Below are 57,671 nucleotides of genomic sequence, written 5' to 3' on the forward strand. Positions count from 1 at the left end.
GAATATCCGCGGCGCGGTGCAGAGCGACCGGGTCGTTGCGCAGGACGCCCTCGGCGTGCTCGGCGCCCCCCGCCAGCGACTGCACCACCGGGTTGCGCTGGGCGATCCGCCGGGCGAACTCGGCCGCCCGTTCGGCCTCCGAGCCGAGGCCCGCCCGCTTGGCCTGGAGGATGAGCGTCGCCGCAGCCGTCGGAGCTTCGATGAAGAGCAGGGGGTCGGGTCCGACGTGCCCCTCGCTGTTGACCAGGGTCTGGACTGTCATCGCTGGACGCCCACTCACCGCGTGGAACTGCGCGAGCGCCCAGTTCAGTCGAGCCTTGTCGGCTGTCGCGTCACCGGTCATCAACCTTTCGGTCATGCGCAGCTGGGTACTGGCGGTGGCGAGATCACCCTGATGCATGCTGATGTGGGCCAGCACGAGGCGCGCGGGTACGGAGTCTGCCGACGCCGACCGCTCGGCCGGACGAAGCGCGGCCTCGGCCTCGAGCCGGGCTTCCTCGAGTCGACCTGCCGCAACCAGGAGTTCGGCGCGGTGGCCGTGCCACAGGGACTCCGACCAGGCCGCTCCGAGATTGTCCGCGTCCTGCTCGACGGTGGCGAGGACGGATGTCGCCTCTTCGAAGTGATCGGCCGCGAGGAGGGCCCGGACCAGCCACGTCCAGAGCGGGCGCTCACTGGTGTCGCGGGAGTACGGGGCCGGGGGCTGCGTGCGCCACGGTGCCAAGACGCCGCCGGGCACGTCGCTCATGCGGTTCGTGGTGTCCTCGAGCGCCCGATTCAATTTGGCCCGATCCAGCTCACAGACGTCCTGTCGGGCCAGGGTTCGCTGAAGAAGCTCGACCGTCATACCGTGGCTGGCGGCGTCCCGCAGTCCCTGTCCCAGCTCGAGTACGAGGTGCGCCTCGGTCGCCGCCTCGATACCAGGGCGAAGGGCCACGTCCGCGAGACGGCAGGCTTCGGCGCACTTACCCGCCGTGGCAAGCAGGCGCAGGGCACGTGCCAGCGTTCGTGGCGCCTCGTCGAACGTTCGCTCCAGCTGGGCGATGGCCCGAGCCGCCACGTCGTCGCCACGTCCTCGCTCCCGTGGCAGCGGCGGAGCGGAGGGCGTCACGACCGGGGGGAGTGGCACCAGCCACACGGAACGGGCTTTCGCGACGTTGGGTGGGGAAGGGGTGGCCGCGGGAGTGGACACGGCGCCGGGCGCCCCTTCCTGGAACGGGTCGTACTGCAGCGACTCTCCGACCACCTGCTGCGCGAACGTCAGCTTTGTGCCATCGCGTCGCATCAGGCCGACCTGCACGGCCTCGTCGGCGCCGCAGGACAGCTCGTGAGCCGGCTCGCCGAGCAAGGTCGCCACCTCCTCGACCGTAAACGTCTGGCCGATCCTCCGGCCGTTGACCAGCAGTCGCCGAACCTCGGGCGACATCTCGTCCAGCAGGCTGGCGACAGCGGTGAGAACGCCTTTGGGCAGACGGTCGGACACCACCGAAGCCGCGCCGTCCGCGATGATTATCTGTCCTGCTCTGGTGAGCGCGCTGAAGACGTTCTCCATCAGCCACGGATTGCCTCCGCAGCGGGCCGCCCAGCTGAGCATGGATGCGTCCGGTTTGGCGCCGAGGATGCCGGTGCAGAACTCGGTTACCGCCGCGCCTTCCAGCGGCCCCAGGTGAAGCCGCACCGCGACGTGCTCGACCAGCCAGTCGACGGCATGCTGGGCGAGGGACCGGATGGGAACCGGTCGGCGTGCGAGCAGCCACAGCACCGGTGACGAGGCCAGCGACTGCACGAGCCCCCGCAGGGCCAGGGCGCTGACGTCGTCGAGCCGCTGGGCATCGTCCAGGACGATTGCCACGGGATGTCTGCGCGCGGCGCTCCTGACCAGCTCGCCGACACGATCCATCAACCAGAAGGGGTTCCTGTCCGGGCGGGCCAGCTCATCGAAGTCGACTTCACCCGGTATCACGTGACGCAGGAAATTGATGAGCAGGTGTACGGGGATCGGCTGATCGGTGACGCTCACTCGGCCGGCGACCACGGTCAGGCCGCGCTCGGCCGCCTCCAGGGCCGTGGCCTTCAGCAGGTGCGTCTTGCCGACACCGAAGGGTCCGTCGACGATGACGCAACTGCTCGACCCCCGCAGGGTGGCGTCCAGACGGCTACCCAACGAGGACAGTGCGTGCTCACGCCCTACCAGTGAACTCATGCATACCGCTCCGTGTCTCTCTGGAGGATCGTCCGACGCGTGTCCGGGGCATGGCCGTCATCGCGGTGCCTCGACTGTCCGACCGGACAGTCGAGGCACCTGATGTCGGATGAGCTGACTCAGTTATACGGGATCTGGGGTGGGACGGCGTAAATACGTGTATCAGCGTGCACTACTCGCGTGAGTAGTGTGCAGGACGACGCGGCGAGATTACTGTCAGGCTATGCCGACTCGGCGTTGAGCCGTGCAGACCGCGGATGCGCTGGTGCCGAAATCGCAATGCCTTCGGATCGGTGCGCGCGTCCGGAATGGAACAGGTCAGAGTTTCCGCGCTTGAACCGGCGTGTTCTCAAGGAATTAGTCAGACATGGGGAGGTAGGGGGTGATCGCATCACATCACTCGGGATAGCTCTCGACTGCCGAGTCGGGTCCATTCCGGATGTCCGAGATCCCGCTGCCGCGCATTGTCCAATGGCCTCATCCGAGCATGGACCATCCCATCGTGACTCTGCTCTCGAATGTCCCTGAACGCCGTTTCGTGGAAGGCCACGGCATCGACGCCGGAGTCGTCCGCGGCGTCCAGCCCCGGCCGTTCGTCAAAGGGCTGTCAAAGGAGTGAACCGATACAGAGAAGTGCCTCCTGAGGAAAGAAAACAGGGCCTGTCGAGAGTCCTGCGCCATCTGATCCCGCTCTTCGTGGTGGACCCGCGAAGCCACCACAGCGGGATGAGCGGGGCGCCCGCGGCGGCCCCGAGGACCATGGACCGCGAGGAACCGGGGTCATCGCCCGTGCCGGCCCGGACGGAGGCGCCACCTGACCAGGGGATCGATACCCCGTAGGGCGGCGTGACCCGTGAGGCTGGTCGTCACGCGGCGGCTGACCGTCGTACGGACCACGACCACACGCGACGGTCGGCGGCGGCGACGGGCCTGCATGTGTCCATGGTGGACAGCTCATGCACCACACGGCGACAGCGGCGCGGTTTGCGGCGACGCGAAGCTGGTGTGCTCGGCTACAGTGCGCTCATGAGGACTGGACTCTCCGATGTCTGGAACCGTATCAAGAGTTGGATCATCGCGGTTGGCGTGGCGGCAGCGCTGCTGGTCACCGCGTTGGCGGGGGAACACTCCACCACGGGCCTCAAACTGCTCGGCTACGCGCTCGTGGTGACGAGCGGCCTTGCGCTGGCGGCCATCAACCGGGCTCCGATTCCCGTCCTGATCTTCACGGGGCTGTGCGTGGTCAGCTACAACGCGATCGGTTTCGCGGTGCCCGCCGTCGCGTACCTGATCGCGGTGTACGCCGCCGTACGGTCTGGGCACCGGATCGGCACGCTGGTGGTGAGCGTGATTGTGATGACCGTTCTTCCGCTCGCGATCATGGCCTCCCCCGAGGGTGCTGCGAAGGAACCGATCGCACAGGCGCGCGGTGTCCTCGAATTGGCCTGGCTGATCGCTGCGGCTGCCGCGGGTGAGGCGCTGCGGCAGGCCGAGCGGCGGGCGGACGAGGCCGAGCACACCCGCGAGGAAACCGCGCGGCTGCGCGCGACCCAGGAACGACTGCACATCGCACGGGAGCTGCACGATTCGCTCACCCACCAGATCTCGATCATCAAGGTGCAGGCCGAAGTCGCGGTCCACCTGGCCCGCAAGCGTGGCGAACAGGTATCGGAGTCCCTGCTGGCCATCCAGGAGGCTGGCCGTGAGGCTACCCGGGAGCTGCGGGCGACCCTGGAGACGCTGCGCGACGCCAGCAACTCGCCGTCCCATGGGCTCGATCACCTTCCGGAACTGCTGGCGGGGGCCCATGGGATCGGCCTGAGCACGACGCTGACGATCGAAGGAGAACGGCAGGACGTGCCGGACGCGGTGGACCGGACCGTCTACCGGATCGTCCAGGAGTCGCTCACCAACACCGCCCGCCACGCCGCCGCTGCAAGCGCGTCGATCCGGATCGACTACCTTCCAGACGCCATCGCCATCCGGATCGATGACGACGGAACTGCCAAGCCCAGCTCTGCGCCGGTGCACGGAGTCGGGCTGCTGGGGATGCGCGAACGCGTCACTGCCCTGGGTGGCAGCCTGCGCGCGGAACCGCGTACCGAGGGCGGATTCACCGTCCAGGCCGAACTCCCGGTGGCGCGAATTTCATGATCCGTGTCCTGTTGGTCGACGACCAGCCGCTCCTTCGCAGCGGCTTCCGCGCGCTTCTCGACGCCGAAGACGACATCAAGGTGGTGGCCGAGGGCGCCAACGGCAGGGAGGGGCTGGCCCTCGCCAGGGAGTACCTGCCCGACCTCGCCCTGATCGACATCCAGATGCCGGTCATGGACGGCATCGAGGCGACCAAGCAGATCGTCGCCGACCCGGACCTGGCCGGGGTGCGAGTGGTCATTCTGACCAACTACGGCTCGGATGAATACGTCTTCAAAGCGCTGCGCAGCGGTGCCGCCGGGTTCCTGGTCAAGGACATCGTGCCGGACGACCTCCTGCACGCCGTTCGCGTCGCCGCGCGGGGTGACGCCCTGCTCGCACCGTCGATCACCAGAATGCTGATCGGCCGGTACGTCGCGCAGCCGCCCGGCGCGGAGGTCAGCCCGGGGATGGAGGAGCTGACCAACCGCGAACGCGAGGCCGTCGTCCTGGCGGCGCGGGGCCTGTCCAACGATGAGATCGCCGACCATATGGTGATCAGCCCACTGACCGCGAAGACCCATGTCAATCGGGCTATGACGAAGCTCCGGGCTCGCGACCGCGCCCAGCTCGTGGTCTTCGCCTACGAATCCGGCCTGGTGAGTCCCCTGCACCGCTGACCGGTCGGGAGGCCGAATGCAAGTCGGGTCGCGATGCTGCGGCGGTGGTATGTGGCTGCTGCGGATGCAGCAGTGCCCCGGGTGCGTACCGCCCCGGCAGTAGATCAATTGGCTCCTTCCGCATGACGACCAGTGACCCCTTCGGTGCCTACGCTGACGCAGGTACCTCTGTTCGGCAGCCGAAGGGATCCTCGATGGGGCTGGCCGGTTTGGTCGTCGGCGTGCCGGCTGTCGCCCGCTCCCGCCGCACCGCCTGACCGGCAGGACAGACCCGAACACCCCTGCGGCTCAACCCACCTGAAGGGACTCCCATGCGTAAAGCGTTCGTCGGGCTGGCGGCGTTGTTGATGCTCGCGATTTTCGTGCTGTTCTTCCTGGCCGGCAACGGTGCGTTCAACAGCGCGCCCAATGACGAGGCATTCCGGCCCCACCGCTTGCTGGGCATGGGCACGGTTTTCCTCGCCGTGGTGTTGGCGGTGGTCGCCGCGGTGGGACGGATGCCCGGCCAGATCATCGGCCTCACCGCCCTGGTCGCCGGCCTCGGCATCCTGCAGCCCGTGATCGTGGTCATCGCGAAGGCGTTCGGGGACTCGGGCAGCACTACGACCGCCGGGCAGCTCGTGTTCGGCCTGCACGCGGTCAACGGGCTGATCATGATGGCCGTGCTCCACACGATCATGCAGAAGGTGGGAGGCCGCAAAGCGACGACGCCCGCCACCACGACTGCTGGCTCGGCGCGATCGGTATCATGAGTACGCTCCACTGGATCCTTTTCGACTACACCGTAGCGCTGCTGGGTGTCGCCTCCTGGCTCGCGGCCGGTGTCACGGCGGCCCTCCGGCGCTATCGGCTCGCGTTCGGCCTGCTCGTCGGAGCGGTCCTGGTAACGCTCGCCCGGGTGGCCACCGTGGCGGCGCTGTCCGGCCGGGGCTGGTGGTTCGTGCAGGAGAAGGTGCTGCTGGGCCTGCCCATGCTGGGCGCCGCGGGGCTGGCCGCCGTGCTGCTCGCCGGGCCCTGGTTGCGTACGGCGCACCGGACCCCCGGCGAGAGTCTGCCCGCCGGCGGCCTCGTCGCGCTGCTCACGGCGGGATACGCCGCGCTGGCCGGCCTGATGGTGACGTTCTTCGCGGGCTTTCCCCTCACCTGGAGCACCGCGCTGATCGCCGTCTCGTTGGTCTGCGCGAGCGCACTCCTGACCATGCGGGTGATCACGACACCGACCGGAGAGCAGACCGACGCCAGTTCCCCGGACAGCAGCCGAGTGCCGGGATCGCGACGTCCCACGGAGCTCTCCCGCCGCAGGTTCCTCGGCGTGGCCGGCGGGGCGGTCGCGGTCGGATCAGGCGCCACCGGTGTCGGTCTGCTGTTCCGGGATCCCGAGGGCGTGGTCACCGGGGGAGGCCCAGCACCTGCCTCCGGGTCCACCGCGACGGTCTCGGTGGCCGATCTGCGAGGCCCCAGCGTCCCGGTGCCGGGCGGCACCACCCGGCGGCACACACTCACCGCCAGGACCGCCAACGTGAGCCTCGCGTCGGGAGGCGAGGTCCACGCGTGGACCTACGATGGCCGGCTGCCCGGCACGGCGATCACCGCGACCGAAGGTGATCTCATCGAGGTGACGCTTCGCAACACCGACATCGACGACGGGGTCACCGTGCATTGGCACGGGTACGACGTGCCGTGCGGCGAGGACGGTGCGCCGGGCGCCACACAGCACGCGGTGAAGCCGGGCGGTGAGTTCGTCTACCGGTTCCAGGCCGATCAGGTGGGAACGTACTGGTATCACACGCACCAGGTATCGCACCCCGGAGTGCGCAAGGGGCTGTACGGGACCCTCGTTGTGAGTCCGCGAGAGAGACAGCCGGCGGAAGAGCTGGACCTGACGCTGCCCGTGCACACCTTCGACGACGTCGCGGTTATCGGGGACCAGGCCGATCGCACCGTCCATGCCGCCCGTCCGGGCGCGCTGGTGCGACTGCGGATGATCAACACCGACTCGGATCCGCACTGGTTCGCGCTGACCGACACGCCGTTCCGGGTGGTGGCAGTTGACGGCCGCGATCTCCACCGGCCGGGCGAGCTGCGTGAGGTCGGGCTCCGCATACCCGCCGGCGGTCGGTACGACGCGGTCCTGACCATGCCGGAGACGCCGGTGGCACTCGTGGTCGACAACGGCCACGCCAAGGGCTTGCTGCTGCGCCCGACCGGCTACGCCGGGAACGATCCGGCCCGCCCGGAGACCTCCGACTGGCCCGAGCTCGACCTGCTGCACTACGGCGAGCCCGCGGTCGTACCGTTCGACACCGACAACGCCGATCGGCATTTCACGATCGTTCTGGACCGCTCCCTGGCCATGGTCGACGGCCGCCCGGCCTTCGCCCAGACCGTCGACGGTCGCGGGCATCCTTCGGTCCCCGACCAGCTCGTCGCCGAGGGGGACGTCGTCCGCTTCACGGTGGTCAACCGGAGCCTTGAGACTCACCCTTGGCACCTGCACGGCCATTCCGTGCTGGTTCTCTCCAGGGACGGAGAGCGGTCCTCCGGAAGCCCGCTGTGGGTGGACACCTTCGATGTGCGGCCGGGAGAGGTCTGGGAGGTGGCGTTCCGCGCCAACAACCCGGGTGTCTGGATGAACCACTGCCACAACCTGCCGCATCAGGAGCAGGGCATGATGCTGCGGCTCGTCTACGACGGTGTGAGTACTCCCTTCGCAGGCGGCAGCCACGCTCACTGACGTGCCGGCCCGAGGGTCGGTGGGCTGTCCTCGCATGATCGACACCCGAGGGCAGCCTGACACCCTGGGTGACGAGGGCGAGCTGCCCCCGGTGCGGTGGCTGGGGTGATGTGCCCTGGTGGAGCAGGTGAAGCACTGGCAGACGGTTGATCGTGGATAGCCCGACTGTTGCTGGACGCACCGCCCGGCGTTGCCGGACCGGCCGGGCATCGCACGACCGCCTAGTGGTGACGCGCGCCGACGCGTGTATCAGCGGCGGCGGCGCTCTGCGCTTCCTTGAGTAGCGAGACGAGTAGGTCGCTGAGGATCTGCGGGCCGTGCTGGGTGAGGATGGATTCGAGATGGAACTGCACGGACCGGAATCCCGCGCCGCGCAGGGCGTGTACCTCGCCCGTCTCCGGGGTTCGGCTCACCTGCACGGGCTTGCCCTGCCCTCGTGAGATGACGCCGTGTGCGCAACGGGCGGTGTAGGTGTTGTAGAAGCCCACGAGTTCGGACCGGCCAAACAGGTCGACGCGCATCTGGACGCCCTGATTGGGCACCGTGCGCCGGACGAGGTCGAAGCCCAACTCGGCGGCGAGGACCTGGTGGCCCAGGCAGATGGACAGGAACGGGACCGCGCCGGCGAGCAGGTCACGGGTGAGCGCGCGGAGCGTGTTCATGCGCGGGTCTGTCATGTCGCTGGGGTCGCCGGGGCCGGGACCGACGATGACGAGGTCGTAGCCCTCCAGTTGCAGCGGGCTGTCGTATCGGGTGATCGTGGTCCGGAGGCCGAGGGATCGCAGCTGATGGCCGAGCATTCCCATGAAGGTGTCCTCGTTGTCGACGACCAGGACGCGCCGACCGTCCAACTCCGGTTCCGGGCTCGTCCGGTGTGCCCCGTCGAGCCAGAATCGCGACAGCGTGGAGTTGCGGCTCTGCAACGCCAGCCGTACCCGGGGATGGGTGGACGGCGACGGGTGCGCCCTCGTGACAGCGGGCTCGCCCGCGGCGCCGTCGCCGTCGAGCGTGAGGCCGAGCGCTGCGAGCATGCCCGCGGCCTTGGCCTGCGTCTCGGCGATCTCGGACTCGGGCTTGGAGTCACGGACCAGGGTGGCGCCGACGCCCAGGCGCAGCTTGCCGTTGTTGCCGACCTCGGCGGTGCGGATCATGATCGCTGAGTCGAGCGTGCGGCTGCCCATCGCGTCACGGCCAATCAGTGCGAGAACGCCGCCGTAGTATCCGCGCCCGGTCGTCTCATGTCGGGTGATGACCCGGAAGGCGTTCTCGAGCGGACTGCCGGTGACGGTCGGCGCGAGCAGGGTCTCCCGCAGCACGTCGCGTACGTCGAGGTCGCTCTGACCGGTCAAGGTATACTCAGAGTGAGTGAGGCGTGCCATCTCCTTGAGAAACGGGCCGTGCACCCGACCGCCGGAGGTGCACAAACGCGCCATCATTTTCAGTTCTTCGTCGACGACCATATATAGTTCGTTGGCCTCTTTCGGGTCATTCAGAAACTGAAGTAAACCGGAAATGTCCGGCCCGGTCGAGGGGTGCCGGTAGGTCCCGCTGATGGGGTTCATCGAGATGGTGCCGCCTGCCATGCTGACGTGCCGCTCCGGCGATGCGCCGATGAATGTCCCCGCGCCGGTGTGGAACAGGAACGTCCAGTACGAACCCAGCTCCCCGGTCAGCAGCCGCCGAAAGATCGCCAGCTCCGTGCGGGCCGAACAGTCGTCCAGCCGCGCGGCGAAGGATCGCCTGATGACGAAGTTGGATCCGGCGCCCTGTCCGATCTCATCACCCACCACGCGCTTGACGATCGCCGCGTAGTCCTCGTCGCTGGCGTCGAATCCGGCGTCGGACACGCGCACCTTCTGCTCGGGCAGGCCAGCCAGGGCCTGCTCGAGGCTGAGATCGGCTTGCTCGTGGATCCGCATGGCAAGCAGGGGCGCATGGTCGTCGTGGCAGTCGAACCCGCGTTCGGTGACCTGCCGGTACGGGACCGCCACAAGCAGGTCGTGCCGGGCGCCACTCGCCGGGTCGCCGGGTAGGGGCAGCTCGGCGAGGCTGCCCACGTCGTGGACATCGCCGGTCAGGACCTCCACGCGCGCGTCCCTGGCCGGGTCGGGCCGATACAGCAGGGCGAAGGCGCGCCCGTCCTCGCCGAGGCCGGCCAGAACATCCGGGGGCCCGGCCATGCTCGAATGCGTCCCGTCCATATTGCTCCCCTTCGCACGAGATCAGATCACCCCTCTCGATACTGCGGCGGCGAAAGGCGTAGCACATGACGTGACGCCACGATCCCGTATTCCCGGTAACGTGCGGCCGGTATGGCGTGAACAGATGAATGCCGCACCACTACTCGAGCGGGTAGTGGTCGGGCAAATGCATCCCCATTACTGTCGACGACATTGCCGGCTCAACGAGGGCGGTGAACATGGCTGTGAATGTGCTGGTCCAGAAAAGCCGCGGTGCTTCTGCGCGGACTCTCGAGCGCGCTCGTCAGGCCGCCCTGCGTATCGCCGCGGCGCCCCGGCGCGGGTCGTCCGCGATCGTCTGTGCGGGCGGCCGTAGGGCCGGTGACCTGCTGGGGCTGGCGGCCGACGTCGGTACTGCGGGTCCGTCCCGGGAGCTGGATCAGTAGCGGTGAACGACCCACGACGCCAGGGACCCTGATCCCACGTGAGGCGCTGACGAGCATGCCTGAGGTAATCAAGCCGTGCAGCCTGTTCAGGCACGACGAGGACTGGGACAAGCGCTCCTCTACTACGGACGGGAACGACATGTCTCAGCTACGGGTGGCTGTGGCCGGGGCCGGAATCGCCGGCCTTGCCCTGGCCGCCGCCCTTCGCCGGGCCGGCATCGACTGCCACGTCTACGAGCAGGCGGAGCACCTGACCGAGGTGGGTGCGGGAGTGCAGGTGGCGCCCAATGCCACCCGGCTGCTGCATCAGCTCGGTCTGCGCGATCGCCTGCGCGGCGTTGCGGTCGTGCCGCAGGCGATCGAGATGCGCCGCTGGGACGACGGCAGGCGGCTGCAACGCACCCCGCTGGGTAGTCTGTGCCGCAGCCGCTTCGGCGCGCCCTACTACACCATGCGCCGCGCGGACCTGCTCACCAGCCTGCTCTCCGTCGTGCCGCCTGACCGGGTGCACCTCGGCGCCCGCCTTGCCGCCGTGACGCAGAGCGCCGACGAGGCGCGGCTGCACCTGTCCGACGGTCCGACGGTCGCAGCGGACCTGGTCGTGGGGGCCGACGGCATTCATTCGATCGCACGTGAGCAGATCGTGGCCGATCGGCCGTGCCACTCCGGGCAGACGGTCTACCGGGGACTGGTGCCGGTCGAGCGGGTGCGCTTTCTGCTCACCGAGATCCGGGTGCAGTCGTGGCTCGGACCGGACCAACACCTCGTGTGCTACCCGGTGTCGTCGGGTCGGCAGGTGAGCTTTGAGGCGACCATCTCCGCCTCGGACGGGCGAGCGGAGTCGTGGTCGGCGCGGGGCGACGTCGCCCCGCTCGCCGCGGCGTACGCGGGCTGGCATCCGGACGTGACACGGGTGATCGACGCGGCGGAGACAATCAGCAGGTCGGCGCTGCACGATCGGGAGAGCATCGAGCGGCTCAGTTCGGGGCGGGTGGCCGTCATCGGCGACGCCGCGCATCCGATGGCGCCGATCCAGGCGCAGGGCGCGAACCAGGCGATCGAGGATGCCGTGGTGCTCGCGGCGTGTCTGGCCGACGCGCGCCCGGGCGACCTGAGCGCGGCCTTGCGCCGCTACGAAGGTATCCGCCTTCCCCGGACGACGCGGATCCAGCAACAGTCCCGTGCCAACGCGGAGACATTCCACCTCGTCAACGGGCAAGCGCGGCATCGCCGCGACACCTCCGCCCAGACCGCATCCGGTCTGGACCGGCATGAATGGCTCTTCGGGTACGACGCCGAGCAGGCAACTACGACCAGCGGGAGCGCATGATGGAACTGACCGGAATCGAGTCGACGGTCGCACTGGTCAGCGGGGCGGCGCAGGGCATCGGTGCCGCCGTGGCGGGCCTCCTGGCGGGCGCGGGGGCGCACGTCGCGGCCGTCGACCGCAACGCCGAGGCGCTCGACACCGTTCTGACCAAGATCGAGGCGGAGGGTGATTCGGTCCGCGGCTACCTCGTCGACGTGCGCGACAGCGAGGCCGTGGACGCGCTCGTGGGGCGCGTCGAGGACGAGCTCGGGTCCATCGGCGTCCTGGTCAACGCAGCCGGTGTCCTGCACACCGGCAGGGTGGTCGAGCTGTCGGACCAGCAGTGGAGCGAGACCTTCTCGATCAACGCGGGCGGGGTGTTCCACCTGTCCCGGGCGGTGGCCCGCCGAATGATCGGCCGCCGACGGGGTGCGATCGTGACGATCGCATCCAACGCCGCCGGCGTGCCGCGCACGGAGATGGCCGCGTACGCCGCCTCGAAGGCCGCGTCGGCCCAGTTCACCCGATGCCTGGGGCTGGAGCTCTCCGACTACGGCATCCGGTGCAACGTCGTCTCGCCGGGCTCGACCGACACACCCATGCTGCGCGCGATGCTCGGCGAGGCCGGTGATCCGCGGCAGGTGGTCGAGGGCTCGCCGGCCGCGTACCGCGTCGGTATTCCGCTTCGAAAGCTGGCCCAGCCGCGGGACGTGGCCGAAGCGGTCGCGTACCTCGTCTCGGACCAGGCCGGTCACGTCACGATGCACGACCTGTACGTGGACGGCGGCGCGGCCCTGCACGTATGACGTCGTCGGATGCCGAACAGGAGACGAACCATGGTCATGACCCCGATCGCGGCGTACCCCATGCCCGGCGACAGCGATCTGCCGAGTACGGCGATGCCCTGGCGCCCGGATCCGGCCCGGGCAGCCGTGCTGGTGCACGACATGCAGCGCTACTTCCTACGCCCGTTCCCAGCCGGGCAGTCGCCGCTCACCGACCTGCTCGCCAATGTCATGAAGCTGCTCGCGGCGGCCCGCGCGGCCCGGGTGCCGGTGCTGTACACGGCACAGCCGGGTGGGATGAGCCGGCGCGACCGTGGGCTGCTGCACGACCTCTGGGGTCCCGGCATGAGCAGCGCGGAGGCCGATCGCGGCATCGCCGACGACGTCGCCCCGGAGCCGGGCGACACGGTGCTGACCAAGTGGCGCTACAGCGCGTTCTTCCGCAGTGACCTGGAGGAACGACTGCGGGGGTCGGGCCGGGATCAGATCATCGTCTGCGGCGTCTACGCGCACATGGGGTGCCTCATTACCGCCAGCGACGCGTTCAGCCGCGACATCCAGCCGTTCCTCGTGTCGGATGCGTTGGCCGACCTGTCGCTCGACGACCATCTCATGGCGCTTCGGTACGCGGCGGATCGTTGCGCGGTACCGCTGACCACGGCGCACGTGCTGGCCGCGCTGGAGAGCTAAAGCCCCGCTTCACCAACGTTCGGGGGGTTGTCGATGGTGTTGTGGATCCTCGCCGTGGGTGTGGTCACCGGGCGGCTCAATGACGCGAACGCGCCATACCCGCTCTCCCGGACGCGGATTCCCAGCCCATTCGATGGCGCTCTCGACAACGCAAAGACATGATGCGCACACACCGGCGGGTGGGCAACGCTATCCGCGCACACCCATCGACCGGGAGGTTGGCGCCGGCGCGACCGGGCCGTCGCCGGGCTCGTCTGGCGATCGGCTCGCGGCCTGCCGCGGCTCCCGCAGGCCCGTCTCGCTGATCTCTTGTGTGGAGGACAGATGCAGCAACCCAGCTCCACGGCGGACTTCGCCCCACTCGGTCCGTGGCAGGGCATGCCGGCGGCTCAACAACCGGACTGGCAGGACCACCCCGCGTACCACGAGGTCTGTCATTCGCTTTCCTCAGCGCCACCCCTGGTGACGACCGAGGAGATTTGGCAGCTGCGGGAGTCGCTGTCGATACTGGCCCCCACCCGCACTCTCTTGCTACAGGTCGGCGACTGCGCCGAGAGCTTCTATGAGTGCACGCCCCGGCACACCTCAGACAAACTCGAAATCATCGAGCGGCTGGGGGACAGGCTCGGTGAGCGCACCGGTCAGCGTGTCATCCGTGTCGGCCGGATGGCCGGACAGTTCGCCAAGCCCCGATCGCAGGCCATGGAGTGGCACGACGCGCTCCGCATCCCCTCCTTTCGAGGGCACATGATCAATTCGGACATCGCCGGGCCGAGGACCCGCAGAGCCGACCCGCGGCGCATGGTCTGGGCCTACGAGGCCAGCGACGCGGTACAGCGGGTGATGCGGAACCACCGTCAGGGAAACGGACGTACGGCGACGGCGGAGGGCCCATGGTCGAGCCACGAGGCGCTGGTGGTCGACTACGAGTCCCGGCTGATCCGCAGCGACCCGGACTCCGACGACCTGTACCTGGGCTCGACCCACCTGCCCTGGGTGGGTGAGCGGACCCGCGAGCCGGCCGCGGCCCATGTCGCCATGCTCTCCTCCGTCGTCAATCCGGTGGGATGCAAGATCGGACCGGACGCCGACCCCGATGACGTCCTGCAGGTGTGCGAGGCGCTCGACCCGCGGCGCGAGCCGGGCCGCCTCGTCCTGATACCCCGGATGGGTCGGGACCGGATCCAGGAGGCCCTGCCATCCATAGTCCGCCGTGTGGTGAACGCGGGACACCCGGTGGTCTGGTTGAGCGACCCCATGCACGGCAACACCGTGAAAGCCTCGAACGGCCTGAAGACACGCCACCTCACCGACGTGATCACCGAGGCGCTGCGCTTTCGTGACATCATCGGGCAGAACGGGCAGCACGCCGCCGGGCTCCACATCGAGGTCGCGGCGGACGATGTGACGGAATGCATCGGTGGATCCGTGGAGAACGAGGACCAACTGCAGCGTCACTACACCTCACTGTGCGATCCGCGGCTCAACCCCGGCCAGGCCACCGAACTCATCGAGGCATGGGCCAAGGGAACGGCGACGGGTCGTTGCTGACCGGGCCGGTACCCGCATCCCTGGAAAGAACCCTACGCACCGGTCCTGCGCCGCGAGCGGAACGCCGCGACCGTAGCCGGTGGCGTGACACCGCAACGGGTTGATCGCGAACACCTGCCGGTCGGCGGACCGCAGCCCCGCGACCAGCAGCCCAGTCGACCCCACACGCCACCACTGTCAGCGCGACTCCTCTCCGTCTGCATCCGCAGCGAGGCGCGACGCCCTAATGGACAGTGCCCGCCGCACGGCACCTCACGAGTCGTCGCCTCACCACCGGCGGCGCCCGCACTCGCGCAAGGCTCTCGACCTGCGACCAATCAAGGCTCAGCCCGCCGGCGATCCACGAGCCGACAATTGTCGTCGACGCCCGCGGCTGCGCCCCTTGCCGAAACTCAGGGTCCAGCCCCCAACGTTGATACAGAGGTCAACAGCGGCCGCGACCATCAACGTGGCGCCGATCTCGAGTCCCAGGCTCGACGGCCGACGGCTGGTATGGGCGTCCTCTGTTGCCATTACGGCTGGTACAGCACCCGCCGCATCCAGAAAGAACTGGGCGACCTCAGCCCCGACGAATACGAGACCGCCTGGCACCACCAACAGACCAGCCTGACCGAGCAACCGACCACCACCCCTGCACCACTCGGCAGCAGGTAACCACCGCTCCATCAAAGCGGGGGATGCTCAGAATGGCTTTGACCGCCGAAGAGACACGGCCCTGGGTGTCCGGTCCGAAAGGGAACCTCATCCTTTATCATGATCAGACCCGACGGGTCTGCGCCGATGACACAATCGGCTTACGCTCTGCGACATGAAAAAGCTCCTCGCGGGCCTGATGTCGCTGCTGCTACTCGCCGAGGTCGCGGTGTTCTACCTAGCCGCCAGCGGCGCGTTCATGCACGTGTCCGACGAGGAGGCCTTCATGCCCCACCGCGTGCTCGGGATCGCGATCTTCGTGTTCGCCGTCGTGTGCGTGGTCGTCGCCGCGCTCGCCCGGATGCCCGGACGGCTCATCGGCATGGTGGCCCTGATCGCCGGGTTGACGCTCGTCCAGGGGATGATCCGGGCGCTCGCCAAGTCCTTTGGGGAGGCCGAGGCGGGGCACATCGTCTTCGGCCTGCACGGGATGAACGCGCTGGCGATCTTCGGCGTGACCGTGTGGGTCGCGCAGCAGTCAATCCAGATCGCGCGGCGGCGCGGCGAGCTCAGCCGAACGGCGTCATAACCACAGCCACGTTGTTTGTCCTGGACCACGCCTGCACGTCGCTGGGCGCCGTCGCGTGGATGGCCGCGGCGCTGCGGCGCGCCAGGGGCTCGCACTCGTGCTGCTCGCCGCAGCGAAGGTGCTGACGGCGGCGAGGGCGGTGCCGATGGCAGGGCTGGCCGGGCGGGGCTGGCCGGGCGGCCCGTGCGGTCTCGGGTGACGTGCGGCCGTAGGTGGACAGATCGACGCTGATCAGGGCTGGGTGGATGGGACCTCGCTGCCGGCGGGCTGGCCGTGCGGGCCACCGTGGGCATGGGGTATCGCTCGGCGGCCACGTCCCGGCATCGGCCGAGGCGGTGGTGGTGCCGTCGAGGCGCGGACGACCAGCTCGACCGGTTGGTCGGCTGCCGGCGGAAGCTCGACGTCCGGCTTCTCGATGACCTGCACCAGCAGCGCGAGGCCCTGCCGCGTGACCTCGTCGAACGGCTGCCGCACAGTGGTGAGCGGGGGAGTGACGTAGGCGGAGACCGGGATGTCGTCGAACCCGACGACGCTGATGTCCTCGGGCACCCGGCGCCCAGCCTCGAGCTGCGCGCGGATGAGCCCGATCGCCATGTCGTCGTTCGCGGCGAACACCGCGGTCACGGTGCCGTCGCCGGCCAGTTCCCGGCCCGCCGCGTAGCCGGACGCTGCCGACCAGTCGCCCTCGACGACCGGCGGCTCGTCCGCGCCGTGGGCTCGCAGCGCCTCGCGCCAGCCGGCGAGACGATCCCGTGCCGAATACCACCGCTGCGGGCCGGCCAGGTGATGGACGGTCGCGTGCCCCAGCTCCAGCAGGTGCTCGGTCGCGGCCCGCGCGAGCCGGCCCGCGCCGACCCTGGCGGTCACCACCTGCGGCGCGGTGAAGGTGGGCGGCGCGCCGAGGACCAGGACCGGCACGTCGACGCTGATGAGGCCGACACCCTCGTCGATCGGCTCGGAGATGATGACGCCGTCCACGCCCTGGTCCAGCAGCGACGCCAGGGCGCTCGCGATGCCGCCCGGGTCGCCCTCGATCGTGGTGACCACCCGCAGCGTGTAGCCAACGTTCCGAACCGCCCGCTCGATGCCCATGAGCCACGACGCCGGCCCGTACAAGGCGCTGCCGAGCGTCACCACGCCGATCGACCGGGTCCGCCCGGAGGCCAACGCCCGGGCCGCCTGGTTGCGCCGGTAGCCGAGTTCCTCGGCGGCGTCCAGGACCCGCCGGCGCACGTCGGCCGAGACATACGGCTCGTCGTTGAGGACCCTGGACACCGTCTTCTGGGAGACGCCGGCCAGCCGCGCGACGTCCACGCTGCGCGGCGTCGGAGGGCTTCCACCCGGCCTCGCCAGTCGCGTCACGGCACCTCCCATCGCCGGCCATAGTCCTGTATGATTGCGCAGTCATGTCTACGCAGTCAGACACTCGCCGTCACGAGTTCGCAACCCGCTCGCATCCCGCTCGTGGGGCTGGCGAAGCGCGTTCCTTACCAGCACCCTAACTCCATTTTCGAACCGAACAAGTCAGGCCGGGCCGCCCGCCGACTTCACCGGGGACCACGGCGCTGTCCACGCCTTCAGCGTGTCACGCGGCCGGGCACCGCAGAGGCGAATCGGTTCGCTATTCGATCGGCGCCGCGTCCGTGGGCCGGCGACACGAAGTGCCTGAGCGCGATGCCCCAGCACTCCGAAAGGGTCGTATCCGTCGGCGGCCACTCGAAGCTTGTAAGGCGTCAGGAGCAGGAAGTAACCGCCTCGAAACCTTGACTTCACGTCCGATGCGCCCACTAATACATACCTATGTATCTGGGCCGCAACCACCCTTCCCGGGTGGTCGGCGACGCCGGCAGATTTGTCGAATCGATTCGAGTGTCAGCCTCGAGGCTGTGCCCTGAACCGGTGTTGCGTAGCTGGCGGATGAGTCACAGGAGGTAACCGTGCATCGTACGAACGTCCACTGGGGTGGCCGATTGTCGGCGTTGGCCAGAGGGCTTGCCGCGACCGTGGCGCTCGCCCTGCCTCTGACGCTCGGTGGTCTGACCCTGGCGACCCCCGGGTCGACCCTGGCCGCGCCGGTCGCGACGCAGAGTGTCGCGGCCGCCGGACTTGACGGTGTGGCGGCCGGCAACGCCGCGATCACCTCGGTCGACCTGGCCGGGACGTGGAACTTCACGCCCGCAGGTCGGGGGGCGACCACGATCGCGGTACCCGGTGGCGGCTGGTACAAGCAGGGCTTCACCACCGTGAACGAGGCGGTGTACTCGCGCAGCATCACCGTGCCGGACTCGGGGCAGCCGCAGTCGACCTGGATCGAGTTCGGTGCCGTGAACCACCAGGCGACACTGTCGGTCGACGGCCGCGTGGTCGCCACCCAGACGACGGCGTTCACCCCGTCGAACTTCGACATCAGCGCATACGCGGCGCCGGGCACCACCCACACGATAACGGTGAACGTGAAGGGCCGCGGCGCGTTGAAGGCATCCAACGGCCGCTACCTGGTGCCCGACGCCGCCACGTGGTCCGAGGCTGTCCCGCAGGGGATCTTCGGGTCCGCGTTCCTGCGGGTGTACCCGGCGGTGTACGTCAGCGACACATTCGTGCGTACGTCGGTGGCGAACAGGACGCTGACCTACGACGTGACGGTGCGGAACACGTCGGGGACCTCCCGGTCGGTGACGTTGACCGGGTCGCTGTCGTCCAGCAACGGAACGGCCTTCAGCTACCCGGCACTGCCCAGCCGTACGGTCGCCGTGGCGGCCCGCTCGACCGTGACCGTGACCGTCGGGCCGGTCGCGTGGAACCTCGACAGCACCTCGTACTGGTGGCCCAACGTGCCGTACCGGTCGGGGTACCGGGCGCAGCTGCACGGGCTGACGGTGCATGCCGTCACCGACGACGGCCGGACGAGCGACGCCGAGTACCGGTTCGGGTTCCGGGAGGCCACCCAGAACGGTGACTACTACTACCTCAACGGCGTGCGCGTGAACTTCCGCGGCGACAACCTCCAGGGCGCCGACTATGACCGGATCAACAACGGCGGCAAGGGCGACGCCTACCACACCCTGCCCGGCTTCCTGCCCCCGTCGTCCGGCAACGGCGGCTGGCCGCAGGCGGTGGACAACTACCAGCGGCTGAACTACAACGTGGTGCGCATCCACCAGGAGCCCGGAAGTCCGTACATGTTGGACGTCGCCGACGAGATGGGCCTGATGATCATCGACGAGGTCGCGATTCGCGGCTCCCAGTCCTCGCAGGAGTGGCAGAACTCCGTCGGGCGCGACAACATGATCAACCACGCCCGTGCGCTGGTCCTGCGCGACCGCAACCACCCCGCGATCATCCGCTGGAGCCAGAACAACGAGCCGAACCAGAGCGGCCAGGATTCCGAACAGTTCGAGAAGGACCTGTACGCGGCGATGAACGGCGCCGACGGCACCCGGCCGATCATTGTCGAGGTGGGCGTCGGCAACAATGTCAGCCTGTATCCGGGGATGACGTACGCCAACTTCGCGGTGATCCCGCACTACGTCGACGGCTTCGGCAGGTACGGGGAGGGCCTGGTCACCGTGAACGGGCGGCCCGATGGCGAGGGCGAGTTCATCTGGCCGGCATGCAACAACAAGCAGGGCTTCGAGTGGTTCGCCACCGCGACTGCTGCCAAGCGCGGCAAGGGCGCCACCGACCTGCGTCCGTACACCCTGCTGTCCGCCTGGGCCAGCGTCGTGCCCGGCGTGCGGTCCACCGACTTCACCCCGGAGGAGGGCGGTCACCCCATCTACGGCGTGGACAACCTGCCCGACCCGTGGAGCAACCCGCAGATCCAGCGGGTGCAGGCGGCGTTCAACCCGGTGGCCGCGATCGACCTCCCGTACTGGTCCGCCTCCGGCAATTCGGACTCCAACGGCACCTTCCCGCTGCCGCAGGCGGTACCCAGCTACGCCCGCAACGCCACGGTGACCCGCAACATCACCGTGTTCAACGACGACCTCACCAACACCTCGGTGGGCTTCACCTGGACCGCCCGGCTCGACAGCCCGACCGGCGCGGTCGTCGCGTCCGGCAGCAGCAACCTGACCATCCCACTCGGCACGCGGGTCACCCAACCGGTGTCCTTCACCGCCCCCGCCACCGGTGACCGCGTGTACCTGCAACTGTCGACCGCCAAGTCCGGCAGCACCCTCTTCACCGACTCGGCCGAATACCTGAACCTCGGCGGAGGCGGCGGAACCGCGCCCACGGCAGGCACCTACCGCATCGTCAACCGCAACAGCGGAAAGCCCCTCGCCATCGCCGGCAACTCCACCGCCGACGGCGCCAAGGCGGTCCAGCAGAGCGGCAGCCCCACCTGGACGATCAGCACCACCCAGGACGCCTACACCCTGCGCTACACCGCCTCCGGAAAGATGCTCGACGTCAACGCCGGCAGCACCACGGCCGGCCTGCAACTACAGCAGTGGTCGGCAAATGGCGGCACCAACCAGATGTGGTACCTGCGGCCCACCGGTAACGGCTACTACACAATCGTCGCCCGTGGCAGCGGACTGACAGCCGACGTCTCTGGTGCCTCGACCAGCGACGGGGCGCAGGTCGTGCAGTGGACCGCCAACGGCGGGACCAACCAGCAGTGGCAGTTCGTACCCGCCTGACCAGTAGCAGAGGTGATTGTCAAGCTCGGCCGCCGGTAACGGGCTGCCGATTGTCGCGCCGACTCGGGGGCACGGTTTGTGCCCCCGAGCCGGCCGCGATCCAATCACCGTGGGAGCGCTCGGCGATGACCAGGGCCTCGTTGGCGTCCTCGAATTAGCGGCCGGTGACGCCGTCGACCTCGGGGGAGGCGGCGAGCAGGACCGAGGTGGCCGCCCATGTCCCCAAACGGCGTGCGAGAGCGCGGCAGGCGCGCGAGAGCGGTCTCCTGCGCCGGCCAGTCGAACTCCTCCGCCGGCCAGTCGAACTCCTCCGCCCAGTAGTCGACGATCTCGCGCAGATAGGTGATGTCTGTGCCCGGCGACCCCCCAGCATCCTCCGGCGCGTCCGGCCAGCGCGTCGCGCGCAGGCGCGCACGAAGGTTCTCCAGCTCCTCAGGGCTGGCGTGCACCCGGAACGGCTCGACACTCGTCGGGTCCTGCGACGAGGGAAGCACGAGCCGCACCGCCTCGCCGCACCGCCTCGCCGCGCCGCGCCGCGGACAGTGACGGCACCGCCATCCGTGCCAAGCGTTGTGTCACGGACGGATCATGACAACCTCCGCGTACGTACGTCGGCAAGCAACCCGGCGTCCGGCGGCATGTCGCGGCGGAAAGCTGGCCATCATCCGTCAGCCGGCGGCCCTCGCCGCGCCGCGCAGCCGGTCTCATCCGGTCCGAGTAGGTGGGCATACCGCGGCGGGCCGGGAGCCGGCCGTGACCGCTCACCCGTGCGGTGTCGAAACAGCTCATGCCGGTCGTCGGCAAGCCGATGATCGGCTGTCCACGGCCCGGATGGCCGGGCACGGTGCCCGGCCGATCCGATTCAGCGGCGCGCCAGCGGCGGCTGCTCCGGGTAGCGGCCGCCGGCCGCCGCGCCGGGCGGCATGGCCGCGTCCAACGCGTTCAGCTCGGCCTCCGTCAGCTCGACGTCAAGTGCCTGGACATTCTCTGTCAGGTAGCGACGTCGCTTGGTGCCCGGAATCGGCACCACGTCGGGGCTGCGGCTGAGCACCCAAGCGAGTGCCAGCTGGGCGGCGGTGACGTCCTTGGCGGTGGCCAATTCACGCACCCGCGCTACCAGTTCCATGTTGTGCCGCAGATTGTCGCCCTGGAAACGGGGCGTACCGCGCCGGTAGTCGTCGGCCTCCAGCTGGGTGAGGTCGGTGATCGCGCCGGTCAGCAGCCCCCGCCCGAGCGGGCAGTACGCCACCAGCCCGATGCCCAGCTCGCGCAGGGTGGGCAGCAGCTCGGTCTCCGGCTCCCTGCTGAACAGCGAGTATTCATACTGTCCGGCGGTCACCGGGTGCACAGCGTGAGCCCGGCGCACCAGGTCCGCCGGGGCCTCGGAAATGCCGAGGTGGCGCACCTTGCCGCTCGCGACGAGCTCGGCCAGCGCGCCCCAGGTCTCCTCAATGGGCACCTGCGGATCGACGCGGTGTTGGTAGTACAGGTCGATGTGGTCCAGGCCGAGCCGGCGCAGCGACGCGTCGCAGGCTCGGCGCACGTAGTCAGGGCGACCGTTGATGCCGAAATAACCACTCTCGGGGCGGCGTTCCACGCCGAACTTCGTGGCGATCACCGCGTGATCGCGGCGGCCGGCGACGGCCTTGCCGACCAGCTCCTCGTTGGCGAACGGGCCGTACATGTCGGCGGTGTCGAGCAGGGTGACGCCGAGCTCCAGCGCCCGGTGGATCGTGGCGACCGACTCATTGTCGTTGCGGTCACCGTAAAACTCGCTCATGCCCATGCAGCCGAGGCCGAGAGCGGAGGTGGTCAGGTTCTGGCCGAGCACGCGGTGATGCATCCGCTATTCCTTCCAGGTGAAGAGATGACGACGGACTACTGCCCTCGGGATGCGCCGGTGTCGCCGACCTCGACCGGGCAGGCCGGCTGGTACGGCCCGTCTTGGGCCACCGCCGCCCGCAACGCCGCCCGGGTGGCGCGGGCAGGTCGGTGGCGAAGTCCTACACCGTGGGTCTCCTTGCCGCTCGGGCACCGTGGTGGGAGACGCTCAGAAGGTGATGACGACCTTGCCGCGGGTGTGCTTGCCGGCGAACTCGGCGACCGCGCGCTGCGCCTCGGCAAACGGGAACCGGGCGCTCACCTCGGCCCGCAGCCGACCCGATGCGGTCGCCTCGACGATCCGTTGCAGCAGGCCGTCGGTGGCCTCGATGTGGGCGTACGAGGCGCGCACCGCACGGTCGAAGACCGGCGGACCACCGGCCGGAGAGATGAGCAGCCCACCGGGCTTGACGGCGGCTGCGGTTCCGGCCAGTGCGGGACCGGCATTGATCAGGTCGACGGCGACGTCGACGCCGCCGGGAACGTGGCGCAGCGCCTCCTCGGTCGTGTCGCCGGAGGTGTAGTCGACGGTCACCGCGGCTCCAAGGCCACGCACGTAGTCGGCGTCCGACGGCGGTGCGGTCGCCACCACGCGGACGCCAGCCTGGGCGGCGAGCTGCACCACGAACGAGCCGACACCCCCGGTCGCGCCGACCACCAGTAGTGAGTCACCGCTGTTCAGCCCGGCCTGCTCGACAATGCCGGCCGCGGTCATCGCGGCCACCGGCAGAGCAGCGGCGTCCACCGGGTCCAGCGTCTCCGGCCGGGCCACCACCTCGGGGCCGTCCAGAGCCAACGTGTACTCCGCGACCGCGCCGGCGACCGGATGGGTAAACGCCACCACCTCGTCACCGGGGCTGAATCGGGTGACGCCCTCGCCGACCGCTTCGACTGTGCCGGCCGCGTCCAGACCCAGCACGAAGGGATGCGACACCGGCATCATCTCGCGCATCACTCCGGTGGCGAGCTTGACGTCGAGCGGGTTGAGCGCCGCCGCCCGCAGCTTGATCAGGATCTGTCCCGGCCCGGGTGCCGGCTTGGCCAGCTCAGCGATGGTGAGCTGGTCGATCGGACCGTACGAAGGTGCGACGAGTGCCTTCATGGTGACGGGCCTTTCTGCGGTATCGACGGGTGAGGTGCCGTGCAGGGTGAGGACGTCGCCATCGAGCGCGGCGCGCCGGACGAGTTCCGAGCCGACCATCCGGCCGGCCCATGTCGAGGGTGGACAGCGGGGGCTCTTCGCAGATCACAGGTTAAATGGAATCTCTTCCACTTAATCGAGAAGGCTATCCGGAAAGGTTTCCGATTGCAACGTCGCCGCACCGCTGGCCTCGACCTGCGAAGAACTGCTTACACTGCCGCGACAGCGCAGGTCGCGGCAGAATGGGCGGACGGGCGCGCCGGCTGCCGGAGGCGTGGCCGCGGGAGAGAGGACCGTCGGGTGGTTGGAGAGCCGGAGACGGCATCGACGCCGGTCCCCGCGACAGTGTCGCTCGCGGGACAACCGGGAATCGAACGCGCCGACGCCGCCCGCAACCGCCGCAAGATGCTCGACGCCGCCGCGCGCATCGTCGCCACCGAGGGCGTCACGGCGCTGGCCCTCGACGAGGTCGCGCGGGCCGCGGGAGTGGGCACCGGCACCGCCTACCGCCGCTTCGGCGACCGTGCCGGACTGATCTTCGCGTTGCTCGACGAGGAGGAGGCCACTTTCCAGGCCGCTTTCCTGCAGGGTCCGCCGCCGCTGGGCCCCGGCGCGCCGGCGGCGGAGCGGATCCATGCCTTCCTGCACGCACTGGTGGACCGGGTGGAGGCGCAGCTGGAAATGCTGCTGGTCACCGAGGCCAGCTCGCCGGTGGCGCGATATCGCAGCGGGCCCTACATGATCTACCACACCCACCTGGCCGGTCTGCTCGGCGAGGCACGCCCCGACGTCGACCCGCACTACGTCGCGGCCGCGCTGCTCGCGCCGGTCTCGGCCACCCTGATCAGCTACCAGCTGCGCGAGCGCGGCCTCGGCACCGACGTGCTCAAGAGCGGTCTCGACGACCTGCTGCGCCTCAACCTCTGAGCGTCTCCGCCGGCTGTCAGACGCCCTCAAGTCTCCCGGGTGACGGGCGTAGGTAGACGTACCAGGTGATGACGAAGCAGATCGCGTAGAAGGCGATGAAGGCGACGTAGGCCGCATCCGCGGTCTGGTAGGTCAGAAACGACTGCCGGAAGGCAAGATTGACGAGGACTCCGCCGAACGCGCCGATGGCACCGGCAACGCCGATGAGCGCGCCGGAGAGGCGCCGGGCCTCGTGCTCCGCCGCCCGGTCGTGCGGGTCGCCCGCGCCGCCGACGGTCACCTGCACGCCGCACCTGGCCCGGAAGATCGCCGGGATCATCTTGTACGTCGAGCCGTTGCCGATGCCGCTGAACACGAACAGCGCGATGAAGCCGAGCAGGTACAACGGCAGCGAACGTTGCTGGGAGGCGAGCAGGACGATCGACGCGCCGGCCGCCATCGCCACGAAGTTCACGAAGGTGACCCGGGCACCGCCGAGCCGGTCGGCCAGGACACCGCCCACGGGACGGATGAGCGAGCCGAGCAGTGGTCCGAGGAACGTCAGGTACGCGGCCTTCACCGGGGTGTTGAAGGTGTCGGCGAACTGCACCTGAAGGACCTGGCCGAAGGCGAACCCGAAGCCGATGAACGACCCGAACGTGCCGATGTAGAGCAGGGACATGATCCAGGTGTGCGGTTCGCGGGTGACGTCACGCATGGCCCGTTTCTCGTTGCGGGCATGGCTGAGGTTGTCCATGAACATCGCGGCACCGAGTGCGGCCAGCACGATCGCCGGCAGGTAGATGCCGGCGACGATGCCGGGACTGGCCGTCCCCAGGACCGCCAGCACGAACAGGCCGACGAGCTGGACCGCGGCGACGCCGAGGTTGCCACCGCCGGCGTTGATGCCGAGCGCCCAGCCCTTGAGCCGGTCGGGGTAGTACGCGTTGATGTTCGCCATCGAGGAGGCGAAGTTCCCGCCGCCGACGCCGGCCAGCGCGGCGATGAGCAGCAACGTCGCGTACGAGACGCCGGGCCGGATGAGAAAGGCGCCGAGCAGGCTCGGGACCAGCAGCAGCGACGCGCTGATGATCGTCCAGTTGCGGCCGCCGAACCGGGCCACGGCAAGGGTGTACGGGATCCGCAGCACCGACCCGACCAGTGCGGGCACGGCGGTGAGCAGGAATTTCCCGGCCGGATCGATGCCGTACTGCGGCCCGAGGAACAGCACCAGCACCGACCACATCGTCCAGATCGAGAAGCCGATGTGTTCGGAGAAGATGGAGAAGATCAGGTTGCGCCGGGCAATGCGGGATCCCCGGCGTTCCCAGAAGATGGGGTCCTCGGGCCGCCAGTCGTCGATCCAGTGCCCGCGAAGGGTCAGGCTGCGCCGGTCCTGCTCGATGCTGCCGGGCACGGCCGTGGTCATGGTTCCTCCCAGGTGAGTCCTCGGTCCGCTCGACACCTTGCTCGGTTCGCGCCTCAGGTCGGCGGCAGACCCACCACCAGGCGTCCGTCGGCGTCGGCACGGACCGGGTACACGGTGAGTGGGGACTGTCCGGTGGTCGAACAGCCGGTCGCCAACTCGAAGGCGTTCTGGTGCAGGGGGCAGACGACGACCCTCATGTCCACCAGGCCGTCCGCGAGCGGCCCGCCGGCGTGCGGGCAGACCGCCGACACCGCGCGTAGGCTGCCATCACGCAGCCGGAAGATGGCGATCATGTCGTCACCCACGGCGTAGGCACGCCCCTCCCCGAGGGGGATCTCGTCGACCGGCCCGAGCCGGTGTTCCACGGCGATGAGCCTGGCCATCACGCCCGCCTCGCGGATGCCGGACCGGCGCCGTTCCCGTTGTCGCCGTGCCCCTTGTGGCCGTTGCCCCCCGGCACGCCGGCCGGGCCACCCCCCGGCACCGCGGAGCCGATCGACGGCACCACCGGCCCCGGGACCGGGACCGGGACCGGTACGGCTTCGCGGACCGGCACCTGAGGCAGGACCGCCAACGGCAGGGAGGTGCGGAACTGCCCTGGAGTGACCGGTTCGCGCCGTTCCAGCCACGGGTCCCGGTACGCGGCCACGGAGGCAGCCATGGCGGCGTCGAGCCGCGCCGCGATGCCGTCGCTGTCGTCGACGACCACCGCCCGGATGTGGTCGATGCCCAGCCGGGGCACCCACGCGTACGTGCGTTCCAGCCAGTTCGCGTTCTCGCGGTAGTACTGCAGGAACCGGCCGGTCAGCGTGATGACCTCGTCGGGTGTGTCGACGACGGCCAGGAGGTCCCCCTTGCGGACGTGGGCGCCGGCGGCCCCGCCGACGTAGATCTCCCATCTGCCGCCGTCGATGGCGACCACGCCAAGATCCTTCACGTACGCCTCGGCGCAGTTACGGGGGCAGCCGGTGACGGCAAGCTTCATCTTGCCGGGGCCCTCGATGGCCTTGAACCGGTCCTCGATCGCGATGCCGAGAGCGGTGGAGTCGCCGACACCGAAGCGGCAGAAGTCGGAGCCGACGCAGGTCTTGACCGTACGGAAGCTCTTGCCGTACGCGTACCCGGACGGCATGTCGAGGTCCGCCCACACCTTGGGCAGGTCTTCCTTGCGGATGCCGAGCAGATCGATGCGCTGCCCGCCGGTGATCTTCACCAGCGGTACGGAGTACTTCTCGGCCACCTCGGCGATCCGCTTGAGCTGTGCCGGTGTGGTCACGCCGCCCTTGATCTGGGGGACGACCGAGAAGGTGCCGTCTCGCTGGATGTTGGCGTGCACCCGATCGTTGATGAAGCGGGCGTCGCGTTCGTCGACGTACTCGTCGCCCCACATCATCCGCAGCAGCGAGGCCAGGCCCATCTTGCTCTTCGCGTCCTCCTCGCGGCCGGGCACGAGGGTGGCGAACACGGCGGAGACGGATTTCAGGCCGTGTTCGCGGATCACCGCCATCAGCTCCGCCTTGGGCATCGGCACACCGGGGACATACCAGCTCGCGGCCGGGTCGTCCTCCACCCTGCCGTCAGCGGCCCACTCGACGATCTGGGCGACCAGGGCCTTGCACGATCCGCAGCCCTTGCCGGCACGGGTGGCGTCCATGACACCGGTCAGCGTCTTCACGCCGCCCCGCACGGTGCCGACCAGCGCCCGCTTGGTGACGCCGTTGCAGTTGCACACCTGCACGTCGTCGCCGAGCTCGGCGGCACTCACGTCGGCCGACGGCGCGCCGAGGTCGAACAACATCTCGACCCGCTCCTTCGGCAGGGCGAGCCCACGGTCGAAGGCCTGCATGAGGAACGCGACCTTCCGCACGTCGCCGAGGAGAGTCGCGCCGACCAGCCGGTCGTCGCGGATGATGATGCTCTTGTAGACGCCCTTGCGCGGCTCGGCGAAGACGACCGTCTCGTCGTCGTCGCGTTCCGCCTCCTTCAGGCCCATCGAGGCGACGTCCACGCCCGCCACCTTGAGCTTCGTGGCCAGCCGAGAGCCGTGGTACGCCGCGAACGGGTTCGTCCCGGTGAGGTGGTCGGCGAGCACCCGCGCCTGCTCCCACAGCGGAGCCACCAGGCCGTACGTCTCGCCGCGGTGCTGGGCGCACTCGCCGACCGAGTAGATGTCGACCTCGTCCTGCACGCGCATCTGGTCGTCGACGACGATGCCCCGCTCGACCGGCAGCCCGCTGGTCGCGGCCATCTCGGCGTTCGCCCGGATGCCGGCGGCCACGACGACGACGTCGCAGGCGATGGTCCGACCGTCCTTGAGCTTGACCCCCGTCACGGCGTGCTTGCCGAGCACCTCGGTGGTGTGCGCGCCGAGGATGACCTCGATGCCGAGTCGCTCGATGCTGCGCCGCAGGATCGCCCCCGCCTGAGCGTCCAGTTGGGCGTTCATCAGATGGCCGGCGGCGTGCACCAGGGTCACGTGGGCCAGGTGGTTCTGCAGGCCGCGGGCGGCCTCCAGACCGAGCAGGCCGCCCCCGATCACCACCGCGCGCTCGTGCTCTCGGGCGTACCGGATCATGTTGCGGGTGTCGTCGATGGTGCGAAACGCGAACACTCCCTGGTGGTAGCCGCGCCCGGGGCGGTGGAGGCCGGGAATCGGCGGGACGAACGCCCGGCTGCCGGTGGCGATGATCAGCTTGTCGTACGGCGTCTCGGTGCCGTCGTCGGCGTAGATCCGTCGCGCGAAGCGGTCGATGCGGGTGACCCGGACGCCGGCGTGCAGGGTGATGGCGTTCTCGGCGTACCACGACATGTCGTTGAGGAAGATGCCCGCCTCGTCGTCGACCCCGGAGAGCACGTTGGAGAGCAGGATGCGGTTGTAGTTGCCGTACGGCTCCTCGCCGAACATCGTGATGGCGAACTGGTCACCCCCGCCGCGTTCGAGGATCTCCTCGACCGTGCGAGCGCCGGCCATCCCGTTGCCCACCACGACGAGGCGCCGGCGCTTGTCGACGGCGTCCATCAGACCTCGACCAGCCCCAGGTCGACGATCACGGTGCCGGACACCCCGGCGGGCGCCGCCACGTGCACCTCGAGACCGGTGCCGGAGTCGAGGTCCTCGACCACCCGCAGCGGCACGTGGACGTCGGACTTCGCGCCGATCGGGAAGTACCGCATCGGCTGGCCGTCGCGCACGAGCAGGACACAGATCAACTCATCACTGGCATTGCCGCCCCGGAAGTAGACCGGCTGGGCGACGACGCCGCCCGGCACCACGTAGCTGAGCGAGCCGTCGACGAGAGCGGGCCGGTCGAGGCCCTTGCCCTCGAAGCTGTAGACGCCTTGCAAGAAACGGGGAGTGGTGTGCACAGCGACGCTCCCTTGCTCAAAGAGATGCTGGACTGGGCGGTGGGTTGGTCAACAGGTCGGTGTCGTCGGGGCCGCCCGCGCGCGCGATCGACACCGCGCAGGCCTTGAAGGCCGGCATCCGCGAATGGCGGTCCAGCGCCGGGTCGGTCAGCGCGTTCACGGCGGAGCTGCCGGCCCAGTGGAACGGTGCGAAGATGGTGTCCCGGCGGATGCCGTTGGTGAGGCGCGCCCGGAAGAGCGCCCGCCCGCGTCGACTGCGCAGTTCCACCACGTCGTTGTCGGAGATGCCGTGCCGGCGGGCGAGGTCCGGGTGCAGCTCCGCCCGGGCGTCCGGCAGCGCCATGGTCAGGGCGCCGACCCGGCGGGTCTGGTTGCCGCTCTGGTACTGCTGCATGTTGCGGCCGGTGGTCAGCACGTACGGATAGTCGGCGTCGGGCATCTCCGCCGGATCGCGGTGCTCCACCCGGAAGAACCTCGCCCGCCCGTCGGCGGTCGGGAAACGGTCGATGAACAGCCGTGGCGTACCGGGATGGTCCTCGCTCGGGCACGGCCAGAAGACCCCCTGCTCCGCGTCGATGCGCTCGTACGTGATCCCGGCGTAGTCGGCTGTCCCACCGGCGCTGGCCCGGCGCAACTCGTCGAAGACCCGGCGCGGATCGTCGTCGAAGTAGCGGCCGCGCCCGAGCCGGCCGGCGAGGTCGGCGAGCATCCGCAGGTCGGTGCGGACCTGCGGCGGCGGCGACAGGGCCCGTTTGCGGCGGATGACGCGCCCCTCCAGATTCGTCATCGTGCCCTCCTCCTCCGCCCACTGAGCCGTGGGCAGCACCACGTCGGCCACGGCTGCGGTCTCGGAGAGGAAGATGTCGGAGACGACGAGCAGGTCCAGCGCCCGCAGCCGGTCCATCACCCGGTTGGCGTGCGGGGCCGACACGGCGATGTTGCTGGCGAGCACGAGCAGCACGCGTACGCCGTCGTCGGTCCCGAGCCGGTCGAGCATCTCCCAGGCCGACCGGCCCGGCCGGGGCAGCTCGTCCGGGTCGATGCCCCAGACGGCCGCGACGTGTGCGCGCGCCGCGGGGTCGTCCAGGCGCCGGTAGCCGGGCAGTTGATCGGCTTTCTGCCCGTGCTCGCGGCCACCCTGCCCGTTGCCCTGCCCGGTGATCGTCCCGTAGCCGGAGAAGGGCCGACCGGGCAGGCCCAGGGCGAGGGCCAGATTGAGGTACGCCTGCGCGGTGTCCGTGCCGTTGCTGTGCTGCTCGGCGCCGCGAGCGGTGAGCACCATCGCCGACGTCGCGGTCGCCAGCAGCCGTACCGTCTCCCGCAGGTCCCGTTCCGGCACGCCCGTCATCCGCTCCACCCGGTCCGGCCAGTACGCCGCCACAGCGGCCCGGACCGCGTCGAAACCGCTGGTGCGGTCGCGCACGTACGTCTCGTCGACCAGGCCCTCGCGGATCGCGACGTGCAGCAGCCCGTTCGCCAGTGCGAGGTCTGTGCCCGGCAGTGGCTGCAGGTGAAGATGAGCACCCCCCGCGGTGGTCGTGCGGCGGGGGTCGACGACGACGTGCCGTGCGCCGGCGGCCCGACCGGCGTCGAAGTACTGCATGGACGGCGGCAGCGCATCAGCCGGATTTGCGCCGACCAGCAGCACGGCCTGCGCCTGGGCGATGTCGGCCAGGGGGAACGGCAGGCCACGGTCGATCCCGAGGGAGCGGTTCGAGGCGGTCGCCGCGGACGACATGCAGAACCGGCCGTTGTAGTCGATCGACGCCGACCGCAGCGCCACCCGCACGAACTTGCCCAGCGCGTACGCCTTCTCGTTGGTCAGCCCGCCGCCACCGAAGGCCCCGACGCTGTCGGGGCCGTACCGGTCTTGGCTGGCCCGGATGGCGTCGGCGATGCGGTCCAGGGCCTCGTCCCAGCCTGCCGGTCGCAACGGGCTGGTGCGGTCGGCGGGATCCTTACGGACGAGCGGGCTCAGCAGCCGGTCACCATGGTCGAGAAGGTCGGCAGCCGTCCATCCCTTGGCGCACAGACCGCCCCTGTTGACCGGGAATTCGGTGGGCGCCAGCCGAGGCGGCCCGTCGCCGATCGTCAGGGATATCCCGCACTGCATGGCGCAGTAGGGGCAGTGCGTATCGATCATGGGCGATGTGCTCACCCGTCCGATGCTCGCCGGACACTGTTTCCGAGCCATACCGGGGTCGTAACGCTCTGCGACCCTCGGGCACCACACCCGGTCGGCACCGCCGTGCCGCCGGCCTCCACCCGCCGACCCGCCGGGACCCGCGCATGGACGCCGTTCGAGCAACTCGCAACGTCAACCGCATCAAGACGGTCAAGCGACAGATGTACGGCCGCGCGAACCTCGACCTCCTCCGCGGGCGCGTCGTCGCCGCGCCATGACCGCCACCACGATCACTCGCCGAGTGAGTGTCAGCGCCGCGATTGAGGCGACGCTGACAACACCCCCGACACATCGACGCGCAGTGGACATCTTGTCTCCTTCGTGCAGCCGAGCGACGCACGGCGGCCCCAACTGCCCCGGCCGTGACGACCGCAGGGCAGGAAAAGCGGAACTGTGGGCGAGGACGTCCTCGCCCAAAGGTCAGACGTACCCGCTGGGCCGGGCCGGACCCCGCAGCCGACCCGGCACCTCCCGCCTCAGGCATCAAGGATCTGCCATTCCTGGCTGATCTCGCTGCTGACCGGTTGCTGGACCGCCCTGGCGCCGTCTGCGGTGGAGCCGCCTTCGACCCCGACGCACCAGCCGTTGCCCACGTTGACGAACCGGTAATATCCGCTGGTCGTCGCGGGGACGAGATTCCACCACTGGTTACGCCCGCCGTTGTCGGCCCACTGGACGAGTGCCGCGCCCTGGCCCGAGCCACCTGGACTGTCCAGGACCTTCCCGCTCTTGACACCGGCCAGCCGGAATGAGCCATCGCTGTTTGGCAGCAGCCGCCACTGCTGGTTGGCCGCGCCGGTCCACGGCCACTGGATGACAGTTGCCCCGTCCGCGGTGGAGCCGCCGTTGACGTCCAGCACCTTTGCGCTGCGCCGGTTGACCAGTCGGACGACGCCGCCGCCGGCGGGGGCTGGCAGACCGACGACAACCTGTGTCTGTTGCCCGCCCGTCAACGAGATCACCCGGGCCTGCGGACCGAGCGGCGAAGGGGTGACCGTCGCGGACGTGGTGATGGATGCCATCCCGCGCCGGCTGAGGAGAGTGATCGCCTGGGTGATCGTCGAGGTGAGTACCACGGTTACCGAGCGACCAGGAAGATCCCAGGAGAGGCTGTGGATGCGGACCTGGTTGCGGCCGCGGACCCCGGTGATCGTGCCCTTGGCGAGCTGCCCGGGCACGGCGGGCAGCAGCTCGATGACGCCGGGCCTGGTGTACACGAGCGCCTCGCTGAGCACGGCCGGCAGCGTGTTGGCCGCATCGGCGTTGTAGGTCTCCAGATTCGGGTTGTGTGCCGTCATCAGCGACCGGAAGATCATGTTGTTGCCGATGATCTTCCGGAGATTGCTGTAGACGCCGGCGCCGTCCTTGAGTCGAGCGGAGGCGAGGGCCCGGTGCAGACTGCCGTGCGCTGAGGTGTTCTCGTCACCGCGCAGTGCCAGGGCCCTGAGCGCGGCGGTGACCAGCCCGGGCGCCTCCTCGGGATTGATCTCGTGCAGGGGCCACGCGCCGTACAGGTGGTGGACGTGCCGATGGTTGTAGCGATCCGTGAGGCCCGGCCAGGACCATTCGGCGAGGGCGCCGCTGCCGTTGATGGTGTAGGGCGGGAGCTTCGCCAGCAGGGCCGTCCAGCGGGCGACGCCTTGGCCGGCGCCCTGTTCGACACCGAGCGCGTTGGCAGCCTCGACAGCCGCCCGCAGGGCGTGTCTGCCGGCCTGGATGTCGCCGGTGGCGTTGATCGCCAGCAGGACGTTCGTGCTGGCCGGCGAGTTCTCCATCGAGAACGACGGCACGAACACCACGCGGCCGGCCGAGTCGGTGCGGGTCAGGAAGTCCTCGTAGAACAGCGCCAGCTCCATCAGCGCCGGTCCCAGCTTCTCAGCCAGGAACGTCCGATCCCCGGTGACCTGGTAATACTCCAGCAGCGGGTAGAGCAACCAGTCGGCGCCACCGGTCCAGCACTGGCCGGGGAAGCCGGGGTCGAAGTGCAGCATGTATCCGTACTCGCCGTCGGTTCGTGATGGGGCCAGGAAGCCGCGGGCGCCGTACAGGTTGCGAGCGTTGGTGCGCCAGTGCGCGAGCTGGCCGAGGATCAGGTTGAAGTAGCCCTGCATGGCATCGGTCAGGTCGAGAGTGTTGCCGCCGGCGACCTGGAGGTTGATGTTGGCATCGGTGGTGAAGTCGTCGGCCCAGGCGCCATTCCAGGTGCCGGCCCAGATTCCGGTCAACCGCGGCGGCAGTACGCCGCTGGAGCTGATGAACAGGTAACGGCCGCTGTCGTAGAGCCGTTCCAGCAGGGCCACGTCGATGGTGTTGCGGTTGGCGTTCTGCCGGGCGATCAGCTCGGTGCTCGACAGCTGCCGGTCGGCGGCGGAGACGTTCAGGTCCAGGCGGGAGCGGTCGTACATCGCCGAGTGCAGGGTGACGTGCCGGGTCCGCAGCTCGGCATAGTCGGCGCGCACCGCGGCCAGCGCCGCGTGCAACGGCTTGCCGTCCCAGGCCGTGGGTGACTCATACCTGTCGAGTTTGGTCAGCAGGAGGAGCCTGGTGACCGCGGTGACGACGATCCTGGACCCGTTCGCGGCTACCGTGCCACCGGTGGCGACCACCCTGGTGACGCCCTCGAAGCCGAACGCGCCCTGCCCGGACGGGTAGGTGCCCCGCAGGTTCAGGTAGCCCGAACCGTCGATGACGCTGGCCAGGGTGGTGAAACGGACCGAGCCGGGGACGCCCGCGAGGGACGTGTTGGCGCTCAGCGTCGCGTCGATCGATCGGCCGGATGCCGGGGTCAGTTCGTGTACGACGACGTTGTCGGCCCGGGAGGCGAAGGCGCGGCGGGTCCAGGTGCCGCTGCTGTCGGTCCAGGTGGAGGTGACCTCCCCGGTCCGGAAGTCCGTGACGCGGGCGTACCCGTTGGCCGTGGTCATGCCGGGGGTGCTGATCTGCAACTCGAAGCCGGGGTGGTAGGTCTGGGTCCAGCGCAGGCTCCAGCCGGCCGCGAAGTCCGTGTTGGCTCCGGTGTAGTTCCCGGCCAGCGCCTTGTCCCGTACGCCGGCCAGCCGCCCGGAGATTACTGGCGGGGTCACGCCCCGGCTGCCGTTGGGCAGCACGAAGCGATGATGGTTGAAGATCACCTTCTCGAGGGCCGGCGTTCCGTAGAGGACGGCGCCGTACTCACCGTTGCCGGTGAGGAACCCGTCCGTCCAGGTGGTCGCCGCGGCCGCGTAGTAGATCCCGCGCTCGGGCAGCGTGACCTGGGGCGCAGCGGCGGTGGCCCGTGCAGCGCCCACGGCCGGGATCAGGGCCGCCGAGCCGGCGGTCAGCGCGGCGCTGGCGAGCAGGCGCCTACGGCTCACGGGCAGGTCCGTCATCAGATGTTCCTTTCGACGCCGAGGCTGAGGGTTGTGCGTCATATCGAACGATCGTCAGGCGGTCACCGGGCGGTTGGACTCGTCAACGACCTCTGCTGCTGGTCCGGCGGACACGAACTGCCACTGTTGGTGGGTCCCGCGACCTCCTGTGACTCACCCGACAGCCCCATGGCTCCGAGTCGAGGCGTGCGTGCCGGCCGTAGTCGAATCGATTCGACGACCGACCGACGTCGTTGACCACCCGGGTGGGTAAACACAGCCGACATGTAGATGTGATTAACCGGCAACACTGGCACTGAGTCAAGGATTTCAACTCATCTATGTTGTGCCTAAGCTCGAAATTCCATCAATCCTGACAAAAACCGCGGCATAGGTAGGATGAAAGGCTCGGCGACGCCAATCGGCGGAGGAACCGGCGGTAGCCGAGGGCGGTACGAGCGGGACGGTTACCTGCTGCGCTGGTGGTGCCACCTGCCGCTCGGCGTCGTCGCCCAGAGCGTGCAGGGCCGTCGCCACCTCCCTGGCGTGCGGCCGATCAGCGCGATCCCTGGCGGGGTTCCGCCGACCACGGCAGCTCATTGGTGAGCGTTCGGTACAGCAACAGTCCGAGCGCGTACACGTCGGGGGCCGGCAGGACGGTGCCACCGGTGAGCCGTTCGGGCGCGAGGTAGGCCGCGGTGCCCAACAGCCTCCCGTCCGGCTCCAGCTCCGGCCGACCGACGGTGGCGGCCAGACCGAAATCGACCACCTGCACACCGGCCGACGTCAGCATCACGTTGGACGGTTTGATGTCCCGGTGCTCGTCGTGGCAGGGCGACCCGCTCCGACGCTGGTCACACCCAACAGCCCGAAACCATGATCAACCTGGTCGCATCGCATTGATGCTCTTGACACGTTCCAAATAGCACCGTTAACATCACCGAAACGTTGTTAGCGCTAACAGACGCCAGTCGCTGATCCGCGTCAGACGAGACCGAGTTGTTGGGCGTGTGCGCTGGAAGCCCAACCGGTCGAGCGGAAACCTTCTCCCACCTTCGTGGCCACCGTCGAAGGATGCCGCACATCCAGCAATTGCCCACGTCAGGCCGGCTATTCGTAAAATCGGACCGCCCGTTGTTGGCGCTAGATACGTTTCAGACGGAAGGTGGGACCCCATGGTTATCGAGAGGACTGCCGGCAGTCGACGTCGAGGGTTGGCGGCTATTGGCCTTGCTCTTGCGGTAGGAATGGGCGTGGGTCAACTGACGCCGATCGTGCCGGCGTCGGCGGAGAAGCCCGTGCCGCCGGCGGCACCCGGCGGCGGACCTCAAGCCCCGTCCGCCAAGGTGCCACTGGCCGGCGTCGACATGGCTCAGACATACGTGAACCCGATCAATTTGCCCGGGATGGCCGTGCGCAACATCGTAGGAACGATGCCGCCTACGGACGAGAATGTCGCAGACACGTCGCAGATCCCGGCCAGCTTGAACCTGGAGACGTGGACGGCAGCGTCCGGGCGGACTCTTGCGAGCCGATCCACCGCCGGGTTCACCAGGATTTCCGAGAACTCCGCACGGACCGGGGCGGACTGGTCCGCGCTGAACGTCGACGGGACCATCTATCTCTACGCATCAGGTGCCATGCAGAACGCCCCGAACAACAACCGCACTGTCTGGTCCACCACCGACTACCTCACGTGGACTCCCCATCAGATGAACCTGGGCCTGGTCGCACCAACCGTCGTGCAGCTCGGCGACAAGTTCTACATGGCCGGCAACAACACGCCGGTCTATCAGGCGGACTCGCCCACCGGGCCGTGGACCAGCATGGGAAATTTCCTGCGGCCGAGCGGCCAGACCCTGAGCGTTGGCGACGTGCAGTTCTTCCCGGACACCGACGGTCGGCTGTACCTGACGTACAACATCGGCTCGCCGATCATGGGCGTCGAACTCGACCCGAACAATCCTCGGCAGCTCATCAGCGACCCGGTCGTGCTCTGGACCTTTGACCCGCGCCAGGAGTGGCAGCACATCGGTGACAACAAGGCGACCTACACGCATGGTTACGTGGAGGGTTCGCAGTTGTTCAAGGTGAGGGACACGTACTACCTCTCGGTCGCATCCGGTGGCACGGAGTTCACCACGTACGCGACCGGCGTGATGACGTCGGACAAACCGCTGTCCGGGTACAAAGTCAGCCAGCAGAACCCCATCGGCTACGGAAACAACCACCCGAGTGCGGTATATCCGAACGCTGGGCACGGCAGTTTCGTACTCGACAAGTCCGGCAACCTGGTGTTCTTCTACACCTATGTCATCGCGTACGAGGAGTTCTTCGAGCGGCGACTGGGGATGGACATCTGCAACGTGACTCCCGCCGGTCCGAAACGGGGAGCGATCGATTGTGAGCTGTCCAACACGCCGCAACTGGCCCCGGGGAAAAAGATCTCCGGCAAGGACGACACCGGACTCTACAATGTGGCCACCAACAGCCAGGCGTACTGGGCAAGCAGCTATGCGCCCGGGCGCAACCCGTACTACGGAAGCGACCGCTCCCTATCCACGTGGTGGGAGCCGGCTGACAGCGATACCGCGCCCACGTACATCAGGGGCTTCGGGACCGTTTTCCACATCTCTGCCGCGCAGATCCAGTGGAAGGAGCTCGGACGCACGTTTACCAAGGACAACGCGGTGCGGTACACGCTGGAGTACAAGGACATCCCCACCAACACGTGGCGTCCCTTGGTCGACAGGAGTACGAACTCCACCGCGTACACGGCTGACTACGTCACCTTCGACCGGGTGCTGACGAACGCGGTACGGCTGAAGGTCCTGGGTACGACCGAGACCGTCAAGGTCGGAGTCCACGAACTGAACGTCTTCGGGGAGAACTACAACCTGGCCGTCGAGAAGGGCATGCTCACTCGATAGTCCGGGATGCTGGTCGTGCAGGAGGAGCGGGCAAGATCAACAGATCTCGCCCGCTCCAGCCACGATCCCGGATCAGGTGACTCCGGATCGGTTGACCCGTCCGCGCCTCCCCGGCGACGGGGTGGTGGTTCGGGGTAGCCCCAGGGCGAGTAGGGCACCGAGGGCGACCACGGCCGCGCCCGTCGCGACCGCCGGCGTCAGGCCGTCCACGAAGGTCGTGGCGGTGGCGTACCCGCCGTTGGCGGCGAAGACCGAGGCGAGCGCGGCGACTCCGACGGCTACGCCGAGTTCTCGGACGGAGTTGTTGGTGCCGGAGGCGGCGCCCCGGGCACCTTCCGGCACACTGGCCATGGTCGCGGTGCTGATCGGGGCGAAGGTCAGTCCCATCCCGATGCCGGCCAGCGCCAGTGGTACGGCGAGCACGCCGTAGGCGACGTCGGCCGCAACGACCAGGGCGAGCCAGCCGAGTGCGATGGCGAGGGTGCTCTGGCCGGCGATGATCAGGTTGCGGACGCCGAGCCTGCCCACCAGGAGCCCGGCCAGCGGGGCAACCACCATCGGCGCCATGGTCCACGGCATCGTGCGTATCCCTGCCTGCAGTGGACTCAGTTCCTGCACCACCTGGAAGAACTGGGCGAGCAGGAACACCGAGCCGAAGACGCCGACCGAGAATGTGAACGCCACTGCGGTGACGAGGCTGAAGGTGCGGGATCGGAAGAGCCGCAGCGGCAGCATCGGCGCCGAGGTTCGCCGCTCCCACCAGAGGAAGCCACAGATCAGCGCGGCGCCTCCGACCAGCGCCGCCACCACCCCGGTCGACATCCACCCGTGCTCCTCGCCGTGTACCACGCCCCAGACCAGGGCCAGTACGCCGAGGGTGCAGAGGGTCAGGCCGGCCGGGTCCAGCCGGGACGACGGGCGACGTGATTCGCGCAGGGTGATCGCGGCCAGTCCGATGGCGAGCAGTCCGATTGGTACGTTGAGCCAGAAGATCCACGTCCAGTCGAGCCCTTCGACCACCGCTCCGCCCACCAGCGGGCCGACAGCGATACCGAGACCGCTGATTCCGCTCCAGATTCCGATGGCGGCGTTGCGACGCCGCTCGGGGATGGCCGCGGCGAGCAGGGTGAGCGACAGCGGCATCACGGCGGCTCCGGCCGCTCCCTGGACGGCCCGGGCGGCGGTGAGCATCCACGGCTCGGTGGCCAGGGCACAGGCGGCGGAGGCCAGCGTGAACAGGCCGATGCCGGCGAGGAAGAGCCGGCGGCGGCCGATCCGGTCGCCGAGCGCGGCGGCGGTGAGCAGCAACGCGGCGAAGGGGAGCGTGTACGCGTTGACGAACCACTGCAGGTCGGTCAGGGAGGCGCCGAGTTCTGTCCTGATCACCGGCAGTGCGGTCGTCACGACGAGATTGTCCAAAGTGACCATGAACATCGGCACGCCGACGGCGGCGAGCACGGCGGCCAGGGGTGGGCCGTCGGGCCGGTGGGGTGGGCCGGGAGGAAGCGCGGCGTCGCTCTCGGTGACGGTGTTTGCTCCGGGCATCAGGGACTCCTTGTTGTTATCGAATGATAACTAGGCACCTGTGAAAGTAGCTATCGACTGATAACATGTCAACGTCCCTGGAAGGAGCACCGATGACCAGGACCCGACTGACCGCCAGCGAGCGCGGCGAACAACTGGTGGCGGCGGCGGTCAAGGCGTTCGCCACCGCCGGTTACGCCGGCACCAGCACCGATGACGTGGCGCGGCTGGCCGGTGTCTCGCAGCCGTACGTGATCCGGTTGTTCGGCTCCAAGCAGCGACTGTTCATCGCCACTGTCGAACACGCCGCCGGCCGGATCGAGCAGGCGTTCCAGCGGGCGGCCGAACGACAGGACGACCTGGCGAACCTGGCCACCGCCTACGACGAACTACTGATCGAGCATGACCTGCTCGCCGTGCTGCTGCACGGGTACGCGGCCAGCTCCGACCCGACGATCGGCTCCGCCGTACGCGCCCGCTTCGGCCGGATCTATCAGCTGGTCCGGGTCCTGACCGGGGCGACCGCGAAGGAGACTCGTGAGTTCCTGGCCACCGGGATGCTGCTCACCGTGATGGCGTCGATCCGCGTCATCGGGCCAGACGCGGTCGCGCCGGAACCGTGGATGTCGGAGATCGCCGACACCATCTACAAGCCCGATCCGGAAGGCGCATCCGCACCTGACGGCGAGGCGGCGAAGTGAGCCGGCAGGTGGGGGCGGATGGCGACACCGGTGCCGGCACCGAGGCCCGCGGCGCGGCGAGGCAGCCAATGACGCTCGCCTCGGCCTACTACCCTCGGTGCTTGTGATATCTGACCTGGCGGATGTCGTCGCGGCGTGCGGCTCTGCGGTCGCGGTTGTCGTGACCGTCGTCTTCGCGGTACGCCAACTGCGCTCGGCGCAGACCGCCAACCAGACCCTCGTCGCGATCGAGCTGCTGACCCGAGACCGATCCAGCGATGAGTTCCTCCACGCTGAGGACTTCGTCCTCAAGGAGCTGACCCTCCGCCACCCGCCACCGGGTGTCAGTGTCAGTGACCTGCCGGCCGAGGCACGCCACCATGTGGTCCGGCTGTCCCTGTACTACAACGGTCTGGGTCAGATGCTCGCTTTTGCGGCGGTCGATCCGAGGCTCCTGGTGGGTACCGTCAGCTACCGCTCCCGGCAGGCCTGGCGTGTCCTGGAGCCCTACATCCTCGCCGAGCGTGCCCAGCGCGGCGAGACGTACCTGTCCCACTTTGAGCACCTGGTTCACCTGGCCACGCACAACCCGTGGGCCACGGCGGTACGCAAGTTCAACCTGAAGCACTTCGGCAGCTATCCCGCCGAGCTCGGCCTGAACGACGCCGCGGCAACAGAGCCGTCGCCCCAGCACGAAAACGCGTAACAGTGGCGGACGACAAGACGCCGTCGGCCGGCGTCAGCAGCGAGTCGGTGGCAGAGCCGTACCTGTCAGAGGCGGAAGATCCGAACTATCAGCCCGGTGTCGTGCATCGTGTGTGGCGCGAAGGCGTGGTACGCCCACGCGTGCACCCAGGCGTTGCCGGTCCGTACCGTGAGCCAGGTCTTGAACGCGCCGGGCAGCGTGTAGATGAGAAGTACGAACAGGATCGTCAGCGTGGCCTCGCGCGCTGACCCGAACCTGCCCCAGCCCTCGAACACGTGCAGGGCCGCGTACGTCAGGCCGCCGAGAACGATGGTCGCGGTGGTGGATCCGGTCAGGCGGGCGTAGCGGGGGATGAGGACGCTCTGCACGAAGATGACCGTGGGCAGCACCGTGCCAGCGAAGTACAGCAGGAAGGTCAGTGGCACTCCGACGGCGAGTTGACCCGGCGCCAGGCCGGCGAACGCGTGGCCGAGCACCACCCATTGCGCGAGCGATTCGACGACCAGCACGGCGAGGATGAGGATGGCATCGCCACGCCGATCCGCCGAGCGTAGACACATCTGGTGGGCGGTGTACCGCCGCCGGAACCACAGGAGTGGCACCAGCGCGTAGACCACAACGTTGTACGTGGCCCAGCCGAGCGCCTCGGCGGGCCCGACCGGATCGGTGGCACCGACGAGCGTACCGGGCAGGTGGAAGCCGATCGGGTGCCAGCCGAGCCCTCGGCCGATGAGCAGGCCACCGAGTTGGGCGAGGACGCCGTACGCCAGGACGAGTCCTGTTTCGCGGCGAGCGGTCGGGAGCATCGGTGCGCGCTCGGCGATCACCGGGGCGGGGCGGCCACGGGTGAGCGCGTATCCGATGGCGGCGAGCAGTACCAACTCGACGAGGGTGGCCTGAGCGGCGATCACCTGGCCGGGCCCGGTTGGCGGGTCGTGCTGAGCCGGCCAGTCGAAGGGGGCGTCGCCGGGCGCGAGGAGCAGTACCGCGCCGTTGAGTGCGATCCAGCCGACCACCGCTGCCGTGAGCCAGGCTTGTTCTCGACGTGACACAGCAGCCCCCGCTTATCTAGCACAGTTGTGTTAGCAGCAAGACGGTAACACGAGTGTGTTATAAAAAGTGGTGCCGAAACTGGTGGATGCGCAGACCCGACGGACCGAGCTCGCCGAAGCGGTCTGGCGAATCGTGATGCGCGACGGGCTGGAGCAGGCATCGGTGCGAAATGTGGCACGCGAGGCCGGGCTGTCCATGGGCTCGTTGCGCCACTACTTCACCACCCAGTCCGAACTCCTCGGATTCGCCCTACGGCTGGTGGGTGAACGGATCGAGGAGCGGATCCGAGCCGTGGACACCACGGGCGACCAGCGTGCGGTGGTCCGGTCGATGATCGACGAGATGCTGCCGCTGGACCGGACGCGGCGCGGCGAGTGCGAGGTGTGGCTCGCGTTCACGGCACGCGCCGTCGTGGAACCGACAATGGCCGGCCTGCGCAAGGAGATCGACACTCGCCTCACCGACGCCTTCACCACCATGATCCGGCGACTGGCCGACGCCGATGCGCTCCGCCCCGGGCTCGATCAGAAAATCGAGGCAGAACGCCTTTACGCCCTCGTCGACGGAGTGATCCTGCACGCCCTCCTGCGCCCCGGTCGGACCTCGAACGCAACCGCCAAAGCCACCGTCGGCGCACACCTCGACCAGATCGCACCAGCCGCCGCGGATGAATGCTGATCAGCCGTACGGCGGTAGCTGATCACCCGGACCACTAAGCAGAGAGGCCAGACTGAGGCGGCTTCACGGTCGCAGGTGGCTCTCGTAGCGCGCCGTCCGCTGCGCTACCGCAGCAATTCGGCGTGCGGGACTGCCGCTGATCAGGGGCTGCCTCCTACCGTCGGCTCTGGACGGTAGCGCTCATGGTGACGACGAGTAGCCGACGGACCTACCCGAGCAGCGCCGCCGCCGCGGCCAGGGTGGCCAGCGACAGTGTCGTGGTCACCACCACCGCCCGGTTGGCCACCGCCTCGCCGACGCCGTACTCCTGGCTGAAGATGAACGTGTTCTGCGCTGTCGGCAGGCCCGCGCACACCACCACGGCGAGCAATTGCGGCGCGGACAGGTGCAGGGCCAGCCCGGCCGCGTACGCGATGACCGGCTGCGCGACGAGCTTCAGCGCGGTGATCACGGCCAGCTCGCCCGGCTCGGCCCGCGACGGCGCCGTGCGGTGCATCGACGCGCCGAGCGCGACCAGGGCGGCCGGGACCGCGGCGCCCGACAGCAGGGTGAGTGACGCGCCGACCGTCGAGGGCAGACGCAGGCCGGTCGCCGAGCACGCGACACCGAGCAGCGACGCCAGGATCACCGGGTTGCGGACCGGCAGGGAGGCGATACGTCCGACCCGTATCCGCCCGGCCGGGTCGCTGTGCCGGTCCAGGGCGACCAGGACCACGGGCGCCACCACCAGCACCTGCAGCAGCACCACCTCCGCCAGGAACGACACGTTGCCGAGCACCTGCGTGGCGATCGGGATGCCGAGGTTCGCCGAGTTCACGTACCCGGCGGCCATGCCCCAGATCGGCCGTTCGCCGGGCCGGCGACCGAACAGGCAGCTCGCGCCGACCCACCCGAACCCGACGACCGCGGCCGTGCTCACCCCGAAGGCGAGCAGCGGGCGGCCGGCGATCCCGGACAGCGGCATTCGGGACAGGGCCAGGAACAGGGCGGCCGGCATCGCAAGATGGAACACGAACCGGCCGAGCACCGACGCCGCCGCCTCGCCCAGCAGGCCCCAACGACAGGCCGCGTAGCCGAGGGCGGTAAGGATCCAGATCGGTACGAACGCCGACACCAGGCTCATCCGAGCGTCACCGGCGGGCGGGCGAGCCGGGCAGCGGGCTTGACCACGTGTACGTCGATCCGGAGGCCACGCGTTCAGCCTCGCATCCCGTCCGGATCGAGCGAAGACGCGTCCACTGTCAGCGGTGGTACTGGACCAGGCAGAACTCGTGGTCCTCGGGGTCGGCCATGACGACAACCACGCCCTCGTCGTAGACGTGCCGCTCCCCGCTGAACCGGCCACCGAGTTCGACGACCAGGGCGATCGCCTCGTCGATCTGGTCGACGGAGATGTCGAGGTGAATCCGCACCCTGTCGGTCCTGGCTTCCGACACCGGCTGGAACACCAGCCGTGGCTGAGGCTGACCTCGTTCACCGAGGTAAACCCAACCCTCCTGCGACGGACCGGGCTCGCGACCGAGCAGGCCGCTCCAGAACCGGGCCACCCGCTCGGGGTCCAGGCAGTCAATCGTCACACCTGACCAGACGCTCGCCATGTACCGATCCGCAGGGACTCTCGCCGCCCGACACCAGCTGCCTCTGCCGCCGACAGCGCGAAGCGTCCGGGTGGGCCGGGGCGCCAGGGCGACCGTGCCGCCTCAGCGATGTACGCGGAGGCGGCACGGTCGCCGATATTCGAGCCGCGACGCCTACTCCCGCACACCGATGTTGTCGATCGGAGGAGCCCCGAGCAGCCGTCGGACGGGCCACACAGTGGTTGCCAACGCCAGCAGTGTCGTGCCGCCGAGCACCGCCACCCAGCCGAGCGGCGGGACGTACGGGATCGGGCTGCCGGTCAGTCCGTTGACGATCGCGCTCAGGGTCAGCGCCGCGATCGTCGCGCCGATCAGCACGGCGGTGCCGAGCAGCCCGGCCTGTTCGGCCTGGACCATCCTTCGAATCTGCCGGCGGGTGACCCCGACCAGTTGCAGCAACGCCAACTCGCGGCGACGGGCCAGCGCGGCCATCGCCATCGTGGTGGCGGCCGCCAGCGCCGCGTACGCCACCATCACACCGATCAGCAGCCGATTCAGCCAGGCGCCAAGCGCCAGATCACTGCTGAGCAGGCGCGTACGGGTGGCGGCGTCGAGAACCTCGGTGCCGGGTCGCCCAGCCGACCACGCGGCCAACGCGGTGTCGGCCTCCGGGCCGGCGCTGACCAGGACCTCGTCGTCGGTGTTCCCGGCCGTGTGCCCGGCGACCGTCTCGGCGGCCAGCGTGACGTCGCCGAAGCCGAGGCCACGGCCGTAGATCGCGATGACGTCCAACGTGACAGGGGTGCCGTCGCCCAGCCAGAGTTCCGCCTGGTCGCCGACGTCCCAGCCGGACGAGGACGCCTGCGTCGCCGACAGGGCGACAGTGCCCGCCCGTAGGTCGGCCAGGTTGCCCTCGCGCACGGCGAGGTCCATCGTCGACGTGATGCCCGCCGGGTCGACCGACTGCGCGCTGACCGGGATTCCGTCGAGCGCCCGTACCAGCACCTGCGTACGGCGCACACCGGTGGCCGCCCGCACCCCGGCCAACTCGCGGATCTCCCGCGCCGCGTCCGCGGGTAGTCCTCCCGGAGCGACAAGCACCCGCTCGGCGAGGGTTCCCGCACTGCTCTGCGTGATCGTCTGCCGTTCCAGGTTGGTCTGCAGGAACCAGACCGAGCCGCCGAACCCCACGGACAGCACGAGGGCGGTCAGGACGGTCGCCATGCCCTGCGCATTGGCCCGCAGATTGGCCGCAGCCAGGTGGCCGCTGACCCCCCACACCCGCGGCAACAACGGTGTGAGCAGGCGTGCCGCGTACGCGTTGATCCTCGGTGCGAGCAGCGCCACCGCGATGAGGAACAGGTACAGCATGCCGACCGCGCCGGCCAGTGCCCCGGCCGACCCGGCGGCACCGAGCGTGAACGCCCCGGAGGCGCCGGCCGCCGCCAGCGTCAGCAGGCCGGCGATCAGCCGCACCCGGCCGCTACGCCGAGGCTCGACAGCGATCTCGCCAAGCGCCTCGATCGGCTTGATCCCGGTGATCCGGCGTGCGGCGACCAGCGCGGCGAGCACCGCCACGAGGACCGCCGTGCCGACCGCGGCCGGCACCGCGAACAGGCCGTCGGCCATCGGGAAGCTGGCCGGCAGGAACCCCCGCCCGACCAGCTCGCCGTGCACCCAGCGGGCCGCCAGTAGGCCGGCCGGGCTGCCGATCGCGGAGCCGACCAGGGCGAGCAGCGCGGCCTCGGCGAGCAGCATGCGGCGCACCTGCCCCGGCGTGGCCGCGACCGCGCGCAGCAACGCCAGGTCACGTCGACGGTGCCGGACGGACAGCCCGATGGTGCCGGCCACCACGAAGACGATCAGCAGGACGACGTACCCACCGAAAGCCGATCCGACCTCGACCAGCAACGTCCGGGCGGCCTGGCTCTCCGACTGCTCGACGTTCCCACGGTCTTTCCCGACGTACGTCGTGGCGCCGGCCGCCGACGCGATCTCGCGTACCGCGCCGAGGTCGGCGCCGGGCACCATCCGGACGCCGATCGCATCCACCCGACCCGGGTGGGCGGACAACCGGGCGGCCTGCGCGTCGGTGAAGAACACCGCCGCCGAACCGGTCTCGGCGGTTCCGCTCACCCGGTACGACCGCCCGACCCCGCCGATGACCAGGTCGATGCGGTCGCCGGGCGCCACGCCGAGACGGGTGTCGACAAGCACCTCGTCGTCGGCCCGTGGCGCGGCACCCGCGGCGATGGGACGACCGGTGAAGGCGTACGTGTCCCAGCCGTGTCCCGCGGCAGCGGGTGAGCCGATCAGCACCCCTTCGTCGCCGGTGACGGCCGCGACGCCCGGCACCTGGCGGATCCGGTCCACCAGGGCGGCGTCCACCGTGCCGCCCTCGGGCAGCGTGACGGTGCTCGTCTCGCCGTCGAACTCCTCGAACGTGTGGGTGATCGTGCGGTTGGCGACGACCACGTCGGCGGTGGCCCAGAGCCGTGACTCCGGGCGGAACCGCAGCCCGGACTCGACGAGGGTGCCCATCGCCACCAGGATCAGCACGCCGGCGATCAGGGCCAGCAGGGTCGCGGCGGAGGGGCCGGCGCGGTGCCGCAGTAGGCGGGCGGCGAGGCCGGTCATCGCAGGGCCCGCCGATCCAGCGAGGCCAGGTGCTCGGCGACACCTGCGGCTCCGAGCTGCGGAAGGTCGGCGACGATCGCACCGTCGGCCAACACGAGCACGCGGTCCGCGTACGACGCGGCGATCGGATCGTGGGTCACCATCACCACGGTCAGTCCGTGTTCGTCCACGACCGCGCGCAGCAGCGTCAGCACCTCCGCCGCGGTCCGCGAGTCGAGGGCGCCGGTGGGTTCGTCTGAGAAGATCACCTCGGGGCGGGTGGCCAGCGCCCGGGCGATCGCCACCCGCTGCTGCTGGCCGCCGGAGAGCGCGGCCGGCCGGTGGTGCAGTCGGTCGGTGAGGCCGACCCGCTCGACCACCCGGGTCAGCCAGGCCCGGTCCGGACGGACGCCGGCCAGGCGCAGGGGCAGCACGATGTTCTCCTCGACGGTGAGCGCGCCGATCAGGTTGAATGCCTGGAAGACGAACCCGATCCGGGTACGACGCAGCTCGGTCAGGCGGGTCTCGGACAGCCCCGACAGGTCGGTGCCTGCGATGACCACCCGACCGGAGGTGGGTCGGTCGAGCCCGGCCGCGGTCTGCAGCAGCGTGCTCTTGCCGGAGCCCGAGGGTCCCATCACCGCGGTGAAGGTGCCCCGGTCGAAGCCGACATCGATGCCCGCGAGCGCGGTCACCTGGTTACGGCCGGCGCCGTACACCCGGGTGAGGTGTTCGACGCGTACCGCCGGTTCGATGGTCTGTTCCGGATAATCCGGCATTCTGGTGGGCCTCTCTCCGTGTCATCGGCAAGAACTGCGCGCACCAGAAACGCTATTGACCTGGGAGAACGGCGACCATCCCGTGGGCTGCCAGGCCCGGGTACAGCAGGCGCTACCCCCGATCGCCGTTGAGGTAGCGCAGCACCGCGGTGACCCGGCGGTCGGCATCGTCGTCCGGTGGAAGCTGAAGCTTCGAGAAGATGCTGCGGATGTGCTTGTGCACCGCTCCGTCGGTGACGAACAGCCGCTGGGCGATCGCGCTGTTGCCGAGCCCTTCGGCCATCAGCCCCAGCACCTCACGCTCACGCGGCGACAGCTCGCTCAGCGCCGTGTCCGTCCGGCGGTTGCGGGCGAGCAACTGCGCCACCACCTCCGGGTCGATCACGCTGCCGCCGTCCGCGACGCGGTGCAGCGCGACGAGGAACTCCTCGACCCGGCCCACCCGCTCCTTCAACAGGTAACCCAGCCCGACAGCGCCAACCGAGAACAGGTCGGTGGCGAACGCCTGCTCCACGTACGCCGACAGGACCAGCACCGCGAGGCCGGGGCGGCGCCGCCGAGCCTCCACCGCGGCCACGATGCCCTCGTCGGTGTGGGTCGGCGGCATCCGGACGTCCACGATCGCGACGTCCGGCGCGTGCTCGTCGACGGCGACCAGGAACTCGCCCGGAGTGCCGGCCGTGGCGACCACATCCAGATCCTCCGCCCGCAGCAGCAGAGCCAATCCCTCACGCAGCAGCGGGTCGTCCTCGGCGATCACGATCCGCATGGCAGCTCCACGTCCATTCTCGTCGGCCCTCCCGGCGGGCTCGTCAGTGTCATCCGGCCGTCGTACGCCTCGACCCGCCGGCGGATACCGGTCAGCCCGGAGCCGCGTGTCTCGTCCGCGTCGCCGTGCCCGTCGTCCTCAATGCTCACCAGCAGCCGGCCGCGTTCGCGGCGCACGGCCACGTCCACCTGGCTTGCTCCGCTGTGCCGGACGACATTCGTCATCGCCTCGGCCACCACGAAGTACGCGGTGGCCTCGACCGAGGCCGCGCACCGCACGGCCACGTCCACCTCCAGTCGGCAGGGCACCACGCAGCTGCCGGCCAGGCTCGCCAGCGCACCGGCGAGACCCCGGTCGTCCAGCACGGGCGGCAGGATCCCGCGCACCACCGTACGCAGCTCGCCGAGTGCCTGTTCCGCGGCGTCCTGCGCCTGCCCGAGGATCTCGTCGGCCCGGTCCGGATTGCGGCGAACGGCCCGCCGCGCGGCACCCAGCAACACGTTGACCGCGACCAACCGGTTCTGTGTGCCGTCGTGCAGCGACCGCTCGATCCGGCGCAGTTCGACAGCGTGGGCGTCCAGCGCCGCGGCGCGGGTGGCGGTCAGCTCGGCCACCCGCAGGGACAGGTCGACACCCGGCGGCGGACGCAACAGCCACCGACCCGGCCATGCTTGGAGACGGGCCAGGACCGGGCTGAACCAGATCGTGGCGGCCAGGCAGACCACCCCGAGCAACCCGACCGCGAGTGCGTCGGACAACCCGTCGATGCGCCACCAGACGCTCACCGGCGCGTCGGCGTCGGCAGGGATCAGCCGGTACCACAGCGGGAACGTGACGTACTGCACGGCAGAGAGTGGCAGCGTGAGGCCGACCAGCCCGGTCACCAGGCCGATGAGCGAGTGCAACCCGACCCAGCCGAGCTCCCGGCGCACGAAGGGATCACGCGCAGCCGTCCGCAACCCGGCCGGCACCGGCCCCGGCGTGGGGATCGGCTCGCCCCAGCGGGACAGCCGGGCGCGCTCGCGGTCGGCCACCGAGCGCACCGCCCGCAACGCCCCGGGCGCCGCCAGCAGCCCCACCCCGCCCAGGCAGGTCGCCGCCACGATCGCCGCCCAGAGCAGGGCGCCCAGCGCCAGCGTGGCGGTGCCCAGCCCTCCGGCGAGGTGCTCCAGGGCGTCGACCGAGGCGCGAACCCGGCCCCGCACGTACGCCATCGACCCACCTCCCTTGCCAACATAGGCCACCGGGGGCCCCGCCCGGCAACGCCCGGCGCGGAAGGTACAGCCTGCTGTACCACGCTTGTCGACCTGGCGGGATCGTCCCCGCCACGCCGCCCGCCTAGCGTTGACGGCGTCGAGGAACGTTCGCCGAAGGAGGCAGTCATGTCCGATCAGTACCGCATCAGCGAGGCCCCGGCCGCCGCACCGAAGAAGCCGGATGGCCTGCTCCGCCCGCTGCTGTGGCTGGCGCTCTTCGTCAGCGCGGCGGCCAACGTGGTGCTGTCGACAGCGGCGGACAACCAGTGGATCAGCTCGGCGTTCGGCCTGGTGGCGGTGCTCTGCGCGGTAGCGCTGTTCGTCCACCACCGCCGCAACCGGGCGCGAGAGTCGTAAGGACGAAACCCCACCTCTCGTCGCGCTCGAGAACGCGTACCGGGAGCCTCGAGAACGCGCACCGGGAGCACGGGGCGGAGGACAGTCTGGTTGGATCGGCGTTCGTGCAGATGGTGGAACACCCCTGGGGCATCACCGCGTTCGGCGCGGCAAGCGTGAAGGCCCTACCGGATCTTGTGCGCGTCAGGTTCAGGATCGTACGGGTCGAGCAGGTCCCGGCCGCCGCGTTCGAGGCGGCTCGCGTAGCCGTGCGGGCCGTGCGCGGCGCGCTGCGCGAGCACGGGATAGCCGACGCGGCGGTCGAGCGCTCCCGACTGGACCTGACAACCGCCACCGAATACACGGACGGGTCAGGTAAGTTCATCGGCTACCAGTGCCAGGCGGCCTTCGCGGTCCAGTCCGGCGTACTGGACGACGTCGAGCAGCTGCTGGTCGACATCGTCGCGGCCGGCGCCAACGAGATCGAGAGCGTCGAGTTCGACGTCACCGGCAAGCGCGAACTACGGGCCGAGGCCCGGCGCGAGGCGGTGGCCGCGGCCCGCGCGAAGGCCGAGCTGTACGCCGAGGCCGCCGGCGTACGCGTCGGCGCGGTCCTGCACATTGAGGACGTGGACCCGGAGCAGCCGGGCGCTTCCCGCTACCGCAGCCACGCCGAAGCCGCCGCGACGAGCGCCCAAGACCTCGCCCCGGGCCACGTCGTGGTGTCCGCCGCCGTGGTCCTTGGCTACGCCGTCGCCCGTGACTGACCAAACGCGTCAGGGTGGACGCTCAACAGCCGTGTGGCCGGGAGAATGTGTCGGGCGGCCAGCTCGGCGAGCCGGTGCCTGTCGACGCCGACCGGGCGGGCGTACCTCGCGGGGCTGGCGCGACGAGCGCCAGCCCCGCTGTGGTTCACCTGCTAAGAGCGGAAGAAGGAGCACTGGAAGGCCATGTCGTCCACCCGCACCGCACCGCTGCCACCGAGCAGGGAGACCCGGAAGAACACCTGGGTCGGACCGTTCGCGTAGCTGGCCACGTCATGCCGCCGCCAGGCGGTATCGGTGATCCGGACGGTGCGCAGCGCGAGGTAGGTCCAGCTCGCCGGATCGATCACCTCGACGTTGAGCACCGCCGGTCCGCTGACCGCCCGGACGAAGAACCCGCCGCCGCAGGTGGTGTTGTGTCCGGCGGTACGCGGCCCCACGGTGAGTAGCTTGCCCACCCCGGACCAGCCGCCGGCCGAGGTCGTGAGAATGGCGTTGTTCCAGCCGGACCGGGCCGTTCCGGTGCCCAGCTCGTAGGCCCCGCTCCCCGCGCCCGAGCGGTGGAACTCCCACACCGCTGCCGGATTCCCCTCGAACCCGTCGGTGTGCTGCCAGAGGTCTGCCTGAGCGGGGCCGACGGCCACGGTCAGGGCCACCGTCGTCGCCATGACGGCCGCGGCGGTAAGGCGTGCGGCCCTGGTGAATGCGGTTCTCATCCCTGTCTCCTTCGCTCGTCGCCGTTCGTCACGGCGCGCCGTAGATGACGACCTGGTATCCGGTGATCGCCTCTCCCACCGGCTGGTGCCAGGTTCGCGGCGTGGAGTTGCACTGGCTGCCGATCCGGTTGGCGTGCGAGTTCAGCCCGTACGCGGTGTTGCTGGCGAACAGCGGCCCACCGCTGTCGCCGCCGAGGGTGCAGATGTTGGTCTCGACCATCTGGCGTACGGTGCCGCCCGCGCCGTTGACCGTCACGTTGGTCCTGAGCACCGAGCCGCACCTGAATCCGGTGGTCTTGCCCGAGTTGCAGACCGACAGCCCGCTCACGGCCGTCGCCCAACCGTGGATGCTGCGGCTCGTGTTGTTCCACAGGTTGATGGTGCCGGTCGCCCAAACCGACGGGCCGTTCATCCAGATGAGGCCGTAGTCGTTCTCCGGATAGTTGCTTTCCAGCGACGGCCCGACGTCTTGGCCGTTGGGCAGTGTCCAGTGCGGGTAGCCCTGCGTGCAGTGGCCGGCCGTGATGATGTAGTTGAAGGTGTAGTCGGTGGCGGTGAAGCCGACCGAGCAGCCGCCCAACGCGTCTGCGCTGGAGATCCCGACGTTCGGCTGGATCTGGCCGGCGGTGGTCTCGAACCGCACCGCCGCACCGAACTTGCGCGCCATCGAGTTCTGCGCGGCGTTCTTCGCCCCCGACGCCGGCAGGCTCACCACCACCTGGTTGGTCTCCGGGTCCACCCCCCAGGTCGTGTTCGGCTCACTCGGGGCGGCCTCCAGTGCCCGCTGGATCTTCTGGAGATGCCGTTCGCCACGAGCGACGAGGCGTGCCTCCGCGCCGGCGGCGGTCACCTTCGCGGCAGCCGCGGCGTCGGTGACCGTGACGACGAGGTGCCCGTTGGACAGGTACGCGCCGCCCGAACTGGCACCCAGCTCGGTGGTCAACCGGTTCGCGAGTCGCACATTGGCGTTCTCGGCACTGAGCAGCTTCTCGGCGGCATCGCGGCTGATGCCCCGCTGCTTGGCGATTGCCTCGGCCATGTCCGCCGACCCGTCCGCCCGCTTCCTGTCGGCGACGCCGCCGGCGGATGCCAGGGTTGCCCGGCCCTCGGTGTGGGCCGGATCCGCCGCGCCCCCGGCCTGGGCCTGTCGGTCGACCGGCCCGGCCGCTGCGGCCGTCGGGACGAAACCCACCGACGCCACGACAGCGAGTGCCGTTGCGAGCAGGGACCTGCGGCTTGGTCTTGCCGTACGCGGGTGGCTGACAACACGTTCTGACATGCACCGCTCCCATCACGAGGGGACTGGTCGGCCGGGTCAGGAGCCGGGTGGCCCGGTCCGGACGGCAATCCTCGCAATCGGGCGGGGACCGTGAGCGGGATGTTGGACGCGACTGGACACGGCTGGACACCCGGCTCCGGAGGTGCTGGGGTGTCAGGTGCTGTAGAGCCCGTCGCACGGCTCGGTGAACCCGAGGCGATCCGGGTGCAACTCGACCCAGTCGCCACGCTCAGCGTCAGACTCGTCTATCAAGCCGAACGTGACAGGCCTCGTGGACCACGCGAAACAGTTGGACGTCGATGTCGCCGTACCGTCGTTCGGGTAGCTTATCGAGCAGAGCAGCCAGGCTTCGGCCCGGTCACGAAGCTCACCGCGCAGATGCGGCGCGGTGGCCACCAGCGCGGTGCGCGCCATGTGTCGCCGCGGAGAACTGGCCGCCGGCGTATCGCCCTACCCCGTCGGTGTGCTACCCCGGGTCGCGCGCTGTCGGCACCAGATGAGGCATCGACAGGCCGGCCTCGATACCCCCGGCCCCGGGCCACGTCGTGGTGTCCGCCGCTGTGGTCCTTGGCTACGCCGTCGCCCGTGCCTGATGACCTGAGCCCGTGGCGGCGGCCGTGTCCCAGCTCGTCCTGGCGACACCGCTGGCGCGGCGAGCGGCGCTCAGGCAAAGAGATGCAGGAGCCGTACGACGTGGTGCCTACCAGGCATTGCGTCCGCTTGTTCGCTGGTCCGAAGCGTGGGCCTCAGCCCTGAGCGAGGACGCGAGAACTGAACCGCGAAGCATCACCCCTGGCGCTTCGGAAATCGAATCGCTACTGTGCTTCTGAATCCGAAGCTTTGGAGGGTGGCCATGGCTCGCATCTCGACGCTCGAACCGCCGTTCGCGCCGGACGTGGCGGCACAACTCGCCACGATGATGCCGGTCGGGATGCCTCCCATCGGCCTGTTCCGGACGTTCGCCAAGAATCTGCCGATGACCACCGCGATGAGCAACTGGGGCAGGTACGAACTCGGCCGTGACCTGACCCTGACACTCCGCGAGCGGGAAATTGTCATCCTGCGCACCTGCGCGCGCTGCGGCTGCGAATACGAGTGGGGCGTCCATGTGATGGTCTTCGCCGACCGGGCCGGACTCACGCTGGCCGAGGTCACCTCGCTCACCTGCGGTTCCCCTGACGATCCGAGCTGGACGGCCGGCCGCGAAGCCACACTCATCCGGATGGTGGATGCCCTGCACGATTCGTCCGACGTCGACGACGAACTGTGGCGATGCGCGCAGGAACTGCTCGACGAGCGGCAACTGCTCGACGTGCTCCTCCTGTGCGGGTGGTACCACGCGATCTGCTTCGCCGCCCGCACCGCACGCGTCGACCTCGAGCGCGGCGCTCCCCGCTTCGCCGACATCACGGCCGCCTGATGGCTGGCCCGCCTGTGGCAGTGCTGAACGCCTGCACCCGCGACGGCCAAGGCGGCAGGCCCACCGCGGTCGTGATCGACGACGCCACCCTCACCGACGACGACCGGCACGCCATCACCTGTAGGACCGGCACCGGCCTGTGGGTCGCCGAGAACACCCGCGCCGCGGTGTTCGAGGCCATGGCCGCCCGCCGTTGCTTCGCCACGCGCGTCTCGCGGCTGCGGGTGGACGCCACGGCCAACGGCGTACGCATGGGTGGGGTGCTGAACGTGACCTCCGGCGACGTTCGGTTCCTGCTGGATCTGGACCGCGGCTCGGCCTGGGACGGCAAGCCCCTGCGAATCCAGGTCCTCCGTCCCGGCGCCGCCGGCCAACCACAGCCGGCTGCGTCGGTCGGTCCGGGACCGGCGGGCGCGTCCGGGGTGGTCAGCGAGGTGGTGCAGGCAGCGCCGGGCTGTCGAGCCAGGAGGCGAACAGATCGTCCAGGGGCTCGCGGGCGAAGCGCTGGGCGTGCAGACGGAACTGCTCGGTCGTCACCGTCGCGTGTCGGTGCTCGGCGACCCAGGCTCGCAGGAGCGCGAAGAACGACTCGTCGCCGACCCTCTTGCGCAGGGCGTGCACGGTCAGCGCGCCACGCTTGTAGACAAGCGGGTCGAACATCCGGTCGACGCCGGGATCCGCGACGACGACGTTGCGCGGGCGATCCGCGGCCCACGCGTACCACCGCGCGGCCAGGGCGTCGGTGGGCAGGTCGCCGCAGACGCCGGACCACAGCCACTCGGCGTACGTGGCGAAGCCCTCGTTGAGCCAGATGTGCCGCCAGTCCGCCACCGTGAGGCTGTTGCCGAACCACTGGTGGGCCAACTCGTGCACCACGAGCCGCTCGTGCGTGCGCCGCCCGTCGACGTGGTTTCGCCCGAAGACCGCCATGCCCTGCGCTTCGACCGGATCGTCGAGGTCGTCGTCGGCGACCACGACGACATACTCCCGGAAGGGGTACGGCCCGAAGAGTCGCTGCAGCGCCGACATGATCTGGCCGTGCCGGCCGAAGTCGTGGGCGACGTTCCGGCGCAGCGCGGGCGGGACCGCGGCGCGCTGCACCACCTCACCGACCGTGAGGTCCACCATCTCGTAGCGCCCGATCTGGACGCTCATCAGGTACGGCGAGGTGGGCTCGCGCCGCTCGGACACCCACGTCGTGCCGCCCGCGCCCCGGCGATGGTGCACGGGATCACCGGTCACCAACACCGTGTACGGGGAGGGCGCCGTGACCGCCACCCGGAAGGTCGCCTTGGCGCCGGGCTGGTCATCGCACGGGAACCACGACGGCGACCCGTTCGGCTGGCTGGCCACGAGCACCCCGTCGGTGAGCTCCTCCCACCCGAGGGTGCCCCAGCGGCCGGAGATGGGCACCGGCTTTCCCGCGTACCGGATGTCCACCCGGAAGGTGTCCCCGGCGTTGATCGGCCGCTCGGGTTTGATCTGCAGTTTGTCCGGGCGGTGCAGGTACTTCGCCGGGCGCCCGTCGACCCGGACGTCCTGGACGCGCAGCCGACCGAGATCGAGGGTGAACCGGGAGAGCGACTGTGTGGCCACCGCGGTGATGTCGGCCCGGCCGCCGAGCCGGTTCGACACGACCCGGTAGTCCAGGTCGAGGTCGTAGTGCCGCACCCGGTAGCCGCCGTTGCCGTGCTCGGGCAGGTAGGAGTCGCCGGAACGACAGGCGCCGGGCGTCGCGCCGTTCGACGCCGACGCCGTCTTCGGACTCATGCCGACCGTGCCGCTGGCGCCGGCCAGGTGGTGATCGGGTTGCCCAGCCACCGGCTGTCGCTCGGCACGGCGTCGCCGCGGGTCACCAGTGAACCGGGCCCGACGGTGGTCCGCGCGCCGATGCTCGCGCCGGGCAGGACGATACCGTGCGGACCCAGCGCGGCTCCCGCGCCCAGTGTCACCTCGTCCATGCTCATCACACGATCATGGAACAGGTGGGTCTGCACCACACAACCGCGGTTCACCGTGGCGCCGTCGCCGAGGCGCACCAGGTCGTACTCGGGCAGCCAGTAGGTCTCCAGCCAGACGCCCCGGCCGATCTTCGCACCGAGCGTGCGCAGCCAGGCCGTGAGCAGTGGCGTGCCGGTCGCGAAGCGGACCAGCCACGGCGCGGCGAGAACCTCGACGAACGTGTCGGCGAGCTCGTTGCGCCAGACGAAGGAGGTCCACAGCGCGCGCTCGGCGACCCGGAAGCGTCCGACCAGCAGCCACTTCGCGGCCGTCGCGATGGCGGCGGCGGTGATCGCCGCGCCGAGCAGCACCGGCCCGGCGGCGAGCGCGGCCGCCCACCACCCGCCGGCCCGCCAGACGATCGCGAGTACGGCCAGGACGCCGACCGCCAGGGCGCCGGCGCACATCACCGGGACGATCCGGCACAGCTCGATCGCGGCCCGGGCCAGCTTCAGCCGGAGTGGCGGGTCGAAGGTGCGGCTGGTGTCGGCGGCTTCCACGGTCCGGCGCAGCGGCATCGGCGGCGCGCCGAGCCACGACGAGCCCTTCTTCGCCTTGAACGGCGCCGACGACAACACGCCGACGAGCCCGCGCTTGGGCACCGAACGCCCGGGGGCCGCCATTCCTGAGTTGCCGAGGAACGCCTGCTTACCGATGCGGGCCGGGGCGACGCGCAGCCACCCGTGGCTCAGCTCGTAGGTCGCGACCATGGTGTCGTCGGCCAGGAAGGCCCCGTCGGCGACAGTGGTCATCGCCGGCAGTGCGAGCACTGTGGAAGCCTCCACCCCGCGTCCCACCTTGGCGCCCAGCAGCCGAAGCCACACCGGCGTGAAGAGGCTGGCGTAGAGCGGGAACAGCCCGACCCGCGCCATCCCCATCAGCCGCTCGGTCGTCCAGATCTGCCACGCCACCCGCCCCTGCACCCGGTGGTATCCGGCGCGCAGGCCGATGCTGAGCGCCCGGACGGCCCCGAGCACCAGCAGCGCGTAGCCCACCACGTAGGCGACGGTCGCCACCGCGACGGCGGTCAACACCGCGCCGACAGTTGGCCGGACGGCGAGCGTCCAGCCGAGCAGGGCGATCGCCGGTAGGGCGGCCACGACCGGCACCAGCCCCAGCAGTTGGGCGGTCAGCGCGTACGCGATCGGCCAGCCGCGGGACCGAAGTCGGGTGCGCGGGGGCCGCTGGCCGGGCCATTCGGCTCGATCCTTCGCAGCGGGTGTGGCAGGTGAGCCGGCCCAGCGCTGATTCGCCGGTACGGCGCCGGTCACGGTCGACCCGGCGGCGATGCGCGCGCCCTTGCCGACACGGGCGCCGGGCATCAGGGTGCTGCGCGAACCGACCCGGGCGCCCGCCCCGACGCGCACCCGACCGACGTGGACGACATCGCCGTCGACCCAGTGGCCGGCGAGATCGACCTCTGGCTCGATCGCCGCGCCGCGGCCCAGCTTCAGCAGGCCGGTGACCGGCGGTGCGGAGTGCAGGTCGACGTCGGCAGCGATGGACGCGCCGAGCGCCCGGGCATAAGTGATCATCCAGGACGCCCCGGCGACGCTCGTGGCGCCGGTCAGCTCGGCGAGGCGTTCGGCGGCCCACAGCCGCAGGTGCACGCCGCCACCGCGCGGGTAGCTGCCGGGGCGCACCCCGCGCAGCAGCAGTCGCGCTCCCGCGGCGGCCACGGCGATCCGGCCCACCGGGCTGAACAGCAGGAGCCAACCCAGCGCCACCCACCACCAGGACACGACAGGTGCCC

Annotated in this window: 43 protein-coding genes and 1 pseudogene (2 of these 44 cut by a window edge); 18 read left to right on the forward strand and 26 right to left on the reverse strand. The window is 69.7% G+C overall.

Annotated features, from left to right (window positions below; translation table 11 throughout):
• A protein-coding gene (locus ACFYPM_RS20375) for a BREX system ATP-binding domain-containing protein (protein ID WP_387199027.1) crosses the window boundary here: on the reverse strand, positions 1 to 2,203 show its 5' portion. Its footprint begins 461 nt before the window's first position; the window shows 2,203 of its 2,664 coding nt (coding positions 1-2,203); the start codon lies at positions 2,201 to 2,203; its stop codon lies off the left edge, out of view.
• 1,026 nt (positions 2,204 to 3,229) lie between these two features.
• On the opposite strand from ACFYPM_RS20375, the gene ACFYPM_RS20380 reads away from it, so the two are divergent.
• From ACFYPM_RS20380 to ACFYPM_RS20395, 4 genes are all read left to right on the forward strand, one after another.
• Positions 3,230 to 4,357: a sensor histidine kinase gene (locus ACFYPM_RS20380; RefSeq protein WP_387199030.1), complete on the forward strand. Its 1,128-nt coding sequence runs from the start codon at positions 3,230 to 3,232 to the stop codon at positions 4,355 to 4,357.
• Entirely contained in the window at positions 4,354 to 5,016 is a 663-nt protein-coding gene (locus tag ACFYPM_RS20385; RefSeq protein WP_387199034.1) for a response regulator, read from the forward strand. The genes ACFYPM_RS20380 and ACFYPM_RS20385 overlap by 4 nt, the downstream gene beginning before the upstream one ends.
• A gap of 311 nt (positions 5,017 to 5,327) precedes the next feature.
• Positions 5,328 to 5,768: a DUF6220 domain-containing protein gene (locus ACFYPM_RS20390; RefSeq protein WP_387199037.1), complete on the forward strand. Its 441-nt coding sequence runs from the start codon at positions 5,328 to 5,330 to the stop codon at positions 5,766 to 5,768.
• The gene (locus tag ACFYPM_RS20395) at positions 5,765 to 7,750 is read left to right on the forward strand and encodes a multicopper oxidase domain-containing protein (RefSeq protein WP_387199040.1); all 1,986 of its coding nucleotides are present in this window, start codon (positions 5,765 to 5,767) and stop codon (positions 7,748 to 7,750) included. The genes ACFYPM_RS20390 and ACFYPM_RS20395 overlap by 4 nt, the downstream gene beginning before the upstream one ends.
• A gap of 221 nt (positions 7,751 to 7,971) precedes the next feature.
• Here ACFYPM_RS20395 and ACFYPM_RS20400 read toward each other — a convergent pair whose 3' ends face one another.
• Positions 7,972 to 9,951, reverse strand: coding sequence for an anthranilate synthase family protein (locus ACFYPM_RS20400; RefSeq protein WP_387199043.1), 1,980 nt, complete (start codon positions 9,949 to 9,951; stop codon positions 7,972 to 7,974).
• A 480-nt stretch (positions 9,952 to 10,431) separates the two neighbouring features.
• On the opposite strand from ACFYPM_RS20400, the gene ACFYPM_RS20405 reads away from it, so the two are divergent.
• The 5 genes from ACFYPM_RS20405 to ACFYPM_RS20425 all read left to right on the forward strand — a co-directional run bounded on the left by ACFYPM_RS20405 (position 10,432) and on the right by ACFYPM_RS20425 (position 15,933).
• On the forward strand, positions 10,432 to 11,706 hold the full coding sequence (locus ACFYPM_RS20405; protein WP_387199046.1) for an FAD-dependent monooxygenase: 1,275 nt from the start codon (positions 10,432 to 10,434) through the stop codon (positions 11,704 to 11,706).
• Positions 11,706 to 12,491, forward strand: a complete 786-nt coding sequence (locus tag ACFYPM_RS20410; protein ID WP_387199049.1) for a 2,3-dihydro-2,3-dihydroxybenzoate dehydrogenase — start codon at positions 11,706 to 11,708, stop codon at positions 12,489 to 12,491. Before ACFYPM_RS20405 ends, ACFYPM_RS20410 begins: the two co-directional genes overlap by 1 nt.
• 30 nt (positions 12,492 to 12,521) lie before the next feature.
• Positions 12,522 to 13,160 carry an isochorismatase family protein gene (locus tag ACFYPM_RS20415; RefSeq protein WP_387199051.1) on the forward strand — a complete coding sequence of 213 codons (639 nt, stop codon included), beginning with the start codon at positions 12,522 to 12,524 and terminating at the stop codon, positions 13,158 to 13,160.
• 324 nt (positions 13,161 to 13,484) lie between these two features.
• Positions 13,485 to 14,711, forward strand: a complete 1,227-nt coding sequence (locus ACFYPM_RS20420) for a 3-deoxy-7-phosphoheptulonate synthase (protein WP_387199054.1) — start codon at positions 13,485 to 13,487, stop codon at positions 14,709 to 14,711.
• Positions 14,712 to 15,519: 808 nt separating this feature from the next.
• Entirely contained in the window at positions 15,520 to 15,933 is a 414-nt protein-coding gene (locus ACFYPM_RS20425) for a DUF6220 domain-containing protein (RefSeq protein ID WP_387199057.1), read from the forward strand.
• Between the two features lie 231 nt (positions 15,934 to 16,164).
• Here ACFYPM_RS20425 and ACFYPM_RS20430 read toward each other — a convergent pair whose 3' ends face one another.
• Positions 16,165 to 17,295, reverse strand: coding sequence for a LacI family DNA-binding transcriptional regulator (locus ACFYPM_RS20430; RefSeq protein ID WP_387199060.1), 1,131 nt, complete (start codon positions 17,293 to 17,295; stop codon positions 16,165 to 16,167).
• Between the two features lie 575 nt (positions 17,296 to 17,870).
• Here ACFYPM_RS20430 and ACFYPM_RS20435 point away from each other — a divergent pair.
• The gene (locus ACFYPM_RS20435; protein ID WP_387199063.1) at positions 17,871 to 20,579 is read left to right on the forward strand and encodes an RICIN domain-containing protein; all 2,709 of its coding nucleotides are present in this window, start codon (positions 17,871 to 17,873) and stop codon (positions 20,577 to 20,579) included.
• Positions 20,580 to 20,683: 104 nt separating this feature from the next.
• Here ACFYPM_RS20435 and ACFYPM_RS20440 read toward each other — a convergent pair whose 3' ends face one another.
• The 3 genes from ACFYPM_RS20440 to ACFYPM_RS20450 form a co-directional block, all read right to left on the reverse strand.
• Positions 20,684 to 21,082 carry an epoxide hydrolase N-terminal domain-containing protein gene (locus ACFYPM_RS20440; RefSeq protein WP_387199066.1) on the reverse strand — a complete coding sequence of 133 codons (399 nt, stop codon included), beginning with the start codon at positions 21,080 to 21,082 and terminating at the stop codon, positions 20,684 to 20,686.
• Positions 21,083 to 21,441: 359 nt separating this feature from the next.
• Positions 21,442 to 22,422, reverse strand: a complete 981-nt coding sequence (locus ACFYPM_RS20445; protein ID WP_387199069.1) for an aldo/keto reductase — start codon at positions 22,420 to 22,422, stop codon at positions 21,442 to 21,444.
• Between the two features lie 207 nt (positions 22,423 to 22,629).
• On the reverse strand, positions 22,630 to 23,661 hold the full coding sequence (locus ACFYPM_RS20450) for an NADP-dependent oxidoreductase (protein WP_387199072.1): 1,032 nt from the start codon (positions 23,659 to 23,661) through the stop codon (positions 22,630 to 22,632).
• 240 nt (positions 23,662 to 23,901) lie between these two features.
• Here ACFYPM_RS20450 and ACFYPM_RS20455 point away from each other — a divergent pair, with 240 nt between their 5' ends.
• Positions 23,902 to 24,528, forward strand: a complete 627-nt coding sequence (locus ACFYPM_RS20455) for a TetR/AcrR family transcriptional regulator (protein ID WP_387199077.1) — start codon at positions 23,902 to 23,904, stop codon at positions 24,526 to 24,528.
• A gap of 16 nt (positions 24,529 to 24,544) precedes the next feature.
• On the opposite strand, the gene ACFYPM_RS20460 is transcribed toward ACFYPM_RS20455, so the two are convergent.
• From ACFYPM_RS20460 to ACFYPM_RS20490, 7 genes and pseudogenes are all read right to left on the reverse strand, one after another.
• Complete coding sequence (locus ACFYPM_RS20460; protein ID WP_387199080.1) at positions 24,545 to 25,936, reverse strand: nitrate/nitrite transporter; 1,392 nt, start codon at positions 25,934 to 25,936, stop codon at positions 24,545 to 24,547.
• Positions 25,937 to 25,989: 53 nt separating this feature from the next.
• Positions 25,990 to 26,319, reverse strand: coding sequence for a Rieske (2Fe-2S) protein (locus tag ACFYPM_RS20465; RefSeq protein ID WP_387199083.1), 330 nt, complete (start codon positions 26,317 to 26,319; stop codon positions 25,990 to 25,992).
• Positions 26,319 to 28,955 carry a nitrite reductase large subunit NirB gene (nirB, locus tag ACFYPM_RS20470; RefSeq protein ID WP_387199086.1) on the reverse strand — a complete coding sequence of 879 codons (2,637 nt, stop codon included), beginning with the start codon at positions 28,953 to 28,955 and terminating at the stop codon, positions 26,319 to 26,321. Before nirB ends, ACFYPM_RS20465 begins: the two co-directional genes overlap by 1 nt.
• Positions 28,955 to 29,302: a molybdopterin oxidoreductase gene (locus ACFYPM_RS20475; RefSeq protein WP_387199089.1), complete on the reverse strand. Its 348-nt coding sequence runs from the start codon at positions 29,300 to 29,302 to the stop codon at positions 28,955 to 28,957. Before ACFYPM_RS20475 ends, nirB begins: the two co-directional genes overlap by 1 nt.
• Positions 29,303 to 29,318: 16 nt before the next feature.
• Positions 29,319 to 31,445 carry a molybdopterin oxidoreductase family protein gene (locus ACFYPM_RS20480; protein ID WP_387199649.1) on the reverse strand — a complete coding sequence of 709 codons (2,127 nt, stop codon included), beginning with the start codon at positions 31,443 to 31,445 and terminating at the stop codon, positions 29,319 to 29,321.
• A 518-nt stretch (positions 31,446 to 31,963) separates the two neighbouring features.
• Positions 31,964 to 34,855 (reverse strand): glycoside hydrolase N-terminal domain-containing protein, encoded by a 2,892-nt coding sequence (locus tag ACFYPM_RS20485; RefSeq protein WP_387199092.1) that lies wholly within the window; start codon positions 34,853 to 34,855, stop codon positions 31,964 to 31,966.
• A 559-nt stretch (positions 34,856 to 35,414) separates the two neighbouring features.
• Positions 35,415 to 35,654: pseudogene (locus ACFYPM_RS20490) on the reverse strand (protein kinase); the annotation flags it as partial.
• A gap of 433 nt (positions 35,655 to 36,087) precedes the next feature.
• Here ACFYPM_RS20490 and ACFYPM_RS20495 point away from each other — a divergent pair.
• Positions 36,088 to 37,764, forward strand: coding sequence for a family 43 glycosylhydrolase (locus ACFYPM_RS20495; protein WP_387199095.1), 1,677 nt, complete (start codon positions 36,088 to 36,090; stop codon positions 37,762 to 37,764).
• A gap of 72 nt (positions 37,765 to 37,836) precedes the next feature.
• Here ACFYPM_RS20495 and ACFYPM_RS20500 read toward each other — a convergent pair whose 3' ends face one another.
• Positions 37,837 to 39,309, reverse strand: a complete 1,473-nt coding sequence (locus ACFYPM_RS20500) for a DHA2 family efflux MFS transporter permease subunit (RefSeq protein ID WP_387199097.1) — start codon at positions 39,307 to 39,309, stop codon at positions 37,837 to 37,839.
• A 92-nt stretch (positions 39,310 to 39,401) separates the two neighbouring features.
• On the opposite strand from ACFYPM_RS20500, the gene ACFYPM_RS20505 reads away from it, so the two are divergent.
• Together ACFYPM_RS20505 and ACFYPM_RS20510 are read left to right on the forward strand one after the other, a co-directional pair.
• The gene (locus ACFYPM_RS20505; RefSeq protein WP_387199100.1) at positions 39,402 to 39,989 is read left to right on the forward strand and encodes a TetR/AcrR family transcriptional regulator; all 588 of its coding nucleotides are present in this window, start codon (positions 39,402 to 39,404) and stop codon (positions 39,987 to 39,989) included.
• Between the two features lie 103 nt (positions 39,990 to 40,092).
• Positions 40,093 to 40,674 (forward strand): hypothetical protein, encoded by a 582-nt coding sequence (locus tag ACFYPM_RS20510; protein WP_387199103.1) that lies wholly within the window; start codon positions 40,093 to 40,095, stop codon positions 40,672 to 40,674.
• Between the two features lie 65 nt (positions 40,675 to 40,739).
• Here the strand turns inward: ACFYPM_RS20510 and ACFYPM_RS20515 are convergent, their stop codons facing one another.
• Entirely contained in the window at positions 40,740 to 41,726 is a 987-nt protein-coding gene (locus ACFYPM_RS20515) for a hypothetical protein (protein WP_387199106.1), read from the reverse strand.
• 82 nt (positions 41,727 to 41,808) lie between these two features.
• On the opposite strand from ACFYPM_RS20515, the gene ACFYPM_RS20520 reads away from it, so the two are divergent.
• The gene (locus ACFYPM_RS20520) at positions 41,809 to 42,405 is read left to right on the forward strand and encodes a TetR/AcrR family transcriptional regulator (protein ID WP_387199109.1); all 597 of its coding nucleotides are present in this window, start codon (positions 41,809 to 41,811) and stop codon (positions 42,403 to 42,405) included.
• Between the two features lie 208 nt (positions 42,406 to 42,613).
• On the opposite strand, the gene ACFYPM_RS20525 is transcribed toward ACFYPM_RS20520, so the two are convergent.
• The 6 genes from ACFYPM_RS20525 to ACFYPM_RS20550 all read right to left on the reverse strand — a co-directional run bounded on the left by ACFYPM_RS20525 (position 42,614) and on the right by ACFYPM_RS20550 (position 49,360).
• Positions 42,614 to 43,528 carry an AEC family transporter gene (locus ACFYPM_RS20525; RefSeq protein WP_387199112.1) on the reverse strand — a complete coding sequence of 305 codons (915 nt, stop codon included), beginning with the start codon at positions 43,526 to 43,528 and terminating at the stop codon, positions 42,614 to 42,616.
• Positions 43,529 to 43,646: 118 nt separating this feature from the next.
• Complete coding sequence (locus ACFYPM_RS20530; RefSeq protein ID WP_387199114.1) at positions 43,647 to 44,003, reverse strand: VOC family protein; 357 nt, start codon at positions 44,001 to 44,003, stop codon at positions 43,647 to 43,649.
• Between the two features lie 153 nt (positions 44,004 to 44,156).
• The gene (locus ACFYPM_RS20535; protein WP_387199116.1) at positions 44,157 to 46,619 is read right to left on the reverse strand and encodes an FtsX-like permease family protein; all 2,463 of its coding nucleotides are present in this window, start codon (positions 46,617 to 46,619) and stop codon (positions 44,157 to 44,159) included.
• The gene (locus ACFYPM_RS20540; RefSeq protein ID WP_387199118.1) at positions 46,616 to 47,377 is read right to left on the reverse strand and encodes an ABC transporter ATP-binding protein; all 762 of its coding nucleotides are present in this window, start codon (positions 47,375 to 47,377) and stop codon (positions 46,616 to 46,618) included. The genes ACFYPM_RS20535 and ACFYPM_RS20540 overlap by 4 nt, the downstream gene beginning before the upstream one ends.
• Positions 47,378 to 47,489: 112 nt before the next feature.
• On the reverse strand, positions 47,490 to 48,146 hold the full coding sequence (locus ACFYPM_RS20545; RefSeq protein ID WP_387199121.1) for a response regulator: 657 nt from the start codon (positions 48,144 to 48,146) through the stop codon (positions 47,490 to 47,492).
• On the reverse strand, positions 48,134 to 49,360 hold the full coding sequence (locus ACFYPM_RS20550) for a sensor histidine kinase (RefSeq protein ID WP_387199123.1): 1,227 nt from the start codon (positions 49,358 to 49,360) through the stop codon (positions 48,134 to 48,136). Before ACFYPM_RS20550 ends, ACFYPM_RS20545 begins: the two co-directional genes overlap by 13 nt.
• A gap of 168 nt (positions 49,361 to 49,528) precedes the next feature.
• On the opposite strand from ACFYPM_RS20550, the gene ACFYPM_RS20555 reads away from it, so the two are divergent.
• Together ACFYPM_RS20555 and ACFYPM_RS20560 are read left to right on the forward strand one after the other, a co-directional pair.
• The gene (locus ACFYPM_RS20555) at positions 49,529 to 49,759 is read left to right on the forward strand and encodes a hypothetical protein (RefSeq protein ID WP_387199126.1); all 231 of its coding nucleotides are present in this window, start codon (positions 49,529 to 49,531) and stop codon (positions 49,757 to 49,759) included.
• Positions 49,760 to 49,869: 110 nt separating this feature from the next.
• Positions 49,870 to 50,505 carry an SIMPL domain-containing protein gene (locus ACFYPM_RS20560; protein ID WP_387199651.1) on the forward strand — a complete coding sequence of 212 codons (636 nt, stop codon included), beginning with the start codon at positions 49,870 to 49,872 and terminating at the stop codon, positions 50,503 to 50,505.
• A 152-nt stretch (positions 50,506 to 50,657) separates the two neighbouring features.
• Here the strand turns inward: ACFYPM_RS20560 and ACFYPM_RS20565 are convergent, their stop codons facing one another.
• The 3 genes from ACFYPM_RS20565 to ACFYPM_RS20575 all read right to left on the reverse strand — a co-directional run bounded on the left by ACFYPM_RS20565 (position 50,658) and on the right by ACFYPM_RS20575 (position 52,911).
• Entirely contained in the window at positions 50,658 to 51,218 is a 561-nt protein-coding gene (locus ACFYPM_RS20565) for a hypothetical protein (protein ID WP_387199129.1), read from the reverse strand.
• 28 nt (positions 51,219 to 51,246) lie between these two features.
• Positions 51,247 to 52,497 (reverse strand): S1 family peptidase, encoded by a 1,251-nt coding sequence (locus tag ACFYPM_RS20570; protein WP_387199131.1) that lies wholly within the window; start codon positions 52,495 to 52,497, stop codon positions 51,247 to 51,249.
• Positions 52,498 to 52,650: 153 nt separating this feature from the next.
• Positions 52,651 to 52,911 (reverse strand): hypothetical protein, encoded by a 261-nt coding sequence (locus ACFYPM_RS20575; RefSeq protein ID WP_387199134.1) that lies wholly within the window; start codon positions 52,909 to 52,911, stop codon positions 52,651 to 52,653.
• Positions 52,912 to 53,317: 406 nt separating this feature from the next.
• Between ACFYPM_RS20575 and ACFYPM_RS20580 the strand changes: the two genes are divergently transcribed.
• Positions 53,318 to 53,917 (forward strand): carboxymuconolactone decarboxylase family protein, encoded by a 600-nt coding sequence (locus ACFYPM_RS20580; RefSeq protein WP_387199136.1) that lies wholly within the window; start codon positions 53,318 to 53,320, stop codon positions 53,915 to 53,917.
• A 426-nt stretch (positions 53,918 to 54,343) separates the two neighbouring features.
• On the opposite strand, the gene ACFYPM_RS20585 is transcribed toward ACFYPM_RS20580, so the two are convergent.
• Together ACFYPM_RS20585 and ACFYPM_RS20590 are read right to left on the reverse strand one after the other, a co-directional pair.
• Positions 54,344 to 55,687: a M1 family metallopeptidase gene (locus tag ACFYPM_RS20585; protein WP_387199139.1), complete on the reverse strand. Its 1,344-nt coding sequence runs from the start codon at positions 55,685 to 55,687 to the stop codon at positions 54,344 to 54,346.
• On the reverse strand, positions 55,684 to 57,671 hold the 3' portion of the coding sequence (locus tag ACFYPM_RS20590) for a Pls/PosA family non-ribosomal peptide synthetase (protein WP_387199142.1). Its footprint extends 1,927 nt past the window's final position; the window shows 1,988 of its 3,915 coding nt (coding positions 1,928-3,915); its start codon lies off the right edge, out of view; its stop codon occupies positions 55,684 to 55,686. Before ACFYPM_RS20590 ends, ACFYPM_RS20585 begins: the two co-directional genes overlap by 4 nt.

The organism is Micromonospora sp. NPDC005203, from assembly GCF_042872705.1.
Taxonomy (GTDB): domain Bacteria; phylum Actinomycetota; class Actinomycetes; order Mycobacteriales; family Micromonosporaceae; genus Micromonospora.

Excerpts from the sequence above, each read along its gene's own strand:
- nirB (WP_387199086.1), bottom strand. The coding sequence starts at position 28,955 with ATGGACGCCGTCGACAAGCGCCGGCGCCTCGTCGTGGTGGGCAACGGG.
- ACFYPM_RS20545 (WP_387199121.1), bottom strand. The coding sequence starts at position 48,146 with ATGCGGATCGTGATCGCCGAGGACGACCCGCTGCTGCGTGAGGGATTG.
- ACFYPM_RS20480 (WP_387199649.1), bottom strand. The coding sequence starts at position 31,445 with ATGATCGATACGCACTGCCCCTACTGCGCCATGCAGTGCGGGATATCC.
- ACFYPM_RS20550 (WP_387199123.1), bottom strand. The coding sequence starts at position 49,360 with ATGGCGTACGTGCGGGGCCGGGTTCGCGCCTCGGTCGACGCCCTGGAG.
- ACFYPM_RS20445 (WP_387199069.1), bottom strand. The coding sequence starts at position 22,422 with ATGCATCACCGCGTGCTCGGCCAGAACCTGACCACCTCCGCTCTCGGC.
- ACFYPM_RS20505 (WP_387199100.1), top strand. The coding sequence starts at position 39,402 with ATGACCAGGACCCGACTGACCGCCAGCGAGCGCGGCGAACAACTGGTG.
- ACFYPM_RS20405 (WP_387199046.1), top strand. The coding sequence starts at position 10,432 with ATGCCTGAGGTAATCAAGCCGTGCAGCCTGTTCAGGCACGACGAGGAC.
- ACFYPM_RS20465 (WP_387199083.1), bottom strand. The coding sequence starts at position 26,319 with ATGGCCAGGCTCATCGCCGTGGAACACCGGCTCGGGCCGGTCGACGAG.
- ACFYPM_RS20535 (WP_387199116.1), bottom strand. The coding sequence starts at position 46,619 with ATGACCGGCCTCGCCGCCCGCCTACTGCGGCACCGCGCCGGCCCCTCC.
- ACFYPM_RS20450 (WP_387199072.1), bottom strand. The coding sequence starts at position 23,661 with ATGGTCGGCTCGGAACTCGTCCGGCGCGCCGCGCTCGATGGCGACGTC.
- ACFYPM_RS20555 (WP_387199126.1), top strand. The coding sequence starts at position 49,529 with ATGTCCGATCAGTACCGCATCAGCGAGGCCCCGGCCGCCGCACCGAAG.
- ACFYPM_RS20400 (WP_387199043.1), bottom strand. The coding sequence starts at position 9,951 with ATGGACGGGACGCATTCGAGCATGGCCGGGCCCCCGGATGTTCTGGCC.
- ACFYPM_RS20385 (WP_387199034.1), top strand. The coding sequence starts at position 4,354 with ATGATCCGTGTCCTGTTGGTCGACGACCAGCCGCTCCTTCGCAGCGGC.
- ACFYPM_RS20415 (WP_387199051.1), top strand. The coding sequence starts at position 12,522 with ATGGTCATGACCCCGATCGCGGCGTACCCCATGCCCGGCGACAGCGAT.
- ACFYPM_RS20575 (WP_387199134.1), bottom strand. The coding sequence starts at position 52,911 with ATGGCGCGCACCGCGCTGGTGGCCACCGCGCCGCATCTGCGCGGTGAG.
- ACFYPM_RS20570 (WP_387199131.1), bottom strand. The coding sequence starts at position 52,497 with ATGTCAGAACGTGTTGTCAGCCACCCGCGTACGGCAAGACCAAGCCGC.
- ACFYPM_RS20425 (WP_387199057.1), top strand. The coding sequence starts at position 15,520 with ATGAAAAAGCTCCTCGCGGGCCTGATGTCGCTGCTGCTACTCGCCGAG.
- ACFYPM_RS20485 (WP_387199092.1), bottom strand. The coding sequence starts at position 34,855 with ATGACGGACCTGCCCGTGAGCCGTAGGCGCCTGCTCGCCAGCGCCGCG.
- ACFYPM_RS20530 (WP_387199114.1), bottom strand. The coding sequence starts at position 44,003 with ATGGCGAGCGTCTGGTCAGGTGTGACGATTGACTGCCTGGACCCCGAG.
- ACFYPM_RS20500 (WP_387199097.1), bottom strand. The coding sequence starts at position 39,309 with ATGCCCGGAGCAAACACCGTCACCGAGAGCGACGCCGCGCTTCCTCCC.
- ACFYPM_RS20390 (WP_387199037.1), top strand. The coding sequence starts at position 5,328 with ATGCGTAAAGCGTTCGTCGGGCTGGCGGCGTTGTTGATGCTCGCGATT.
- ACFYPM_RS20585 (WP_387199139.1), bottom strand. The coding sequence starts at position 55,687 with ATGAGTCCGAAGACGGCGTCGGCGTCGAACGGCGCGACGCCCGGCGCC.
- ACFYPM_RS20395 (WP_387199040.1), top strand. The coding sequence starts at position 5,765 with ATGAGTACGCTCCACTGGATCCTTTTCGACTACACCGTAGCGCTGCTG.
- ACFYPM_RS20540 (WP_387199118.1), bottom strand. The coding sequence starts at position 47,377 with ATGCCGGATTATCCGGAACAGACCATCGAACCGGCGGTACGCGTCGAA.
- ACFYPM_RS20410 (WP_387199049.1), top strand. The coding sequence starts at position 11,706 with ATGGAACTGACCGGAATCGAGTCGACGGTCGCACTGGTCAGCGGGGCG.
- ACFYPM_RS20525 (WP_387199112.1), bottom strand. The coding sequence starts at position 43,528 with ATGAGCCTGGTGTCGGCGTTCGTACCGATCTGGATCCTTACCGCCCTC.
- ACFYPM_RS20565 (WP_387199129.1), bottom strand. The coding sequence starts at position 51,218 with ATGAGAACCGCATTCACCAGGGCCGCACGCCTTACCGCCGCGGCCGTC.
- ACFYPM_RS20380 (WP_387199030.1), top strand. The coding sequence starts at position 3,230 with ATGAGGACTGGACTCTCCGATGTCTGGAACCGTATCAAGAGTTGGATC.
- ACFYPM_RS20420 (WP_387199054.1), top strand. The coding sequence starts at position 13,485 with ATGCAGCAACCCAGCTCCACGGCGGACTTCGCCCCACTCGGTCCGTGG.
- ACFYPM_RS20460 (WP_387199080.1), bottom strand. The coding sequence starts at position 25,936 with ATGACCACGGCCGTGCCCGGCAGCATCGAGCAGGACCGGCGCAGCCTG.
- ACFYPM_RS20560 (WP_387199651.1), top strand. The coding sequence starts at position 49,870 with ATGGTGGAACACCCCTGGGGCATCACCGCGTTCGGCGCGGCAAGCGTG.